Source organism: Acinetobacter sp. A1, from assembly GCF_012371315.1.
GTDB lineage: Bacteria > Pseudomonadota > Gammaproteobacteria > Pseudomonadales > Moraxellaceae > Acinetobacter.
This window is the reverse complement of the sequence record NZ_JAAZQY010000008.1, coordinates 1-57,671: the sequence shown is the minus strand read 5'-3', so window position 1 is coordinate 57,671 and position 57,671 is coordinate 1. Positions and strand designations below refer to the sequence as shown.

The 57,671-nt window shown below is 42.0% G+C and carries 57 protein-coding genes and 1 pseudogene (1 of these 58 running past the window's edge); 38 read left to right on the top strand and 20 right to left on the bottom strand.

All coding sequences use genetic code 11. From position 1 onward, the window contains the following. On the bottom strand, positions 1-950 hold the beginning of the coding sequence (gene ponA / locus HHA41_RS04835; RefSeq protein ID WP_168460762.1) for a penicillin-binding protein PBP1a. It extends 1,609 nt beyond the left edge of the window; the window shows 950 of its 2,559 coding nt (coding positions 1-950); the start codon lies at positions 948-950; its stop codon lies beyond the left edge, outside the window. Positions 951-1,119: 169 nt separating this feature from the next. Here ponA and HHA41_RS04830 point away from each other — a divergent pair, with 169 nt between their 5' ends. The 14 genes from HHA41_RS04830 (at position 1,120) to HHA41_RS04765 (ending at position 18,292) form a co-directional block, all read left to right on the top strand. Next, the gene (locus HHA41_RS04830) at positions 1,120-2,178 is read left to right on the top strand and encodes a pilus assembly protein PilM (protein ID WP_168418910.1); all 1,059 of its coding nucleotides are present in this window, start codon (positions 1,120-1,122) and stop codon (positions 2,176-2,178) included. After that, a complete protein-coding gene (locus HHA41_RS04825; RefSeq protein ID WP_104852652.1) occupies positions 2,178-2,813 on the top strand; it encodes a PilN domain-containing protein in 636 nt (211 codons plus the stop codon). The genes HHA41_RS04830 and HHA41_RS04825 overlap by 1 nt, the downstream gene beginning before the upstream one ends. Next, positions 2,810-3,520: a type 4a pilus biogenesis protein PilO gene (locus tag HHA41_RS04820; protein WP_104852651.1), complete on the top strand. Its 711-nt coding sequence runs from the start codon at positions 2,810-2,812 to the stop codon at positions 3,518-3,520. Before HHA41_RS04825 ends, HHA41_RS04820 begins: the two co-directional genes overlap by 4 nt. Further along, positions 3,520-4,044, top strand: coding sequence for a pilus assembly protein PilP (locus tag HHA41_RS04815; RefSeq protein ID WP_104852650.1), 525 nt, complete (start codon positions 3,520-3,522; stop codon positions 4,042-4,044). Before HHA41_RS04820 ends, HHA41_RS04815 begins: the two co-directional genes overlap by 1 nt. A gap of 60 nt (positions 4,045-4,104) precedes the next feature. After that, positions 4,105-6,246: a type IV pilus secretin PilQ family protein gene (locus HHA41_RS04810; protein WP_168460760.1), complete on the top strand. Its 2,142-nt coding sequence runs from the start codon at positions 4,105-4,107 to the stop codon at positions 6,244-6,246. Positions 6,247-6,283: 37 nt separating this feature from the next. Next, the gene (gene aroK / locus HHA41_RS04805) at positions 6,284-6,826 is read left to right on the top strand and encodes a shikimate kinase AroK (RefSeq protein ID WP_096901281.1); all 543 of its coding nucleotides are present in this window, start codon (positions 6,284-6,286) and stop codon (positions 6,824-6,826) included. Positions 6,827-6,845: 19 nt separating this feature from the next. Then, positions 6,846-7,925 (top strand): 3-dehydroquinate synthase, encoded by a 1,080-nt coding sequence (gene aroB, locus HHA41_RS04800; protein WP_168460758.1) that lies wholly within the window; start codon positions 6,846-6,848, stop codon positions 7,923-7,925. Between the two features lie 9 nt (positions 7,926-7,934). Further along, on the top strand, positions 7,935-8,789 hold the full coding sequence (locus HHA41_RS04795) for a hypothetical protein (RefSeq protein ID WP_168460756.1): 855 nt from the start codon (positions 7,935-7,937) through the stop codon (positions 8,787-8,789). A 591-nt stretch (positions 8,790-9,380) separates the two neighbouring features. After that, complete coding sequence (gene gltB / locus HHA41_RS04790) at positions 9,381-13,856, top strand: glutamate synthase large subunit (RefSeq protein ID WP_171525239.1); 4,476 nt, start codon at positions 9,381-9,383, stop codon at positions 13,854-13,856. A 91-nt stretch (positions 13,857-13,947) separates the two neighbouring features. Beyond that, positions 13,948-15,369: an FAD-dependent oxidoreductase gene (locus tag HHA41_RS04785; protein ID WP_168460752.1), complete on the top strand. Its 1,422-nt coding sequence runs from the start codon at positions 13,948-13,950 to the stop codon at positions 15,367-15,369. A gap of 290 nt (positions 15,370-15,659) precedes the next feature. After that, on the top strand, positions 15,660-16,250 hold the full coding sequence (locus HHA41_RS04780; protein WP_168460750.1) for a LemA family protein: 591 nt from the start codon (positions 15,660-15,662) through the stop codon (positions 16,248-16,250). A 20-nt stretch (positions 16,251-16,270) separates the two neighbouring features. Continuing rightward, complete coding sequence (locus HHA41_RS04775) at positions 16,271-17,374, top strand: TPM domain-containing protein (RefSeq protein ID WP_168460748.1); 1,104 nt, start codon at positions 16,271-16,273, stop codon at positions 17,372-17,374. Next, positions 17,368-17,928 (top strand): TPM domain-containing protein, encoded by a 561-nt coding sequence (locus HHA41_RS04770; protein WP_168460746.1) that lies wholly within the window; start codon positions 17,368-17,370, stop codon positions 17,926-17,928. Before HHA41_RS04775 ends, HHA41_RS04770 begins: the two co-directional genes overlap by 7 nt. Before the next feature lie 10 nt (positions 17,929-17,938). Continuing rightward, complete coding sequence (locus HHA41_RS04765; protein WP_168460796.1) at positions 17,939-18,292, top strand: hypothetical protein; 354 nt, start codon at positions 17,939-17,941, stop codon at positions 18,290-18,292. A 22-nt stretch (positions 18,293-18,314) separates the two neighbouring features. Here HHA41_RS04765 and HHA41_RS04760 read toward each other — a convergent pair whose 3' ends face one another. Next, positions 18,315-18,770: a pilin gene (locus HHA41_RS04760; RefSeq protein ID WP_168460745.1), complete on the bottom strand. Its 456-nt coding sequence runs from the start codon at positions 18,768-18,770 to the stop codon at positions 18,315-18,317. A gap of 405 nt (positions 18,771-19,175) precedes the next feature. Here HHA41_RS04760 and HHA41_RS04755 point away from each other — a divergent pair, with 405 nt between their 5' ends. From HHA41_RS04755 to HHA41_RS04745, 3 genes are all read left to right on the top strand, one after another. Next, the gene (locus HHA41_RS04755) at positions 19,176-20,807 is read left to right on the top strand and encodes an O-antigen ligase family protein (protein ID WP_168460744.1); all 1,632 of its coding nucleotides are present in this window, start codon (positions 19,176-19,178) and stop codon (positions 20,805-20,807) included. A gap of 218 nt (positions 20,808-21,025) precedes the next feature. Continuing rightward, positions 21,026-21,268 carry a type II toxin-antitoxin system ParD family antitoxin gene (locus HHA41_RS04750; RefSeq protein WP_004974509.1) on the top strand — a complete coding sequence of 81 codons (243 nt, stop codon included), beginning with the start codon at positions 21,026-21,028 and terminating at the stop codon, positions 21,266-21,268. Further along, entirely contained in the window at positions 21,261-21,554 is a 294-nt protein-coding gene (locus tag HHA41_RS04745) for a type II toxin-antitoxin system RelE/ParE family toxin (protein WP_070153485.1), read from the top strand. The genes HHA41_RS04750 and HHA41_RS04745 overlap by 8 nt, the downstream gene beginning before the upstream one ends. 165 nt (positions 21,555-21,719) lie before the next feature. Here the strand turns inward: HHA41_RS04745 and bfr are convergent, their stop codons facing one another. The 6 genes from bfr to gmk all read right to left on the bottom strand — a co-directional run bounded on the left by bfr (position 21,720) and on the right by gmk (position 26,877). After that, the gene (gene bfr, locus HHA41_RS04740) at positions 21,720-22,184 is read right to left on the bottom strand and encodes a bacterioferritin (protein ID WP_168418472.1); all 465 of its coding nucleotides are present in this window, start codon (positions 22,182-22,184) and stop codon (positions 21,720-21,722) included. A gap of 512 nt (positions 22,185-22,696) precedes the next feature. Then, positions 22,697-22,891, bottom strand: a complete 195-nt coding sequence (locus tag HHA41_RS04735) for a bacterioferritin-associated ferredoxin (RefSeq protein WP_004974511.1) — start codon at positions 22,889-22,891, stop codon at positions 22,697-22,699. Positions 22,892-23,063: 172 nt separating this feature from the next. After that, a complete protein-coding gene (locus HHA41_RS04730; RefSeq protein ID WP_168460743.1) occupies positions 23,064-23,447 on the bottom strand; it encodes a RidA family protein in 384 nt (127 codons plus the stop codon). Between the two features lie 123 nt (positions 23,448-23,570). Beyond that, positions 23,571-25,673, bottom strand: a complete 2,103-nt coding sequence (locus HHA41_RS04725) for an HD domain-containing protein (protein WP_168460742.1) — start codon at positions 25,671-25,673, stop codon at positions 23,571-23,573. Between the two features lie 222 nt (positions 25,674-25,895). Beyond that, positions 25,896-26,177: a DNA-directed RNA polymerase subunit omega gene (gene rpoZ, locus HHA41_RS04720; RefSeq protein ID WP_004896248.1), complete on the bottom strand. Its 282-nt coding sequence runs from the start codon at positions 26,175-26,177 to the stop codon at positions 25,896-25,898. A gap of 76 nt (positions 26,178-26,253) precedes the next feature. Continuing rightward, a complete protein-coding gene (gene gmk, locus HHA41_RS04715) occupies positions 26,254-26,877 on the bottom strand; it encodes a guanylate kinase (RefSeq protein WP_168418475.1) in 624 nt (207 codons plus the stop codon). 134 nt (positions 26,878-27,011) lie between these two features. On the opposite strand from gmk, the gene ispH reads away from it, so the two are divergent. The 12 genes from ispH to rplS all read left to right on the top strand — a co-directional run bounded on the left by ispH (position 27,012) and on the right by rplS (position 37,647). Continuing rightward, complete coding sequence (gene ispH, locus HHA41_RS04710) at positions 27,012-27,962, top strand: 4-hydroxy-3-methylbut-2-enyl diphosphate reductase (RefSeq protein ID WP_168460741.1); 951 nt, start codon at positions 27,012-27,014, stop codon at positions 27,960-27,962. Between the two features lie 163 nt (positions 27,963-28,125). Further along, positions 28,126-28,575, top strand: a complete 450-nt coding sequence (locus HHA41_RS04705) for a GspH/FimT family pseudopilin (RefSeq protein WP_168460740.1) — start codon at positions 28,126-28,128, stop codon at positions 28,573-28,575. Continuing rightward, entirely contained in the window at positions 28,575-29,123 is a 549-nt protein-coding gene (gene pilV, locus HHA41_RS04700; RefSeq protein WP_171525238.1) for a type IV pilus modification protein PilV, read from the top strand. Before HHA41_RS04705 ends, pilV begins: the two co-directional genes overlap by 1 nt. A gap of 1 nt (position 29,124) precedes the next feature. Next, a complete protein-coding gene (locus tag HHA41_RS04695; RefSeq protein WP_168460738.1) occupies positions 29,125-30,162 on the top strand; it encodes a PilW family protein in 1,038 nt (345 codons plus the stop codon). Continuing rightward, entirely contained in the window at positions 30,159-30,926 is a 768-nt protein-coding gene (locus HHA41_RS04690) for a pilus assembly PilX N-terminal domain-containing protein (protein ID WP_168460736.1), read from the top strand. Before HHA41_RS04695 ends, HHA41_RS04690 begins: the two co-directional genes overlap by 4 nt. A 15-nt stretch (positions 30,927-30,941) precedes the next feature. Then, entirely contained in the window at positions 30,942-34,424 is a 3,483-nt protein-coding gene (locus HHA41_RS04685; protein WP_168460735.1) for a PilC/PilY family type IV pilus protein, read from the top strand. A 9-nt stretch (positions 34,425-34,433) separates the two neighbouring features. Beyond that, positions 34,434-34,886: a type IV pilin protein gene (locus tag HHA41_RS04680; protein WP_168460734.1), complete on the top strand. Its 453-nt coding sequence runs from the start codon at positions 34,434-34,436 to the stop codon at positions 34,884-34,886. Continuing rightward, positions 34,880-35,335 carry a type IV pilin protein gene (locus tag HHA41_RS04675; RefSeq protein ID WP_131260620.1) on the top strand — a complete coding sequence of 152 codons (456 nt, stop codon included), beginning with the start codon at positions 34,880-34,882 and terminating at the stop codon, positions 35,333-35,335. Before HHA41_RS04680 ends, HHA41_RS04675 begins: the two co-directional genes overlap by 7 nt. 142 nt (positions 35,336-35,477) lie before the next feature. Beyond that, the gene (rpsP, locus tag HHA41_RS04670; RefSeq protein WP_004974526.1) at positions 35,478-35,735 is read left to right on the top strand and encodes a 30S ribosomal protein S16; all 258 of its coding nucleotides are present in this window, start codon (positions 35,478-35,480) and stop codon (positions 35,733-35,735) included. A gap of 27 nt (positions 35,736-35,762) precedes the next feature. Further along, entirely contained in the window at positions 35,763-36,311 is a 549-nt protein-coding gene (gene rimM, locus HHA41_RS04665) for a ribosome maturation factor RimM (RefSeq protein ID WP_168460732.1), read from the top strand. A gap of 42 nt (positions 36,312-36,353) precedes the next feature. Beyond that, positions 36,354-37,094, top strand: a complete 741-nt coding sequence (gene trmD / locus HHA41_RS04660) for a tRNA (guanosine(37)-N1)-methyltransferase TrmD (RefSeq protein WP_168460731.1) — start codon at positions 36,354-36,356, stop codon at positions 37,092-37,094. A 181-nt stretch (positions 37,095-37,275) separates the two neighbouring features. Then, on the top strand, positions 37,276-37,647 hold the full coding sequence (rplS, locus tag HHA41_RS04655; protein WP_004974529.1) for a 50S ribosomal protein L19: 372 nt from the start codon (positions 37,276-37,278) through the stop codon (positions 37,645-37,647). Between the two features lie 67 nt (positions 37,648-37,714). Here rplS and HHA41_RS04650 read toward each other — a convergent pair whose 3' ends face one another. The 4 genes from HHA41_RS04650 to HHA41_RS04635 form a co-directional block, all read right to left on the bottom strand. Beyond that, positions 37,715-38,695 (bottom strand): triacylglycerol lipase, encoded by a 981-nt coding sequence (locus HHA41_RS04650; RefSeq protein WP_168460730.1) that lies wholly within the window; start codon positions 38,693-38,695, stop codon positions 37,715-37,717. Positions 38,696-38,798: 103 nt separating this feature from the next. Then, complete coding sequence (locus tag HHA41_RS04645) at positions 38,799-39,767, bottom strand: triacylglycerol lipase (RefSeq protein ID WP_168460729.1); 969 nt, start codon at positions 39,765-39,767, stop codon at positions 38,799-38,801. Between the two features lie 208 nt (positions 39,768-39,975). Then, positions 39,976-40,896, bottom strand: coding sequence for a triacylglycerol lipase (locus HHA41_RS04640; protein WP_252726716.1), 921 nt, complete (start codon positions 40,894-40,896; stop codon positions 39,976-39,978). A gap of 398 nt (positions 40,897-41,294) precedes the next feature. Then, on the bottom strand, positions 41,295-42,326 hold the full coding sequence (locus tag HHA41_RS04635) for a lipase secretion chaperone (RefSeq protein WP_168460727.1): 1,032 nt from the start codon (positions 42,324-42,326) through the stop codon (positions 41,295-41,297). Between the two features lie 142 nt (positions 42,327-42,468). Between HHA41_RS04635 and truB the strand changes: the two genes are divergently transcribed. Beyond that, positions 42,469-43,374, top strand: coding sequence for a tRNA pseudouridine(55) synthase TruB (gene truB, locus HHA41_RS04630; RefSeq protein WP_168460794.1), 906 nt, complete (start codon positions 42,469-42,471; stop codon positions 43,372-43,374). Positions 43,375-43,577: 203 nt separating this feature from the next. Next, entirely contained in the window at positions 43,578-44,036 is a 459-nt protein-coding gene (locus HHA41_RS04625; RefSeq protein WP_168460726.1) for a hemerythrin domain-containing protein, read from the top strand. Positions 44,037-44,056: 20 nt separating this feature from the next. On the opposite strand, the gene HHA41_RS04620 is transcribed toward HHA41_RS04625, so the two are convergent. Next, a complete protein-coding gene (locus HHA41_RS04620; protein WP_168460725.1) occupies positions 44,057-44,935 on the bottom strand; it encodes an EamA family transporter in 879 nt (292 codons plus the stop codon). A 159-nt stretch (positions 44,936-45,094) separates the two neighbouring features. Continuing rightward, positions 45,095-46,327: a phosphoglycerate dehydrogenase gene (gene serA / locus HHA41_RS04615; RefSeq protein WP_168418491.1), complete on the bottom strand. Its 1,233-nt coding sequence runs from the start codon at positions 46,325-46,327 to the stop codon at positions 45,095-45,097. A 348-nt stretch (positions 46,328-46,675) separates the two neighbouring features. Here serA and HHA41_RS04610 point away from each other — a divergent pair, with 348 nt between their 5' ends. From HHA41_RS04610 to HHA41_RS04595, 4 genes and pseudogenes are all read left to right on the top strand, one after another. Then, entirely contained in the window at positions 46,676-48,085 is a 1,410-nt protein-coding gene (locus HHA41_RS04610) for an FAD-binding oxidoreductase (protein ID WP_168460724.1), read from the top strand. Positions 48,086-48,224: 139 nt separating this feature from the next. Next, a complete protein-coding gene (locus HHA41_RS04605) occupies positions 48,225-48,596 on the top strand; it encodes a hypothetical protein (protein WP_168418493.1) in 372 nt (123 codons plus the stop codon). A 168-nt stretch (positions 48,597-48,764) separates the two neighbouring features. Next, a pseudogene (locus tag HHA41_RS04600) lies at positions 48,765-49,655 on the top strand (pirin family protein). Between the two features lie 157 nt (positions 49,656-49,812). Then, positions 49,813-51,042, top strand: coding sequence for an MFS transporter (locus tag HHA41_RS04595; protein WP_168460723.1), 1,230 nt, complete (start codon positions 49,813-49,815; stop codon positions 51,040-51,042). Between the two features lie 122 nt (positions 51,043-51,164). On the opposite strand, the gene HHA41_RS04590 is transcribed toward HHA41_RS04595, so the two are convergent. From HHA41_RS04590 to HHA41_RS04575, 4 genes are all read right to left on the bottom strand, one after another. Continuing rightward, positions 51,165-51,461 (bottom strand): DUF3817 domain-containing protein, encoded by a 297-nt coding sequence (locus HHA41_RS04590; protein ID WP_168418496.1) that lies wholly within the window; start codon positions 51,459-51,461, stop codon positions 51,165-51,167. 337 nt (positions 51,462-51,798) lie between these two features. Then, complete coding sequence (gene sodC / locus HHA41_RS04585; protein ID WP_168460721.1) at positions 51,799-52,341, bottom strand: superoxide dismutase family protein; 543 nt, start codon at positions 52,339-52,341, stop codon at positions 51,799-51,801. 163 nt (positions 52,342-52,504) lie between these two features. Continuing rightward, the gene (locus HHA41_RS04580; protein ID WP_096901248.1) at positions 52,505-53,644 is read right to left on the bottom strand and encodes an AI-2E family transporter; all 1,140 of its coding nucleotides are present in this window, start codon (positions 53,642-53,644) and stop codon (positions 52,505-52,507) included. A 108-nt stretch (positions 53,645-53,752) separates the two neighbouring features. After that, positions 53,753-54,397 carry a ParA family protein gene (locus tag HHA41_RS04575; RefSeq protein ID WP_096901247.1) on the bottom strand — a complete coding sequence of 215 codons (645 nt, stop codon included), beginning with the start codon at positions 54,395-54,397 and terminating at the stop codon, positions 53,753-53,755. A gap of 117 nt (positions 54,398-54,514) precedes the next feature. Here HHA41_RS04575 and HHA41_RS04570 point away from each other — a divergent pair, with 117 nt between their 5' ends. Further along, positions 54,515-54,988, top strand: a complete 474-nt coding sequence (locus HHA41_RS04570) for a Holliday junction resolvase-like protein (protein ID WP_096901246.1) — start codon at positions 54,515-54,517, stop codon at positions 54,986-54,988. 133 nt (positions 54,989-55,121) lie between these two features. Here HHA41_RS04570 and HHA41_RS04565 read toward each other — a convergent pair whose 3' ends face one another. After that, positions 55,122-55,748 (bottom strand): class I SAM-dependent methyltransferase, encoded by a 627-nt coding sequence (locus HHA41_RS04565; RefSeq protein WP_168418499.1) that lies wholly within the window; start codon positions 55,746-55,748, stop codon positions 55,122-55,124. Positions 55,749-55,923: 175 nt separating this feature from the next. On the opposite strand from HHA41_RS04565, the gene HHA41_RS04560 reads away from it, so the two are divergent. After that, positions 55,924-56,490: a hypothetical protein gene (locus HHA41_RS04560; protein WP_171287417.1), complete on the top strand. Its 567-nt coding sequence runs from the start codon at positions 55,924-55,926 to the stop codon at positions 56,488-56,490. Positions 56,491-56,499: 9 nt separating this feature from the next. Next, positions 56,500-56,910 (top strand): protease inhibitor I42 family protein, encoded by a 411-nt coding sequence (locus tag HHA41_RS04555; protein ID WP_168418501.1) that lies wholly within the window; start codon positions 56,500-56,502, stop codon positions 56,908-56,910. A 148-nt stretch (positions 56,911-57,058) separates the two neighbouring features. Here HHA41_RS04555 and HHA41_RS04550 read toward each other — a convergent pair whose 3' ends face one another. After that, complete coding sequence (locus tag HHA41_RS04550) at positions 57,059-57,391, bottom strand: HopJ type III effector protein (RefSeq protein ID WP_168418502.1); 333 nt, start codon at positions 57,389-57,391, stop codon at positions 57,059-57,061. Positions 57,392-57,671 lie beyond the last annotated feature (280 nt).

The following is a 57,671-nucleotide window of genomic DNA, read 5'->3' as shown; positions in this document are numbered from 1 at the left end:
TCATAGGCCTCCAAACCTTCCTGTACGGCTTGTTCTGCATACATTTGACGCTTGCTGTCTACTGTGGTGTAGACTTTGTAGCCAGAATCTACCGCTTGTTCACCAAACTTTTTCACTAATTCTGAACGAACCATTTCGCCAATATATGGGTGTTTATTGCTGATACTACGATCAGGCATATCTAGATTAATGGGTTCAGCAATCGCTTTTTGGTATTCATTTTGGTTGATATACCCCAGTTGCAACATGCGTCCTAAAATCCAGTTACGACGTTCTAAAGCACGTTCAGGATTGACGACAGGGTTATAGCGTGACGGTGCTTTGGGTAAACCAGCAATCATTGCCATTTGTGCAATAGAGAGTTCTTCTAAGCTTTTGTTGTAATAAATTTTTGCAGCGGCCGCGATACCATAAGCATTTTTACCCAAAAAGATTTTATTGACGTATAAGGTCAAAATTTCTTGTTTACTCAGGTTTTGTTCAATTTTACGTGCTAAAAAAATTTCAGTCAGTTTGCGTTTCAGGGTGCGTTCAGGGCTTAAATAATAATTTTTCGCAACTTGCATGGTAATGGTAGAGCCACCTGTTTGCACATTAGAGCCCGTTACCGCTTCACTCACAGCACGCCCAAGGCCTTTGAAGCTAATACCACTGTGTTCAAAGAAGGCAGAATCTTCGGCAGCCAAAAAAGCTAAAATAAATTTTTCAGGAATATGTTCGTAATCAACAGGTACAGAAAGTTTGCCACCGTACTCTGCAATCAGCTCATTATCGGCACTGTAAACCTGTAATGGCTTTAGTAATGGTGCTTTTTTTAAGGTGGTCATTTCTGGCAAAGATGGGGCAATATAGAGATACATGCCATAGAAACCCATCGGTATTGCGACCAAAATTATAATAATGATCAAAAAAAATGGATGAACACGACCCGAACAAGATAGCTTTTTCATAACAAGTGCGTTTTAATAAGCGCTAATAGCAAACTAATTGCTGGTCAGTATAGCGAGTAGATTTACGGATTGTTAGATGAATTATTGTATCCGTAAAAAATTATAGACCAGCGCAGATTAGTAGGTTAAATTTTTTTGGGGATAAAAAAATAATAGGAATGGTACTATTGTGCGTAGGTTATATCGTAAGCCAAGTAAGGGGTTAATAGGTGTAGATATTAGTTCTACTTCTGTTAAGTTATTAGAACTCTCTGTTAAGAATGGGAGATATTGGGTCGAAAGCTATGCGCTGGTCCCTCTTCCAGAAGGCAGTGTGGTCGAAAAAAACATTCTCAATCCAGAAGCAGTCGGGGATGCGCTTGAACGTGCATTGAACTTAGCAAACACGCAATCTACATCTGCAGCCTTAGCAATTCCAACATCAATGGTAATTACTAAAATCATTGAAATGGATGCAGATATGACCAGCGATGAGCGTGAAGTTCAAATTCGTATGGACGCCGAGCAATATATTCCATTCCCATTAGACGAAGTCAGTCTGGATTTTGAAGTTTTACCAGATCGCTTAGCCAATCCAAACCGTGTCAATGTGTTACTGGTGGCCACCCGTTTAGAAAACGTGGAAGCACGAGTTGAAGCATTGGATTTAGGTGGATTGACCGCCAAAATTGCTGATGTTGAAAGTTTTGCAATTGAAAATGCCTTTAAAGTGTTCTCCGATACCCTGCCTATGGGTGTGAACACAATTGGTATTCTAGACATTGGTCACACCATGACCACATTGTCGGTTCTGCAAAATAACAAAATTATTTACACCCGTGAGCAAACCTTTGGCGGCAAACAGCTGACTCAAGAAATTCAAAACCGTTATGGTTTATCGTATGAAGAAGCGGGACGTGCCAAAAAGAGCCGTACCTTGCCAGATGATTACGACGTTGAGGTGTTAGAACCGTTCTTGGAGGCTGTGGTACAACAAGCCGCACGTTCATTGCAGTTCTTCTTTTCATCTTCACAATTTAACGAAATTGATCACATTTTATTGGCAGGGGGGAATGCCAATATTCCAGGTCTTGCGAAATTATTGCAGCAAAAACTGGGCTACCGTGTGACCATTGCCAATCCATTCTTGCAAATGGGCTTCTCTCCACAAATCGACATTAAAAGAATTGAAAGTGATGCACCATCCTTGATGGTGGCATGTGGTTTAGCAATGAGGAGTTTTGATTAATGGCAAAGATTAACTTACTCCCTTGGCGCGATGAGCTAAGAGAAAAACGTAAAAAAGAATTTATTGTATTTTGTATTGCAGCAGCTGCTGTAGGGGTGTTGGCTGTCGCATTGGCGTGGTTTTTCTACAATGCAAAATTGGCAGATCAAGAACAAGCCAATCAATTGGTTATCAGTACCAACCAAAACCTAGATGTACAACTAAAATCTTTGGAAGGCTTACAAGAACAGCGTAATGCAATTGTAGAGCGTATGAAGCTGATTCAGGGCTTACAAAGCCAACGTCCAATTGCGGTACGTTTGGTGGATGAGCTCGTGCGTGTGACACCAAGCAATATGTATTTGACCAAAGTGACGCGTACTGGCAATAAATTTACCTTTGAAGGCAAGGCAGAAAGTCCAAATACGGTTGCAGAATTTTTACGTAATTTGGAAGCATCGCCGTGGTATCGCAATGCATTTATGAATTCATTCTTAGCCAAAGAAGAAAATAAAGATAAAGCACCAAGTTCTGTAGTTCCTCGTGTTGAGGAAAGTTATGGCACATTTGTGGTGACTTCTGATTTAGAAGAAATCGCAATTCCAGTGACCGCTACAGATCCTAATTCAACATCAGCAGCGGGGGCAGCACAATGAGTCTCGATGAATTTGATGAAGTAAATCAGGAAGCTGCTGTTGCTCCGAAAAAGAAAATGACCGTTGAGAAGTTTTTTCAGCAGTTTAATACCCTTGATCCAAATAACTATGGTGGTTGGCCACTTTCGGTCAAAATTACCTGCTGGATTTTCATTATTTTCTTAATTGCGGCACTAGGTTACTTTGTTGTAATTAAGCCGAAGTTAGATGCCATTGCTGCAGCGCATGCACAAGAACAGAATTTATTAAACGAGTTCCGTGAAAAAGATTCTAAATTGCGTAATTTGCAGCAATATCAAGCGCAATTACAAGAAATGGAAGCTAACTTTAACCAGCAGCTTGAGCAATTGCCGAAAGAAACTGAAATTCCAGGCTTAGTTGAAGACATCAACGTAACAGGTGTTAATTCAGGCTTGAAGTTTAAAAACATTCGCTTAGAGAATGAAATTAAACAAGAGTTCTTTATTGAGCAGCCAATTTCGATTGAAGCAACAGGTGACTATCACGCTTTTGGTTCATTTGTAAGTGGTACTGCAGCATTGCCGCGTATTGTGACCATGCATGATTTTGAAATTGTGGCGACTGAAAATAAAGACAAGAAAACAGATATTCCACAAGTGACATATAAAGCGCAAGCGAAGACATATCGTTACGTGGGTAGTGCAGATACACAAACTGCGGCTAACACTGCTGGAGGGGCACAGTAATGAAAATTGAAAAGCTTTCGTTGGCTCTACTGGCAACTGTGTTAATGGTAGGCTGTGATTCTCGAATTGATGCAGTCAATGCACAAATGGCTGAAATCCGTAATCAGCCACCATTGCCGATTGAACCTGCCCCCGTGTTTGAGCCTGCGCCAACATTCAACTATGCAGCGCATCAGCTGAAAAGCCCATTTATGCCAAGTTCTTTGGCTGCTGAACTTAAAATTATGGCAGGGAAGCGTGTTTATCCGAACCTTGCTCGCCAGTTACAACCGCTGGAAAACTACGCACTTGAATCACTGACCATGAAAGGCAGTATGCGTCAAAATGGTCAAATTTTGGCATTGATTCAAACACCAGATGGTGAAATTGAGCGTATCCAGCGTGGCAGTTATATGGGGGTAAATCATGGTCGTGTGGTGAACATTACACCAACGCAAATTGATTTAATCGAGATTATTCCAGATGGTCGTGAAGGTTATGTAGAACGTCCAAGAAGTTTGGTTTTAATTGGGCCTGCGCCATAAATTAAAGGAATAAAAATGAATAACAGTGTGAAAGATTTTATTTTTGGGGATGGTAATACAATGAACAATTTGTTCCGTCAGTTTTCAATGGGCGCAGTCGCAATGGCGGTGATGCAAGTGGCTAATGCCCAAGTGAGCATTACCAATATTGTACCAATGCAAATTCCGGGACAAGGCACGGAAATTCGTGTCATGTTCAATGGCTTACCACCACAGCCAGCGGCATATCAGTTGGAACAACCTGCGCGTTTGATTCTAGACTTTGATAAAGCACAACAAACGTTGAAACAAAACAGTATTGCAGTGGCGACCAAAGAAGCCAGTTCTGTAGAGGTCAGCTCAGATGCGCAGCGTTCACGTTTAACTGTGAACTTGGCTGATGCAGGTGCGTTTACGACACGTGTTGAAGGCAATACCTTTATTTTAAAGATCAACTCAACTACAGCCACACCTGTTGCAGCAGTGACTGCACAACGTAGCGCACAAGGAATTTCCAATATTGGCTTCCAACGTGGTGGCGAAGGTGAAGGTCAGGTGGTAATTGACCTATTGGGTAGCAACACCCCTGTAGATGTACAGCAACAAGGCAGCAAAATTGTCGTACGTACTTTGGGCAATAAAGTCCCTGCGCATTTGGCTCGTCGCCTGAATGTGAATGACTTTGCAACCCCAGTATCAACCATTGATGCGCATAATGATGGTAGCAATGGCGTGATCACCATTCAGGCTGCAGGTAGCTATGAATATATGGCCTATCAGGCAGAAGACAAGCTCACCATCAGCTTAAAACGCCCAGTTGATAAAAACCCGTTTAAGCCACGTGCAGCACAAAGCTACACAGGTAAAAAGATTTCATTGGACTTCCAAGATATCGAAGTGCGTCGTGTATTACAGCTGTTGGCAGACTTTACAGGCATCAATATGGTGGCTGCAGATACAGTACAAGGTAATATCACCTTACGTTTAAAAGATGTGCCTTGGGATCAAGCCTTAGACATTATTCTGAAAACCAAAAATTTAGACAAGCGCCGTAATGGTAACGTGATCTGGATTGCACCAGTGTCTGAATTGATTAAGGCGGAAGAAGAAGAAGCCAAAGCGATTGCACAAAGTGTTAAATTGGCACCACTGCAAACTGAATATATTCAGTTGAACTATGCCAAAGCTGCAGATATTGAGAAGCTTATTACTGAAGGTAAAAATGCTTCTAACTCACGTAGTGGCTCTAATACTAATTCAGGTACTGACCCATTAGGCGATAGCGTGGGCAGCTTGCTCAGCCCTCGTGGTACAGTGTCTGTAGATCCACGTACCAATACCTTAATTATTAATGATACTTCCGCTAAAATTGATCAGATTCGTCAGATGATAGATTTGCTTGATGTCTCTGTGAAGCAAGTGATGATTGAAGCACGTATCGTACGTGCAACCACAGATTTCACCAAAGAGATGGGTGTGAAGTGGGGCATCTTGTCTCAAGGGATCACTAACAATAATCACTTGTTGGTGGGTGGTAGTGATACCACTCTGTGGAACTTGCGTGAGCCAGAAAAAGATGATGATATGGGGGGGTGGAAGTATGAAATTGAACGTCCACAAAACCTCAATGTCGATTTAGGTGTGACCAGTCCAGGTGCCAGCCGTATTGCCTTTGGTTTAATCAGTTTGTCTGACTTTATGTTGGATTTGGAATTGTCTGCATTACAAGCCGATGGCTATGGTGAAGTGATTTCAACACCAAAAGTACTGACTGCAGATAAGCAAAATGCCAAAGTTGCATCGGGTACTCAAATTCCATACCAATCTTCTGAGGGTGGGGGCGCTAATGCTGTATCGACCACTGAATTTATTGATGCAACTTTAAGTCTGGACGTGACGCCAAGTATTACGCCAGATGGCAAGGTGCAAATGCAATTGAATATCACTAGTGACTCACCAGGTACACCAACACCAACAGGTCAGCTCACTATTAACAAGAACGCAGTCAATACCAATGTCTTGGTAGATAATGGCGAAACTGTGGTCTTGGGTGGTATTTTTGAGCAACAAACTGCCAACTCACAAACCAAGGTTCCGTTCTTGGGCGATATCCCTTATATCGGACGTTTATTCCGTAAAGATATCAAGTCGGATAACAAACGTGAGTTGCTGATTTTTGTTACACCGCGAATTGTTAATGACAGTGTTTCAAGAAATCATTAATATATTTTCAATTTAAACAAAATTTATAGGTGACTCCTTGCTAAGCAAAGAGTTTGAAACCCTACCAAATATCTATTTGGTAGGGCCGATGGGGGCAGGCAAGACTACTGTAGGACGACATTTAGCAGAATTGTTAGGGCGTGAATTTCTAGACAGTGATCATGAAATTGAGCGTAAAACAGGTGCAACGATTCCATGGATCTTTGAAAAAGAAGGGGAATCAGGGTTTCGTAGTCGTGAAACAGCGGTCATTGATGAGTTAACTACGCGTCATAAACTTGTGCTGGCCACAGGTGGTGGTGCAGTAACTCAAGCCCCTAATCGTGAGTTTTTAAAACAACGCGGCATTGTTGTTTATCTTTATACTCCTGTCGAAATTCAACTCCAGCGAACCTATCGCGACAAAAACCGCCCTTTACTTCAAGTCGAAAATCCCGAACAACGACTACGTGATTTGCTTGCAATACGTGATCCGTTGTATCGTGAGGTAGCACATTATATTATTGAAACCAATCAGGGTGCTGCGCGAGATTTGGCGCAAAAAATCTTAAATACGATTGTTTCTGAGCAAATATCTTAGGTAGAAAGCGACTCTTTTCATGCAAACTTTACATGTTGAACTCGGCGATCGCCGTTATCCCATTTTCATAGGCAGTGACCTTCAACCCAAAGACTTATTGGCTCCTTATATTAAGGGGCAGCAAGTGATGATTGTCACCAACACCACAGTTGCACCCTTGTATTTGAGTCATTATGTGACTGCCGTTGAAGCACTTGGAAAGAAAGTGGCAACATGTATTTTGCCTGATGGGGAAAAATACAAAGATATCCAGCATTTGACCCTTATTTTTGATGCGCTGTTGGAAGCAGGCTTTAACCGTGATTGCACCGTGTTGGCTTTAGGCGGTGGTGTGATTGGTGATATGGCAGGTTTTGCATCGGCAAGTTTCCAGCGTGGCGTGTATTTTATTCAAGTACCAACCACCTTGTTGTCGCAGGTCGATTCTAGTGTCGGTGGTAAAACAGGGATTAATCACCCGCTAGGCAAAAATATGATTGGTGCATTTCAGCAGCCACAAGTGGTGTTGGCTGATATGTCACAGTTGAATACCTTACCTGAGCGAGAACTGTCAGCAGGTTTGGCTGAAGTTATTAAATATGCACTGTTGGGTGATCTTGAATTTTTAACATGGTTGGAAACTCACATGGAAGCTCTGGTGGCGCGAGATCCAGTGTTGTTGGCAGAAGCGGTTTATCGCTCATGTGCGCATAAGGCTCGAATTGTCGCCAATGATGAAAAAGAACAGGGCGAGCGTGCTTTACTGAATTTAGGTCATACCTTTGGGCATGCCATTGAATCATATTTAGGCTATGGTGAATGGTTGCATGGCGAAGCAGTGGCTACAGGGATGGTGATGGCAGCTGATTTATCACAGCGAATGGGATGGATTTCTGCAGAAGATGTGCAGCGTACAAAAAATATCATTGCACGAGCCAATTTACCGATAGTATGTCCGCAGATTCCACTGGATCAGTTCTTGGCTTATATGGCACACGATAAAAAAGTGCTGAATGGTCAATTACGTTTGGTCTTGATGAAGCAATTGGGTCAAGCCATCATCACCAAAGAGTTTGACTTAGAATTGATGAAACAGGCAATTTTAGCTAACCAAGCATAAAGGCAGCTTATGACAGCACTGCGTACACACTGGCAAAAAATTCAACAGTCGATTTGGTTGCTGGGTGCGGTGCTGTGTTTATTGGCAGCCCTTATTTTCTGGGCAGTGACTGACCGTGAAGAACTGGTTGAAATTGAAAAACAGCCTGAGTCTGAAATTGAATTACAAATTCAGCCTGAAAAAGTGGCTGCAACCACCTATTTGGGTGGTTTACAAGAAGAAGTTCGTCCATTGGAGTTGACTACACGCTTAACAGCTTCAGGCTTGCATGAAGCTGAATTTCGCGGCACAAAATTCATTCAGGAACAAAAGCATAACAGTAGCATTGAGCTGTTTCGAGTCAGTGACGAAAATGTCATTAAAAGCTTTATAAAAAAACAGTCTGAGCGCAGTAAATTATTTTATATTCGTTTAAGTGGCGAGGGACAGGCAGAACAATATGTGATGCTGTATGGCAACTATAAAAATAAACGTGAAGCCACTCAAGACCTTGCGAATTTACCTTTCCAGTTTCCTGAAACCATTCAGCCTGTTGTTGTGCAATGGGAAGATTATATTCCTTATGTGAATGACTTAGGGGCAGATGAGATGGGGCTAAATACCAAATTGCATGCGGTAAATTTACGGCCTGCTGCTGTACCAAAAATAGATGAAAGTGTCTTGACACGTCCGCAAGCGACACCAAATACAGCAGCAAGTGCCCAGCCTACTTCACCGCAAAATAGCACCACTAGTACCACAATTACACGTCGTGATCAGGCAGGTAATGTGGTGGATGTGCAGCAATCTCAGAGCGGTACTTTCCCTGCTCAGGTTCAGCCTGATGCACCAGAATCTGAAGAAGTGCACGACCCTTTTAATTAATAATTTAAATTCCACTCAGCATCTCGCACCAATATTGTAATTAAGCGACTGCTTAAGCTTCACTTTTACTCATCTTTTTCATTTATTTTTAAGTTGAGCTATTTTGGCTCCATTGCACCAATTTGATCTAAAAAATTGATCATCCTGAATTAAAAATACGTTCTAAAATGGCGCAGCATGGTGTATAAAAATAATGAAGTGCACAAAAATAGTGCGAATTTATAGCAAAAATGTGAACTAACTACGATTTTTCTTGAATGATGCTGATGTTTAGCGCGTGTATAACTAAAAATTAAAGTTGGCATTGTTTTTGCTTTTATTGGTGCGTGAATTGAGTTGTTGTCCCTATTTTGGCGCAAAAAAGATTCAATGATTGTGCGAAACTGTCAAATTTGCCTGCTACATTAAAGTGTAAAAGTTGTGTAAATGATGAATGACACGTTTGAGGTTTAAGCCAAATCAGACTTAAACAAATGCGTAAAACTTCATTTACACAAGATTGATGTTTAGAGAAGTAAATTGAGTTAAATCGCAAAACTAGATTGTTTAATTGGCCCAATTGGGCAAGTAAAAGAAGGGTACGCTATGCACATGCCATCGCCTAATACTGTAGCTCCCGCTCAAGGTTTATACCAACCGGATGAGTTTAAAGATAACTGTGGTTTCGGTTTAATTGCCCATATGCAGGGTGATGCAAGCCATGATCTCGTCAAAACGGCTATTCATAGTTTAAGTTGTATGACCCACCGTGGCGGGATTGCCGCAGATGGTAAAACAGGGGATGGCTGTGGTTTGCTGTTGGCAATGCCAAAGCAATTTTTCCGTGAAGAGGCAAAACGCTTAAGTGACATTACCCTAAGCGAAATCTTTGCCGTAGGTACAGTGTTTTTAAATCTAGACCCTGCCTTGGCGACTCATGCTAAAAATATTCTGACTAAAGAAATTGAAGCTGAAGGCTGTAAAGTTTTGGCTTGGCGTGTGGTGCCAACCAATAATGAGGCATTGGGCGAAATTGCGATGCAATCTTTGCCTGCCTTTGAGCAAATTATTGTCAACTGCCCAATTGGTGTGACAGAAGTTGAGTTTAATCGCAAGTTATTCTTAGCACGTCGTCGTGCAGAGCAACAATTAACTGCTGATCCATATTTTTATGTGACCACCTTATGTTCAACTGTGATCAGCTATAAAGGTTTGATGATGCCTGCTGCGATTGCAGACTTCTATACGGACCTTGCCGATGAACGTTTGGCATCACATATTGTGGTATTCCACCAACGTTTCTCGACTAATACCTTACCACGTTGGCCATTGGCGCAACCGTTCCGTTATTTGGCACACAATGGTGAAATTAACACCATTACCGCAAACCGTAACTGGGCGATGGCACGTACGCCTAAATTTGACAACCCACTTTTGCCAGGTTTAACTGAGCTGAAACCTATTGTGAACCGTACAGGTTCAGACTCTTCTAGCTTAGACAACATGCTGGAAATTCTGGTGGGTGGTGGAATGGATTTATTCCGTGCATTGCGTATGCTGGTTCCGCCTGCATGGCAGAACGTAGAAACCATTGATGCCGATTTACGTGCTTTCTATGAGTTCAACTCTAAGCACATGGAAGCGTGGGATGGCCCTGCGGGTCTGGTGATTCAGGATGGCCGTCATGCAATCTGTATGCTGGACCGTAATGGCTTACGTCCTGCACGTTGGGTGATTACCAAAAATGGCTACATCACCTTGGCCTCTGAAATTGGGGTGTGGGGTTATGAGCCTGAAGATGTGATCTCTAAAGGACGTGTTGGCCCAGGTCAAATTTTGGTAGTCGATACCTTTACTGGTAAAGTGCTAGATACGCAGGATGTGAATAACCATCTGAAAAGAATGCGTCCTTATCGTGAATGGTTACGTGAAAATTCAATCCGTTTACAAGGTAGCCCAGAGCTTGAAGAATATTTATGTGATCACGGTTTAAAAGGCGATGCCTTAAAAGCTGCACAAAAAATGTTTATGGTGACCTTTGAAGAACGTGATCAGTTATTGCGTCCAATTGCAGAAAGTGGTCAGGAAGCTGTTGGTTCAATGGGGGATGATACCCCAATGGCGGTATTGTCACGTCAAGTACGCCATGTGTCGGATTATTTCCGTCAGCAGTTCGCACAGGTAACCAATCCACCGATTGACCCATTGCGTGAATCTATCGTGATGTCTTTGGAAACCTGTTTAGGTCGTGAACAAAACGTATTTGAGCAAGGTCCAGAACATGCAGACCGCTTGATTATTTCAAGCCCTGTACTGACCAATTCTAAAATGCATCAGATTCGCACTTTAGGACGTAAAGGCTATGAAATTGCCGACATCGACCTAAACTATGCAGAAAGTGAAGGTTTGCAAGCTGCTATTCAGCGTATTTGTGAAGCAGCTGCGCAAGCGGTGCGTGATGGAAAAACGTTATTGGTGCTCACTGATAAAAAAATCCGTGAAGGTTACTTGCCTGCCAATGCAGTCATGGCGACTGGTGCGGTGCATCACTACTTAATTCAAGTCGGTTTACGTACCGATGCCAATATTATTGTGGAAACAGGCTTTGCCCGTGATCCGCACCAATTTGCAGTATTGCTCGGTTTTGGTGCAACCGCAGTGTACCCATATTTAGCTTATGATGTGATCAATGACTTGATTGCCAAAGGAGAGTTATTGGGCGACCCTGTCTATGCGCAAAGTAATTTCCGCAAAGGCATTGAAAAAGGCTTGCTCAAAGTCTTATCAAAAATGGGTATTTCAACTGTAGCTTCTTACCGCGGTGGACAATTATTTGAAGCGGTTGGTTTGTCTGCTGAAGTGGTGAATACCTGCTTTATTGGTGTACCGAGCCGTATTCAGGGCGCTACCTTTGCCGACCTTGAAAATGATCAGAAAAAACTGGCAGATACTGCGTGGAAATCACGTAAGCCAATTGATCAGGGTGGTTTGCTGAAATTTGTCTTTGGCAAGGAATACCACGCCTTTAACCCAGATGTGATCAATGCATTACATAAAGCGGTACGTTCAGGTAATTATGCAGATTTTAAAGAATATGCAGAAATTGTGAACAATCGCCCAATTGCGACTATTCGTGATCTATTTAAATTGAAAACAGACAATTCAATTGCCTTAGATCAAGTGGAGTCGGTTGAGCAAATCCTGCCACGTTTTGACTCTGCGGGGATGTCTTTGGGGGCTTTGTCGCCAGAAGCACATGAAGCCATTGCGATAGCCATGAATACCATTGGTGGGCGTTCAAACTCAGGTGAGGGCGGTGAAGATCCTGCACGTTATGGCACGATTCGTAACTCGAAAATCAAACAGATTGCTTCGGGACGTTTTGGGGTAACCCCTGCTTACTTAACCTCTGCAGAAGTGTTGCAGATTAAAGTGGCACAGGGTGCAAAACCAGGCGAGGGTGGTCAGTTACCAGGCGGTAAAGTGAATGGGTTGATTGCACGGTTACGTTATTCTGTGCCAGGTGTAACTTTGATTTCACCACCACCACACCACGATATTTATTCGATTGAAGACTTGTCACAATTGATTTTTGATTTAAAACAAGTCAATCCACAAGCTATGGTATCGGTCAAGTTGGTATCTGAACCAGGTGTGGGGACTATTGCAGCAGGTGTAGCCAAAGCCTATGCCGACTTCATTACCATCTCGGGCTATGATGGCGGTACAGCAGCATCGCCACTGTCATCTATTCACCATGCAGGTTCACCGTGGGAGTTGGGTTTAAGTGAGGCGCATCAGGCTCTACGTGTGAATGACTTGCGTGGCAAAGTTCGTGTGCAAACCGATGGTGGCTTAAAAACTGGCTTAGATGTGGTGAAAGCGGCAATTTTAGGTGCAGAAAGCTTCGGTTTTGGTTCAACACCAATGATTGCTTTAGGCTGTAAATATTTGCGTATTTGCCACTTAAACAACTGTGCTACTGGTGTAGCAACGCAGCAAGATCATTTGCGTCAGGAACACTATATTGGTGAACCACAAATGCTGATCAACTTCTTCACATTTATTGCTGAAGAAACTCGTGAATGGTTAGCGGCATTGGGTGTGGCGAGCTTAAAAGACTTGATTGGTCGTACCGACTTGCTAGAAATTTTACCGGGTGAAACCGAAAAACATGCGCACTTAGATTTAAGTGCTTTGTTGGAATCGCACCCTGCGGCAGAAGGCAAAGCGCAATACTGTCAGGTTGAAGGCAATGCGCCATTTGACAAAGGCATCTTGGCTGAAAAAATGATTGCAGAGATGTTGCCTGCAATTGAAGCAGGTACAGGCGGCGAGTATTACTTTAACGTGAGCAACTGTGACCGTTCAATTGGTGCGCGTATTTCAGGTGAAATTGCGCGTCGTTATGGTAACTTGAGCATGGAACATCATCCTGTCAAATTGAACCTTATTGGTACTGCGGGACAATCTTTGGGTGTTTGGAATGCAGGTGGTTTGCATATCAAACTTGAAGGCGATGCCAATGACTACGTTGGTAAAGGCATGGCGGGTGGACGTATTTCCATCTTCCCACCAAAAGGTTCGCCATTCCAAACGCAGAATACGGCTATTATTGGTAATACCTGCCTCTATGGTGCAACTGGTGGTAAATTGTTTGCTGCAGGTACGGCAGGTGAGCGTTTTGCGGTGCGCAACTCGGGCGCGTTTGCAGTCATTGAAGGGGCAGGCGACCATTGCTGTGAATACATGACACGCGGGATTGTGACTGTACTTGGCAAAGTGGGACATAACTTTGGTGCAGGTATGACCGGTGGTTTTGCTTATGTACTCGATTTAGATAATGACTTCGTTGACCGTTACAACCACGAACTGATTGAGCTGAATCGTATTTCAACGGAAGCGATGGAAGAACATAAAGCATTCTTAGGACGTATTTTAGATGAACACATTGCCGAAACAGGCAGTGCGTGGGCGTATAAGATCCGCCATGAGTTTGATTTCTATAGCCGTAAATTCTGGTTAGTGAAACCAAAAGCTGCCAACTTGCAGACTTTGTTGAAAACTACCCAAGCAGATCCACAATAATCCACGACTCAGCATTCGGCAGGTGTGGATAACTTTAGACTTATACCCAGCGTAAAAGTAAAGTTATCTACGCCCACCTACGGAGAAAGACATGGCAGAACGCCTACATAATGACTTTCAATTTCTGGATGTAGCACGACAAGATCCAGAGAAAAAAGATCTCGATGTCCGCAAAAATGAGTTTGTGGAAATTTATAAACCGTTTACTGCAGAAGTAGCGGCTAACCAGACCCATCGTTGTTTGGGCTGTGGTAACCCATACTGTGAATGGAAATGCCCTGTGCATAACTACATTCCAAACTGGCTTAAACTGATTTCGGAAGGCCGTATTTTTCAGGCGGCAGAATTGTGCCATCAAACCAATACCTTGCCTGAAGTATGTGGACGTGTTTGTCCGCAAGACCGTTTGTGTGAAGGTGCATGTACCTTGAACGATGGCTTTGGTGCAGTGACCATTGGTAATGCTGAAAAGTACATCAACGACACTGCTTTTGCTTTGGGTTGGCGTCCAGACATGTCACATGTGAAATGGACCGATAAAAAAGTTGCGATTATTGGCGCAGGCCCTGCAGGTTTGGGCTGTGCCGATATTTTGGTGCGTAACGGAGTAAAGCCTGTCGTCTTTGACAAACGCCCTGAAATTGGTGGCTTACTAACTTTTGGTATTCCAGAATTTAAAATGGAAAAAGACGTGATGAAACGCCGCCGTGAAATTTTCTCAGGCATGGGGGTTGAATTCCGTTTAAATACTGAAATTGGGACAGACATCACCATTGAGCAACTGCTTGCAGATTACGATGCGGTATTTATGGGCATGGGCACTTATACGTATATGAAAGGTGGCTTTGCCGGTGAAGATTTAGATGGCGTTTATGATGCGCTGGATTTCTTGATTGCCAATGTTAACCGTTGCCAAGGTTGGGAAAAAGACCCAGCAGAATACATCAGTGTTGAAGGCAAGAAAGTGATTGTACTGGGTGGTGGTGATACTGCCATGGACTGTAACCGTACTTCTATTCGTCAAGGTGCGCAGGAGGTTACTTGTGCCTACCGTCGTGATGAAGCCAATATGCCAGGTTCACGCCGTGAAGTGACCAATGCCCGTGAAGAAGGGGTGAATTTCTTATTTAACCGTCAACCCATTGAAATTGTCGGTGAAAATGGCAAGGTTACAGGTGTAAAAGTGGTGACAACTCAATTGGGTGAGCCAGACAGCCGTGGCCGTCGCAGCCCAGAGCCTGTACCAGGTTCAGAAGAAGTTTTAGCTGCAGATGCAGTATTACTTGCTTTTGGTTTCCGTGCCAGCCCTGCAGACTGGTTTAGCACTGCCAATATTGGGGTAGATGGTTCAGGTCGTGTGGTTGCAGCAGAACAGCAAACATTTAAATTCCAAACATCTAACCCGAAAATTTTTGCAGGGGGCGATATGGTACGTGGTTCTGATTTGGTGGTGACTGCAATTTGGGAAGGTCGTCAGGCAGCAGAAGGCATTTTGGATTATTTAGATGTCTAAACGAGTTTGTTTTGCTTAGATGTTAAAAGGGCTGAGTTTTAAGGAATTCAGCCTTTTTTATTGGATATTTTATCCACCTCATCTTCTTCTGGAATATATTCCCATCCTTGAACCATATATGACGTAAGATAAGTACCATCAATATTAATTCAATCTGCTGCGCAAGGTTATTGTTTGATGTAAACAATTTGCTGATTCGCTCGATTAAACAAAATACACAAACAGGTCAGAATTTCACGTTAGAATGAAATCATTTCAAACAAATACAAAGAAAATTTAGAGGTTAATGTATGAATTTCACAAAAAAAACCATGCTCGCGGTGGCTTTAACCAGTACTTTGACATTAAGCGGCTGTGGCTATAACACCTTACAAGTGAAAGATGAAGCCGTGACTGCTTCTTGGTCAGAAGTACAAAACCAATATCAACGCCGTGCTGACCTCGTACCTAACTTAGTCAATGTCGTGAAAGGCTATGCCAAACATGAAGAACAAGTATTGACTGAAGTCACTCAGGCACGTGCCAATGTAGCAGGTTTAAAGGTTGATCAAGCTGTGCTTGAAGACCCAGCACTATTCCAGAAGTATCAGGAAGCACAGGCGCAAATGACCAGCGCCTTGTCACGTTTAATTGCTGTGTCTGAAAATTACCCAGACTTAAAAGCCAATGAACAGTTCCGAGAATTACAAGTGCAACTTGAAGGCACAGAAAACCGCATTGCCGTGGCGCGTAATCGTTACATTAGCACAGTGCAAGACTTTAACAGCTATGCACGTCAGTTCCCGCAAGTCATGACTGCTAAAGTGATTGGCATGGACACCAAACCAAACTTTAGCGCAGAACAAAGCGCACAAACCGCACCTAAAGTTTCGTTTGAATAATGCATAGGGAGGATGACTGAATGCTGCTATCGCACAGCAAGACCCACATGAACCTTGGGCAAATATTGCTGCTCATTATGGTGATGTGTTTCAGCTGCTTGGCATATAGTGAAGTTGCCACCGCAACCGATGAAACTGCCGAAGCTGTGGTGCTGGGTAAAATTGTGCAGCAACAGCATCCTCAAAATGCCAACCCTATCCCAGATCTTACAAATTCACGTCAGCCTACATCGAGCACTCAGCAAGCACCTATAGAAACACCCGTTCAGCAACCGCAAATTGCCAATGATATGGCAGAGGGTGAATCCATCCGTGCTTTGCCGACATTGAATCAGCCCGTAGTCGATCAAGCCAATTTGCTCACTGCTGCAGAAAAACAGCAAATCAGCCAGCGGATTTTAAATTTACATCAACAAGCCAAAGCACAAATTGGGGTGGTGATTGTACCGACCACAGGGCAGGAAGATATTTTTGATTTTGCCATGCGGGTCGCAGAACAATGGCAGCTTGGTTCTGCCAAGCAAGACAATGGTGTGTTGATGGCAATTGCAGTCAATGACCGCCGTATTCAAATTTTAACAGGTTATGGTTTAGAGGGTGTGCTGCCCGATATTGTAGTCAGTCGGATTATTAACCAACGAATTACCCCCTATTTTAAACAAGCCCAATATGCACAAGGTATTGATGCAGGCTTAGCAGAAATCGAACGGATTTTAAACTTAGACCCCGAAGTTGCTGCACAGGCGGCGCAAGAACTTAAACAGCGTCAGGAACAAGCTTTGCAAGAGCAACAGGCACGTGAAAAAACTTTGAGTAGCGCCTTGTTTATTTTAATTGCAGGGGTCATTGGCTCACTGATTGTCGGAAAACGCTTAAGTGCTTCAACCGCTGCCGTAGCAGGTACAGTGGCAGGTTTGGTCAATGGTGCAGGCTTAATCACCAGTTTAATGATTGGCGCGGGAATTTTCTTTTTACTCATCACTGCCATTGCACAGACCATTTTCCAAGTTTTTTTGTCCTCTGCAGGGCGTGGAGGCGGACGTGGTGGCGGCGGTTTTGGTGGCGGTGGCTATAGCGGCGGCGGCGGTGGCTTTGGTGGGGGAGGAGCATCAGGATCATGGTAACCAAAACAGATACAACAGAAATTATTACTCAACCGAAAATGGACATTGTAGCCCGTCCGAGTGTAAAGCGTTGGCTGAAGCATTTCTTTTATTTACCTGCCACCAAACGTTTTTTTAATGCACAAGATCAGCATGCCATTGCAGAAGCGGTGACCGCCGCCGAGCATGGGCATGTAGGTGAAATTCAGGTGGTGATTGAAGGTTGTTTACCCTCGCGTTTGGCGTATGCGGTAGATACTCACGCCCGCGCACGTCAGTTGTTTGCAGAATTGGGTGTTTGGGATACTGAACTGAACAGCGGGGTGTTGCTGTACCTGAATTTGTGTGAGCGCAAGGTGGAAATTGTGATTGACCGTGGCATTAAAACCGCGACCACGCAACAGGTGTGGGATGAAGTCTGTGCACATATTGTGCAGGGGTTGGCGCAGCAGCAGTATCGGCAAGCGGTAATCACAGGCGTGCAAGAAATTGGTGAAATTTTGGATGTGTTTTATGACCGCCAGTTGCTTGATCAGCAAAATGAATTGGTCAATGCGCCGATTATTTTAGGGTGATTTATTATACATTGATTACATAAGAGCCGAAATTCACTTAGAACGATTAAAAGCCAACAAACCGATTATTCTACCGAAAGGCTCTGCCATTAATAATGACACGGTTGCAATGGAGGCTGGACGTAAACGAGGCTCGATTAAAAAGAGCCGTCATGCTGCATTAATTGAGGCAATTGAACAAGCTGCACAGGCAGCAGGGCAAAATGTTCTTTCGCCTGCACAACGGATTGAGCAAGCGAAAACTAAGACCAAGGCGGTGAAAAGTGATTATGAGCAGCTGAAAGAAGATTATGAAAAACTGCTGGAAAAGTGTAATTTGTTACTGTTGGAGAATTTTGAATTAAAAAAAACGCATCAAATTTGATGCGTTTTTTGAGTTTATATCATTATAGAGCTGTTACAGCACCAGTTGTTGGAGTACCTGCTTCACAGCCTTTAGGTCGAAACTCTTCATCAAGATCTGTTACACAAGTCCATACACCAGTTGCAGCCCGTTCTAATGCAATGAATTTACCTAATACTTTAGGGGAACCTGCTAATTTACAAACGATAGCGTCATCTGCTGCACCTGTTGTAGCAGTATATGTTGTAGCAGAAAGCTCTGAGCAACGTGCACTTGCAATAGCAGGTAATCCGATTTGGCTTAAACCTGTAATTTCTGTACCTTCAGAAACTAATGCTTCATAGCCAGTTTTCACACCAGCGATTTCAGCTAAACCAGCAGAGGCTTGTGATTTAGCAATATAAGTTTGATAAGCTGGAATCGCAATTGCAGCAAGAATACCAATAATAGCGACCACAATCATCAGCTCGATCAATGTAAAGCCTTTTTGAGCGTTCATAACATTCTCCACAAATGTTGTTAATTTAGTTATAAGCTTTGTAAGCTATTTTATACTTAGCACTAAACGTGCCAACTTTTATTATAGACAATTTACACAGAAAAACAGCACCTTACACATAAAAAATTTAAGACTTTTAATTCGACTGTATATTTTTGCTAAAAAGTGACAAATTTTGTCAGTTTGAATTTTATACTTTGGACAAATATTGTCAATATGTGATTTATGTCACATTTTTCTGATAATATTTTATGATCTGAGTATGACTAATAGCGTATTTAATCTTCGCCACATAACTAGCCTACTTCAAAACTGGCAGAATTCCAATCAAACTTGCCACACAAAGCACTGTCATCTTGCCTAAAAAAATATAAGATAGAGCCAGTTTTTTGGTCTATTTTTCCTATGAAATCTGCATTGCTATTTTTCGCTGCTATCCTTATCTCCTTAGCATGGCTATTGCCCATACACTACCGCCCGTGGGTCACCTATACAGGTGAACTTTACGCATTTTTTGCCCTGTTTGCCCTTGCAGCCTGCCTGTTTAAAGAAAAATTACAGATACCTAAAATTAGCCTGCCATTACTAGCACTGTGCAGTGTTCCACTCATTCAGTGGGGCTTTGGCTTGGTCTACTTCTTTGACAAAGCCTTGCTCAGCAGCGTGTATATATTCAGTTTTTGGTTAGCAATCATTTTTGGCTACAACCTCACGCAAAATAACAGCGAACGTGAACGCATCTTCGCAGGCTTTAGTTATGTGCTACTCGGCGTGGGAAGTATCACCGCATTCATGGCAATTTGCCAGTGGCTCACACTCGACCAATACCTGCCAATGATGGTGGATATTAAAATTGGACAACGCCCTTATGCCAACTTTGCCCAGCCAAACAATATGGCGACCTTTTTGGTGATGTCACTCATGGCATGCCTATATTTATACGAAAAACAAAAACTTAAAACCGTGTGGATTGCGATTGCTGCTGCCATGATTTTGGTCGGTGTGGTATTGAGTCAATCGCGGACGTCATGGTTGGCATCGCTGTGTCTCTTGACCTATTTGGGCTATCAGCAATACCGTGGCGTGATGCGGATTAAATGGCGCTATAGCTTACTGTGGTTTGCCGCATTTATCGGGCTGATTTTTATCGTACCTGCTTTCAGTCAACTACTCTCACAAAGTGCAGACCTCTCGGTGCAATCTCCTGATGTGGTGCAACGCGCCACAGGTGATATGTCACGCTTGGCCATTTGGCAGCAAATGCTCGCTGCGATTGAACATCAACCTTGGTGGGGCTATGGTTGGCATCAAACCAGTGTGGCGTATGTCACGATTAGCGAATTTGTGCAAGGTCCTGTGTGGATTCGTAGCGCACACAATTTTATTTTAGACTTTTTACTTTGGAATGGTGTGATACTCGGCGTGCCATTTTTAGCGTATTTGGGCTATTGGGGCTACCAACTGCATAAATATACCCAATCGGTTGAATCGGTTGTGGGTATTTTGATGGTCGGTGCATTTAGTGTGCATGCAATGCTGGAGTTTCCGCAAAATTATGCCTACTTCCTGCTGCCTGTAGGCTTTATTATCGGCATGGTTCAGTCACAACGGGTGTTCAAAAGCTTCACTTTATCTGCAATTTATTTACGCAGTACTTTTGTACTTGGCGCATTGTTGTTGATGCTGATTTATCGTGATTATGAAGTGATGGTGCCAAAACTGAATCAGTCGGTACGTTATGAACACACACCTGAAAAAATCACCCATCAAGACCGTATTTTTGTACTAGAAGAATTTAACCGCCGCATTGAGTGGATTCGTTTAAATCCGTATAGTCAGCAAACGCCTGAACAGCTGCAAGAGATTCATGAAATTGTATTGAACTATCCAACCACTTACGATTTATTGAAATATGCGCGAGTCTTGGCGTTTAACGGTTATGAAGCAGAAGCTAAAAAGCAATTGTGGTTGTTAAGCACTTTGCGCAAGGTCAATGTGGATTATGCAACTTTGTTGGATGAAGCAGAGCAGCGCTGATTTGTGTAGCGCAAGGAGGGGGATTTGAAAATAGTGAGCCAAATATGGTGAAAATTTTCAATGTTGAAAATCTCTCCCAACTTCTCTTTAAAAAGAGAGGGGGTATTCATTATAAAATTGATTTCATGTGCGAAAATTTAAAGAGATGCTGAACTTTTGTTCAGATAAAGGGAGTTGTGTTAAAATTGTATGATCTATTCAAACAATAAGGCATGCTGATGGCGAGAACTACAAGTGTAACAATTGGCCCACAACTCGATAACTTTGTGAGCAAACTGATTGAATCTGGACGTTATGGTTCAACCAGTGAAGTGATGCGATCTGCACTAAGATTATTGGAGCAGCAAGAAAATCAAACTGCAGCTTTAAAGCAAGCGATTGAAGCAGGTGAGAACAGTGGAGAAAGTACACTTAGCCTAAAAGATATTGCGGCTCAAGTGAAGCAGAAGCATCGTGTATAAGCTATCAAATTTAGCTGTCGACGACTTCACAGCTATTTATGAATACACCTTACTTAATTTTGGTGTAGCTCAAGCTGACCAATACACGCAACATTTGGAAAATACCTTTCATTTGTTAGTGAGTTCACCGCTGATTGGTTATGCATGTGTAGATATTGGCGAGGGAATACGCCGTCACGATCATCATCAACATGCTATTTTTTATAAAAAACAGGATTATGGAATTTTTATTATTCGGATATTGCATCAACAGATGCAACCCATGAAACATTTTTTTGCGTTATAAATACTTTTTTATAAATCCAAGAATTTAAAATGCGCATAAGTAAAATATATTGATATTGAGAGCTTCTTCATTAGAGATAGGCAAGATACTGAATTTTAGGTAAAGTGCCCCAAAAAACAAAAGACTGGATTTCCAGTCTTTTGTGTTATCTAAACTAGATGAATCTTAGAGTTGGCTTTGAATATAGTTTTCAATGCCCACAGTTTCAACCAAATCAAGCTGTGTGGTGGCCCAGTCTAAGTACTCTTCTTCTTTCTCTAGAATTTCCTGAGCCAAATCACGAGTTACATAGTCCAGTTGTTGCTCTGCCAAAACCACCGCTTTTTGAATCGCTTCAATATTTTCTTGGACTTTACGAACATCGCAATTCAAAACTTCAACTGTATGCTGACCGATATACAATTTGCCCAAGTGTTGTAAGTTTGGTAGCCCTTCTAAAAATAAAATACGTTCAATAATTTTGTCAGCATGTTTCATTTGACGAATCGACTCTTTATATTCAGCCGAACCCAGTTGCTCAATGCCCCAATCATTAAACATACGTGAATGTAAAAAATATTGGTTAATTGCAGTCAGGTGATGATACAAAACTTGGTTGAGTTGATTAATCACATCACGATTGCCTTTCATTGCAGCACTCCATCAACAATTTCTGCCTTAAACCGCTTAAGGCAATCTATATTTGTATCTTAAACAAGACTGGGCAAAATGGCGAGTGATTTAGGGGCTATTTATACTTCATAAATGGTTTGCGCTGTCGGCTAAAACTGAGCAGATAAGGCATGAAACGAAGGGAATAGCGAGACTATTGCCAAGTTTCATAACAAAATCTGAGAAAGTTTTAGCCACAGCCTTTCAGGACAAGCATATTTTTTGCTGCTATTACGTTATGTGCCAGTCATTTAGAATGACTAAATTTCCTGTCCCATGCCTTATATCAGCTAAAAAATATGCGTCGTCGCAAACGTAGATGAAGTATAAATAGACCCCAGACCGCAAATGAAAATCGCAATCAAAAACAATTAGCTAGGTGGTGTGAAGAAATGTAAGACAAGAAAAACCCGCTGTAGTCGAAAGCGGGAGAGGAAACACCGAGTAAAAATTATAATACTGAAATGCGGGAGAGCAATAAAACGGCAGCTTTAGGCAGCAACGGCAAGACGAGACGCAATTTGTGCAATTTCATCGCTAATGATGGCGCGAGTTTCAGGCGCACAGCGACCACAACAGGTGCCCAAGTCAAACATATCGCGAATTTCACGATAGCTGTCTGCACCATTGGCAACGGCTTCTTTAATGTCTTGATCTGTAATACCACGGCATAAGCAAACGTACATGAATGCAACCACAATAATTGAAATAAGATAAGAGTTATTATTGATAATTATTATCGTTTGTCAATAAAAATCATTTGAAAAGTCATTTATCGTAATTGGGTTTTTGAATAAAAAAATGCCACCTAATAGGTGGCATCGTTTAGAGGTTTTTAAGTGCTTGAATCATAATCACTTATGAATTGATAATCACCACGCCATCCATTTCAACCAAAGCACCTTTAGGCAAGCTAGCCACACCTAAGGCTGCACGCGCAGGGTATGGTTGTGCAAAGTATTCGCCCATAATTTGGTTGACCAATTGGAAGTGAGATAAATCCGTCAGGAAAATATTCAGCTTGGCAATATCGGCCAAAGAACCACCCGACGCTTCGCAAACGGCTTTTAAGTTATCAAACACGCGGCGAATTTGCGCTTCAATGCCTTCTACCAATTCCATGCTGTATGGGTCTAAACCAATTTGACCTGATAAATAAACAGTATTGCCCACTAAAATGGCTTGAGAGTAAGTACCAATTGCTGCAGGTGCATTTTCAGTATGGATGACTTGGCGAGACATTGATTTCTCCTAAAATAATGTACGAACATCATAGACCATCCAACTGCATTTCAGTAGTCTGATGAGTTTATAATGCAAAATTGGTGAATGTGCGGCACAGTCAAACTATGCAGCCGCATTAAATTAACAAGCTTTGGCTTCTTCTGCGATGCTGATGGGGCGCGCTAAACGGCTAATTCGTGGGAAACCGAAGTGCATACGCAAATCACGAATAATTTTGGCAATTTGCTTACGGTTATTCACCACAATATTCACATAGGTTTTGCCATCGTGGCTGCGTACCATTTCTACTCCCGTTTTGGCCTTACGACATTGATAGATCAAATCGGAGATTTGTTCGTCATTCATATCCATATCAATGCTGAGATAAGCCGTAAAACTCACGTCATCTACATCTTCCGAAGTCCATTGTAGCGGCATGATATTTTCAGGATGTTGATGTTGCTCATGCAGTAAGTTGTTGCAACGCGCACGATGCACAATCAAGCCACGGCGTGACAAATTACCCTGAATCGGATCGCCCAGTACAGGATTGCAACAGTGTGCGTATTTCACGTCAATGCCTTCTGTGCCCTGAATCAGACGGTCAGAATGTTCGCTGCTGTCGTGATCGAGTGCGTAAATGTGATTCGCAACCAACTGTGGCAACAGGTCACCCACCGCAATTTGCTCAAATAAGCGGTCTTTAGAGTCGATATGACGCCATTGCAACACATTTAACCAATCGGCTTCAGTTAAGTCTTGAATCGAGTGATTAAATAATTTCAGTGCTCGGTTAAGTGCTTGTTGACCCACCAAGCGCTGTTCTTCAATATCTTGATCACGCAAAATATTCTGTAAGGCTCGACGGGCTTTTTGGGTATTAATGAAGCTCAACCAATCTGGGTTGGGTGTGGCTAAAACATCGGTGATGATTTCGACCACTTGTCCGCTAATTAGTGGCGTCGAAAGTGGTTTGCTTTCGCCATTAATTTTTGTACCGACTGCATGGTTACCTAAGAACAAACTGGCTGCATAGGCAAAATCAACTGCGGTGGCGCCTTGCGGCAATTCATGTAAATGTCCGTGCGGTGTATAAACATGAATTTTCTCTTGGTGCAGATAATCCAGTAAATCGCTAAATGTAGTTTTAGCGCATTCACCATCAATTAACACGTTCAAGCTTTGCATAGAGGCTTGAATGGCAGAACGGCAGGCTTGCGGTGCATTTTCACCCAAGACCACACCAAAACGTGCGGCTTTACGCATCAATTCAGTTTGAATGGTAAGTGATAAGGTGGTTTGTTCACCTTTTAGACGCATCATGAGCGATTGGTTACCGCCTGGCAGTGGGCGACGGATATGATCTTCATAATGCAAGACTTGAAAGCTGTCACGTAAAATATCAGCCAAACGGTCACAGTCAGCAATGCTTTGTAAAATAATTTCAAAGGCGTGGCTGTGGGTCAGTTCTTGTAGATCAATATCGTTCTTTACAAAGTGGCGCAGTAATTCAATATTGTTATTTTTCTTTTTAATACGACCTGCAATTTGATTGTCTTGTAGCAGGTCGGCAAGGTTTTGTTCCCATTTAGATTGGTATTCGCAGCGTTTTGGCTTAGTGTGTAACAGGGCAGCTTGCACATCGTTATACATATCTAGGTCAAGGTTTTGATAACACAGATGTTCGAGGTTATCGGCCATTTCATTCATGCCGACAATACGCGCCATCGGCACAAACACATCAAAGGTTTCTTGAGCAATACGGGCACGTTTATCTGGTCGCAAGGCATCCAATGTGGTCATGTTGTGATAACGGTCTGCCAGTTTCACAATAATGACACGTGGGTCCTGTAAGGTCGCTTGCAGAATTTTACGGAACGATGCGGCTTTGTTGTATTCCTTGTCACTGGAATGGCTAAGTTTGGTCACACCATCGACTAGTTCAGCAACGGTACGTCCGAATTTTTCTGTAATGTCATCTTTGCTGAAGTCTGTATCTTCAATAACATCATGCAAGAGGGCAGCAATCAGGGTATCGGTATCCAAACGCATGTGTGCCAAAATACAACTCACCGCAATAGGGTGTAATACATACGGTTCACCACTTTTACGGGTAACGCCATCATGCGCATGTTCGGCATAATCGCAAGCCGTAAGCACCTGTTCGACATCACTTACACTTAGGTAAGGTTCGATCATGGCTTGAAGCTGTTGTTTGGCTTGGCTGACCATCGTGCCTGGCATATAACACCCTTTAAAATACAAGTGATAACGAATATACAGTTAGACCTTATAATGAAAAGCATATTGCATGACTTGTCAAATTTTTTCATGCCAAAATATAGGGTCTTTAGACCATTTAAAATAAGATCTTAATCCTTATGTTATAACGGTTTTTGGCCCAAGATTAAAGTTCAGGCAACAAAAAAGCCTAGTAAAAAACTAGGCTTTTTCAGAAAGTTGTTCTTATTGGAAAGAAAAACCATCTAAATTCAAGTTATTTGCTGAAAGTGCGAGGTCAAGACTTGAAGTTTGATAGTCTTGATCACGTTGTTTCAAAATGTCTTTAGACACATGACCCACAGCAATTTCACGTAATGCCACTACAGTTGGCTTGTCATTGTCCCATTCTACAGTTGGTTCAATGCCTTGACGTGCCAATTGACGCGCGCGCTTGCTTGCCACTAGTACAAGCTCAAAGCGGTTGTCTACATGGTCTAAACAATCTTCAACGGTAACGCGTGCCATAAGAATTCTCGTTCGAATAATAAATTTAAACAGACTGTGCAGTATAAGGTGCTTTGTCAATAGACTCAAGTTTTAATCACGCCGTTGGTGGGCTAATTAATTTCTGAATCAACTCTTGATGACGGTTGGCCTGTTGTGCCAAAACCAATCGGTTGGCAATAATGACCGCTTCTAAATCATGCAGTGCCTTATTAAAGTCATCATTAATAATCACATAGTCAAAATTGACATATTGCTGCATATCCTCCACTGCACAGCCTAAACGATGCTCAATCACTTCAACTGCATCTGTGCCACGGTTAGACAAACGCTCACGTAAATCGAATTGGCTTGGTGGGAGAATAAAAATTTGCTTCGATTCAGGAAAAAGATTGCGCACCTGCTGCGCGCCTTGCCAGTCAATTTCCAGTAACACATCGTGACCTTTGGCTAACTGATCTTTCACTGTGGCTTGGGCTGTGCCGTAATAATTGCCAAATACTTCTGCATACTCAATAAAACCGCCTTGTTCTACCAAGTCGATAAAATCTTGTTTTTGCGTGAAGTGATAATGCACACCATCGAGTTCGCCGGGACGTTGACCACGTGTTGTGTGAGAAACTGAAACGTGTAAATTATTCACACGCTCAAGCAGGGCTTTAACGAGGGATGTTTTGCCTGTTCCTGAAGCGGCAGAAACGACAAACAATAGACCCGACATGATATTTTTCCTGATATGATAAAATATCTTCTCTATTTTAGAGTAGACGCCCCTTAAACAAAATAGCCAAGTTGGCTTTTGTTGGCATAAATTTTTAAACATCCCACCTATTTAACTTCAACATAGAGGGTTCTATGGAAATTGTATTGGCGAATCCACGTGGTTTTTGTGCAGGTGTAGACCGAGCAATTGCGATTGTAAATCGTGCCCTTGAGTGTTTTAACCCACCTATATATGTACGTCACGAAGTGGTACACAATAAATTTGTGGTGGACGACTTGCGTCAGCGTGGTGCAATTTTTGTAGATGAACTAGATGAAGTGCCTGATGACAACATTGTGATTTTTAGTGCGCACGGTGTATCTAAAGCAGTACAACAAGAAGCAGAACGTCGTGGTTTAAAAGTGTTTGATGCGACTTGTCCATTGGTGACTAAAGTGCATATTGAAGTCACTAAATATGCACGTGAAGGCACCGAAGCCATTTTGATTGGGCATGAAGGCCACCCAGAAGTTGAAGGCACGATGGGGCAGTACGACAAGAAAAATGGTGGCGAAATTTATTTGGTAGAAGATGAGGATGATGTGGCTGCACTTGCGGTTCAGCATCCAGATAAAGTGGCTTTTGTGACACAAACTACTTTGTCAATTGATGACACTGCTAAAGTCATTGATGCCTTGCGCCAGAAATATCCGCATATTCAAGGGCCACGCAAAGATGATATTTGTTATGCCACCCAAAACCGTCAGGATGCTGTACGTGACTTAGCTAATCAGTGTGATGTGGTGTTGGTGGTGGGTTCGCCAAACTCATCTAACTCTAACCGTTTACGCGAACTTGCAGAGCGTATGGGGAAACAAGCCTACTTGGTGGATAATGCCGATGAATTAAACCAAGCATGGTTTAAAGCAAATACAAAAATTGGAGTGACTGCGGGTGCATCTGCACCTGAAATTTTAATTAAACAGGTGATTCAACGCTTACAGGATTGGGGCGCAACAGCACCTGAAGAGCTAGCTGGACGTGAAGAAAATATTACCTTTAGTTTGCCCAAAGAGTTACGTATTCCTGTAACACAGGCTTAAACTGCGAAGCATATAACACTTTAAAAAACTGATTAAAAATAGGCAGATAACCGTTGAATGACGGTTATCTGCTTTTTTATGCCTTTTATCCTGAAGTGTGAGGTTTTTGTAAAGTTGTTGGTTACTATTTTTAATAGGGCAAAGTCTGTGTCTTGGGGGGAGTATGCGAAAAAAAGAAAACGGGTTCACCTTAATTGAGTTGATGGTGACGATTGCGGTGATGGCGATTATCGCGATGATGGCTGCTCCTGCATTCAGAGACATGATACTCCGACAAAACTTAAATAGTAGTAGCCAAGAGTTAATAGCTGTATTGACTCAAGCAAGAGCAAAAGCTGTGCTTGAGCGCAGAGTAGTAGAAGTGCAACTCAGCACTGTTCGGTTGGATACTCCAGTTGGAAACACTGAAGATGAATTAAATTGGATGCCGAAAGGTAATGCTGTATTAGTTTCAAGCCCTACTTCAATCCAATTTGCAATTAACGGGAGTGTTCAGGGGGCGAATAGCGACACAACTTTTAATATCTGTAATGAGGCAGGCGGATCTATTTCAAGAATTGTGAGTATTTCTAGAATGGGGACGATTCAACAGGTTGCAGAGGGGACTTGCTAATGAAAACAATGAGTCAGCAACGTGGTGTAGGATTGGTTGAAATCTTAGTGGCATTACTTATTCTTGCATTAGGTGTATTAGGTTTTGTGGCACTGCAATATCGAGCTATTGAGGCTTCGTCCGAAAGTACCTATAGAGTACAAGCTGTAAATATTGCAAGAGATTTAGCTGAAAGAGTTAGAGTGAATCGTGGGGGAGTGGGGGAGTATGTTTGTGAGTTTAGAAATGCAGATACATCTATTACCTGTCCTGCAGGGCAAGCAATTGCTACACAAGCCACTTTAAGAGCTTTTGCAAGGAACTGTATTGAAGAAAATTGTAATTCTACAGAAATGGCTGATTTTGATGTTGCGCAAGTCGCTGTGAAAGCAGAAACGATAGGTATGACAGTCAACATGTTACCTTGTCAGGGTAATGTTAATGAGCGTCAGTGTATTTATGTGGCGTGGAATGATACAAGTGCAACCAATGGGGATGGTGCTGACGATTGTACAAATGGCGCTGCCTATAATGCTAATTCTACTTGCCTAATTATGGAGGTGTATTGAGATGATCAAGCAGAAGGGTTTTACCCTGATTGAGCTCATGATTGCACTTGCTTTAGGTTTGGTGATCACTGCATCTGCAATTTTATTATTTTTCACAGGACAAAAGGGCTATTTTTTGCAGCGAGGTATGGCTGATGTGCAAGATAATGCCAACTTTGGTCTAAATCAAATCACAAAAGATATTCGTTTAGCAAATTTAAATGTAGATCAAGCTGTAATTAATGACCGTACTTCCTATGGTGGCGTGGTTTTAACCTCTTCTATAAATGCTGATAAAGACAATTCAACTCCAGCAATTCCGCTGAGCAATTTATTTAGAACAATTACTGGTAACTCGGCAAATGAAAATTTACTTTCTAGAAGTGCTTTGCATGATTCAAATGTAGAGTGTGCTTTAGATTCTGAAGGGTGTGATCTTGGTGATGACTTAATGAGTGATCAATTAGTGATCCAATATAGACCTCAATATATAGAAGTAGATGGTGAATGGTTTGGTGGTTTTGATTGTGAGGGAAACCCTATTCAGTTTGCTATAACTTTACCTAAAAGAATTATTGTACAGCGTTATTTTTTGCGGACAGACACGAATGCTTCTGCTGATGAGCCGAACCAAACTTTGGCGTTAGCTTGTGATGCTGGTTGGTATGCTGAGCCACATGTGAATGCGAGTGGCACACGAGTAAACCCAACAGCTGTAACGGGTTTTGGTGGAGATGGTGAAATTATTATGAAGCGAGTGGATCATTTTCGAGTATTGCTAGGAATAGAAAACAATAGTCGTTATCAATATATTCCAGTAGATAAGTATATGGCACTCGCTGCACCTAAGCCACGTATTCTATCGTTGCAGATAGGCGCATTAGTGCGTTCTGCACAAACGGTTGGGCGTGATAACTTAATTAGAGATGACCAGCAATTTAGAGTGTTAGACCAAACAGTTTCGGTCACAGTGCCTACAAATACTAATGCAAGATATGTTCGTCAGGTTGTTTCTCAGACCGTTGCATTGCGCAACACTTTTGGAGGGCGTGGGCAATGAAGCATAGACAGCAGGGCTCTACCCTAATTATTGTTCTGATTTTTTTGGTGGCAATTACCATTATTGGAACTTTAGCGATTCGTCAAAGTATGGTTGGGTTGAATATTGCAACCAATAGTCAGGTGCAACAATTACTTGTACAAAACTCAGATGCGGCTTTTTTTAATGTAGAAGAAGAACGTAACTTACTTCGTAGTCTAGCTTCTAATGGTATGTTCGGATTTATAGATACGCCTAATAGAAAGGATATGGAAATGGTGTTTTGTTTTAGAGGAACAAATACTGATTTCTTTAACTTAAATCAGGCAAGTTTAATGCAGTGGCGTGAAGGCGATACGAAGCCAACCAACAATATGATGGGGACAAATGGTTATTGTGATGTTGAAAAAGCAGGTAATTTTTTTACCAGTGGTCGTAGAGTAACAATGACTCAGGTTGCGGTTAAATTTCCGAGTAGTATGCCTGACACAGATCCTTTTTTTGGTGCACTTTATAACACTGATGAGGAAGTGTTAAAGCGTCTGGAGGCAGTGAAAGTTGTAAAAGTTTTTGCTGTGTCTATTACGCCTGGCATTAGCAATGTAGATCGCACTAGCATTAACGTGTGCTTACAACAGCGTATGAATGAAGTCACGATTCCAGATGGTACAACAGTGGATGAAAATGTACCCGAAAGACAAAGTGTAACTGAGTGTTTAGACGAGTTAAATATTCCTTTTGCATCACATGTCAATGAGTATGTTATTGCTCAAGACTTTAGTTAATATTGGAGTAAGAAAATGAATAAAATGAAGAAAAATGCTTTGCACAAAGCTTATATTCGGACTTTACTTGCCACCAGTATTAGCGCCGTGGTGACGGGTACAACTTTAAGTGGTATTGCGCAAGCAAGTGATATTGATATTTATCAGACTGCAAAGTCTGGGGATATTACCCTAATGTTTATGCTGGATATTTCTGGGAGTATGACATCTCAGCATGGTTCCAATACATTTGCTAGACCTGCCTGTGAGTTGGCAACAAATCAGAGTATGACACCAAATTCAGCTATGCAAACGCCTATTGAAGGTGGCCCAACATATCGACGCCAATGGTGTGAGCGAGGTGGAAGGCGGTATGATGACCGAATTACACGTGTAAAGGATGGGATGATGGATTTACTTTTTGGTAATCCAGCGAAAGGTATTTCCAGAATTTCAGATGATAAAATTATTGGTTTATCTACTTTAGGCGCTAATAATGGTCGTCGCATTGGAACCCATGGAGCCGAAAATTATACAAATGGTGCCATAGTAGTACCAGCTAGACGCTTAGATGATAATGTTGGCGGGAAAACGCAACGACAAATTCTAATAGATACTATTGTGGGATTGGAGGCAAATTCAGCAACGCCTACTGCACGTTCGTATGCAGAAACTGTTGCATATATGATGGGGAGTAATACGGCAGGCCGAACAGGAAATGGTTGGCAATACTCCAATGCTAGTACAAAAACTGGCGTAACAACAGACACTAATGGCACATATAATCCGCCAGCATCTTTGGCACAAACAGTACAAGCGAGACAATGTAGTGGACAAGGAATATATGTTTTAACTGATGGTGAGCCGACTATTTATAATAATACACAAGGGTTAATTAGAAGAGCTTTAGATAATTCTGATTTTTCATGTAGTGGAGACTGGGAATGTATTCGCAAATTAAGCCTCGACCTATTAGACCCTACAAAAAATGCTCAAGGTTTAAAGTTTAAAACTGCAGTGGTTGGCTTTGGGGGCGACTTTAACGACGTGACCTCTTATGATAAAAATAAGACTCAAGCAGAAAATTTAGAGGCATTGGGCACTATAGATAGTGATGTGAAACGTGCTGCTCAATGGGGGATTTTGGGAGAAGGTGGTTGGTATTCAGGTAATGAGTCACAAGATGTCGTAAATAGCGTAAATGATTTTATTAGCAGCTTAAGTACAGAAATCCCTTCGGTTACCACAGGTTCACCTACAATTCCTGCCGATGCTCTGAATCCATCTGTATTGCAAAACAATGCTTATTTTCCACAATTTCAACCTACACCAGAAAAACCAACTCAATCATGGTTGGGGAATTTGAAAAAATACTTGGTACATAGCTCAGGGAAATTGGTGGGTAAAGGTGGAGCAAGTATTTTTGATGATCGTGGAGCGATTAAAAAAGATGTAAGTGATTATTGGACTTCAGATGTTACGACCTCAGGAGGGGTGTTGGAACAGCTTAAATTACGCAGTAATACGACAGCACCAGAAATAGCTTCTCGCAAATTACTTACAAACCGTACTTTTAATACAGCAACTTCTGCGTTTGAAAGCGGTACGAATCTACAACGTGTCAATTTGGATTATTTAACTCAAGATGACACAAAAAATGATCCATATAGAGGATATTTAATGTCTCTCTTAGGATATAAGCTGTCTGAAAGTCAACTCAATAATCCAAGCACGATAAGTAATTTGGGTGCCGTGGAAGAGCTTCGACAATTAGGTGCTGTAATGCACTCATCTCCTGTTTTATTAACAACAGAGGGTGAGATTAAGTTTATAGATAACAAACTTGATACTACTCAGCGTGAAGACTTTGTCTTATTTGGTACAACGCAAGGTTTATTACATGTTGTAGATGCAAAAACAGGTGATGAAAAATTTGCTTTTGTACCAAATGAAATGCTTGAGAGTCAAAAAGAAGCTTTTTCATTGCCAGAGTTATCTAATGGTGGTTTGAGCAAACTTTATTATGGAGTTGATGGCCCTTGGACGGCTTATACTGAATATGCTGTCAATTCAACAGGTAAATTGGTTGTTGGGAAAGGCGCATATAGCCAAGAAGGTAAATTAAATGTATATGGCGGCTTACGTATGGGTGGGCGTAGCTATTATGCACTCGATTTGCAAGATATGAATAATCCTAAACTCAAGTTTCATATTAATCCTGATGCAGAAACCTCTGGTCCTTTGAGTTATATGGGGCAAAGTTGGTCTAAACCACGTTTGGCATGGGTAAATTGGAAAGGAAAACGAACACAAGTGATGTTCGTTGGTGGAGGCTATGATGCTGGCGGGGTGGATGGTAATGCTAAAGATGCCGCTGGTCTGAAAGGCATCTATGCTGGTTATGAAAATGATGAATATGTGCAAAACAATAAACGTGGTGCTGGTGTTTATATGTTTGATGCCGACGATGGTGAACTCTTGTGGTGGGCGAGTGCTAATGCAGAATCTAGTAGCAGTGCTTTAACGGATTCAGGTGTCATAAAAACACATCATGAAGATTTAAAATATAGTGTAGTCAGTGAAATTAGAACGGTCGACCGTGACAGTGATGGTTTGACAGATCATTTATATTTTGGTGATTTGGGTGGGCAGGTATTTCGTATTGATTTGGACAATAAAGCGAAGACTTTAGGCGTTTTTGCAAAAAGTCCTGTGCGTTTGTTGGATTTAACAGTCACAGGAGGGAAGAAAACACGTTTTTATGATATGCCTGCTTTTTCCTTATATAAGTCAAAGACTGGGGATACTTTTGCAGTGGTATCCATAGGTAGTGGTAATAGAAGCTCACCTTTAGCTGAATATACCAATGGCACAGGCTATAACCAAGACGCAATATTTAATATTTATGATAAAGATGTTGCTAATCGAGATCTATATAAGACAGGTTATAGCCATACCACGCAAAATATACGCAAAAATAACTTGGGTTTAATTACTGAAAGTGATCGTAAAAATAATTCGACTTTAAAAGCACCATATACGAGTAGCAACGGTTGGTATTATCCATTCCAATCTTTTAAAGTACAAAGTGAAAAAGTATATGGTACGCCAGTGGCGATGAAGTCGGTGTTGCATGTTTCTACTTTTGATGGATCTAAGCCAGGTATTTCGGGCGACTGTGGGGCAGGTGTGAAAGGAGAAAGTTTTGTAACTCGTTTTTGCTTACCTTACGGGCAATGTGAACCAAGTAAATTTGGCAATGATTGGTTTAGTAAAGATAATCAGGGCCCTGGTATTCATACTATTGCAGTAATTGGTGGTGGTACTGGTGGTGGTGGCACTGGTGGCGGTACTGGTGGTGGTACTGGTGGTGGTACTGGTGGTGGAAGTGAGAAAAATTATTGCTTGAATGCAGATTCAGTCAGAGTTTATAACCAGTCTGGAGGTAATGAAGGGGAGCCAACTCAAGTTTGTTTGATTCCTCAACGCTGGTATGAAAAAGTTAGTTCGATTAGGTAGGGCAGATATATGAATAATGCATTATCTATTCAGAAAGGTTTTACCTTAATTGAGCTGATGGTTGTGGTGGTGATTGTTGCAATTATTGCAGCAATCGCTATTCCAAGCTATCAGGAATATGTGCGTAGAGCAAATGCTGCACAAGCACAGCAAGAGGTGCAGCGCTTAGCAAGTGAACTTGAACGTTGGAAATCACGTAATTTTAATTATTTAGGCTTTAATCTTACTCCTAATGCTGTTCAAAACTACACTTTTGTGGTTCGAGATGGTGCTGCGGGAAATCCAGCTCTTACAGCAACAGCAGCAAGCGGGACGAGTTGGGTGATACGTGCTGAGCACAATGATGGTCGAAACTTTAGCTTCTTAATGAGTAGCAATGGAATTCGTTGTAAAAATAAAACCAGCAGCAATGTGACGTTTACAGAATGTGGGACAGATACAACAGGGAGTGAGGCATGGTAAAAAAACACTTCTCTGGATTTACGTTGATTGAACTTATGATTGTGGTGGCAATCGTTGCTATTTTGGCAGCAATAGCTTATCCCTCTTATCAGGAATATGTACGTAAAACAAAACGTGTTGAAGCTCAAGCAGAGCTTATGGAGCTTGCTAGTAAATTACAGCGCTACAAAGTTGCCAATTTTACGTTTATACAAGCTGATGGAAATCCAATTACATTGGCAAATATTGGAGAAACAGTTCCATTAACAATTCCACGCCAAGGACAAGCACTTTATACAGTTACTCTAACTGGAGTAACTGCAAACACGTGGACTTTAAATGCAATCCCTATCTCCGGAACTTCTCAACAAACAGACGGTCATAACCGACTCAACCACCGTGGTGAAAAATGTTGGACTAAGGGGGGTACTTGCACACCATCTGCAACTTCCAACTGGGACGGCAAATAAATAAATTCAAATCTGCGGATAAATACGTTTTGATCTTTCATTCAGGGCAAATTTCACGTAAAATACTGCCCTCTATGAAAGGGGTTTGAAATGTATCGATGGTCGATGCAGGGATAATCCGTAAAAACTATAAGGTTGTATCATGGTAGTTATTCGTCTTACTCGTGGTGGTGCTAAAAAGCGTCCATTCTATCAAATCGTTGTAACTGACAGCCGCAATGCGCGTGACGGTCGTTTCATCGAACGTATCGGTTTCTTTAACCCAACAGCTCAAGGTAAAGCAGAAAAACTTCGCTTAGATGCTGACCGTTTTGCTCACTGGGTTGCACAAGGTGCTCAACCTTCTGAACGTGTTGCTTCTTTAGCTGCTCAAGCGAAGAAAGCTGCAGCTGCTGCATAATTAGATTAATTAAGTAGTAGGTAGCCCATGACACCAACACAGAATGTGCCCGAAGATCGTATTCAGATTGGACAGCTACGTTCAGCTTATGGATTAAATGGGTGGCTCTGGGTCTATTCCAATACAGAACCTATGAGCAATATATTTGACTACCTGCCTTGGTACATCGAAACCAAAGCAGGTTGGCAAGTCGCAGATGTAAAACGTTGGAAACCACATGGCAAAGGCTTGGTGGTCAGCTTAAAAGGTGTGAGTGATCGCACTGGAGCAGATGAACTGGTCGGCGCAAATATCTGGATTTCAAAATCGCAACTGCCTCAACCAGGCGTGGACGAGTATTACTGGTCAGATTTAAAAGGCTTAACCGTGTTAGGTCTGGATGATGACGAACAGGAAATTAATCTCGGTCAAATCCATGAACTGTTTGAAACAGGTGCTAACGATGTGATGGTGGTTCGCGCAACTGCTGCCAGTGTCGATAGTGAAGAGCGCATGATTCCATGGCATAAAGATGTGGTGCAACGTGTTGATCTCGAAGCGGGTCGTATCTACGTGAATTGGGGCGTAGATTATTAATCCTTTCAGGATTCACATAGCAGGAAAATAGAGGAGTCTGCGGTGTTTTTTGCAGTCATTACGCTTTTTCCTGAAATGTTTGAAGCGATTACAGCTTACGGTATTAGCGGACGCGCAGCAAAACGCGATTTAATGCAAATTACTTGTATTAATCCACGTGATTTTGCACAGGGCAACTACAAACGGGTGGATGAACGTCCATTTGGTGGTGGTCCAGGTATGGTGATGATGGCGGAGCCGTTGGCGCAAGCAATCCAACATGCCAAAAACCTTGCACAGCAAGCGGGGGCAGTTCATGTGCCAGTGGTGTATATGTCACCACAAGGCAAAACCCTAAATGAAACTGCAGTACAGCAATTCGTTGAATATGATGGATTGATTGTATTGTGTGGTCGTTATGAGGGTGTCGATGAGCGTCTAATTCAGCATTATGTCGATCAGGAATGGTCGATTGGTGATTACGTTTTATCGGGCGGTGAACTGCCAGCGATGGTGTTGTTAGACAGTATTATCCGGAGACTTCCGGGTGCGATGTCTGATGAACAATCACATGTGCAGGACTCTTTTGTGGATGGTCTTTTAGATTGCCCGCAATATACCAAGCCAGACCATTTTGAAGGGTTGGACGTGCCTGAAGTATTAAAATCGGGTCATCATGCCAATATTGAAAAATGGCGGTTTTTGCAGCGCTATCAACGTACACTTGAACGTCGACCTGAGTTGATTGAAAAAGTTGAGTTGAGTAAGCAGCAGAAAAAATGGCTAAAAGATTCGCAAGGGTAGACCAAATAATTGGTTTATCTAAGCACAATGGCTACAGGCAGTTGGTTTGTAGTCTTAAATAGGCTCTTTATGCATTGAAGCGGTCAGGCATAAAGGGAAAGTCAATCGGGTTTATGCGCTTTAGCCTCTATACCCAGTGGAAATCAGACCTCTTCTGACCCACACATACTGGAGATACCCCATGAGTGGTAAGCATCCTTTAGTACAAGCTGTTGAAAATGCACAGCTTAAGCAAGACATCCCAGCTTTTGCACCAGGCGATACAGTTATCGTTCAAGTAAAAGTAAAAGAAGGTGATCGTGAGCGTCTTCAAGCATTTGAAGGTGTGGTAATTGCGAAGAAAAACCGTGGTTTGAACTCTGCGTTCACAGTACGTAAAATTTCTAGCGGTGTTGGTGTTGAGCGTGTTTTCCAAACTCACTCTCCAATCGTTGCTAAAATCGAAGTGAAACGTCGTGGTGACGTTCGTCGTGCTAAACTTTACTACCTACGCGAATTGTCTGGTAAAGCTGCACGTATTCGTGAGAAATTACCAGCACGTAAACAAGGTTAATTTTAACTTTGCTTTACAGCTAAAAAATGCGCCGTCTAGGCGCATTTTTTATGTCTGAAATTTGAGTTTATAAGCCTTTTAATTTTAAGCGGTTGGCATGTTGGCGGTAGATGGCAACAGGGTCGGGTGCAAAGATTCCTTTGATGCCGAACAATAAATTAATTTCATCTAGGTGATTCCAAGCAAAATCATCACGAATGGTTTTGCCAAATTTGGCACTGCATACAGATACAATTCCATCATTTTTACCTGCTTTATGGGCGGAGAGTAAATCAAGGGCTTGCATCGCTGCATCACTCGGGTCTAATGGATTGGTAACGGCTTTATTGCCTGTCATTGAATACAAATACATGCCTTGTTCATAGACTTTGCCCTCACCACATGCAGTTAAAGGTAAACCTACACGAAAGCGTTGGTTAAATTCGGCTGTACCTTCAATGGAGGTGCTTTGCCCTGCAGCAAGTGCATCATGTGGAAAGGAATCGCCATCTAAACCTTGTGCCCACAAAATAACTTTACCAAAGCTGCTGATGAGTAGATTGAGGAGTTCAGACGTACCTGTGCTGTTGGCAACTTGAAGCACATCGGAAGCTACGACAGTCCCTTGATTGGCACCGCCCATAGTCATGACTGATGCAACGTGTTGTGGCATTACGCCTGCAGCATAGCGAACCGCATGTGCCCCATGGCTATGCCCAATTAGATTAAGCTTGTTTGCACCTGTAATAGCCATAACTTCTTGGAGTTGCTGAACATATTGTTCACCGCGAACTTCGCTAGAATTAAAGGGTGACATGCGTGCCGCCCAAGGTTGTGCGCCATGCCGTGCCAGATCGGGCAAAATTTGATACCAGTAATCCATACCCAGTGCATCGCTGCCAAGTCGATTAAAACCGACCATACCGTGTGCAAACACAATTGGATATTTGGTTTTGGCATAACTGGAAAGTACGAAAGCTGCATCTACTTTTTGTAAGTTAGATGCATGGCTAAAGTTGCTGCTGAGTAATAAACAACCCGCAACAGTAAGAAGGTGTGTTATTTTCATAGGTTTTTTTATTCTTGGATGAGTTGTTGGTGTGTTGTTGAGGTGGAGATATAAAAAAATCCCTGCTAGAGCATTTGGCAATAGCAGGGATTTGAGGTGATTTTTATAAACCTTGTAGTTTTAAGCGGTTGGCATGCTGACGATAGACATCAACTGGGTCTGGAGCAAAAATGCTTTTTAAACCTAACAGTTGATTGACTTCATCTAAGTGATTCCAATGGTAATTGTCGCGAACAGTTTGACCAAATTTAGCACTACAGCGTGAAACCAGACCATCGTTATCGCGACCATTATCAATGAGTAAACTGGTGGCTAACATGGCTGAATCTGGGTCAAGTACATTAGTGACTGCACTGGTACCTGTAAATGAATAGAAATGGATGCCTTTTTCTTGATAAGCGCCCTCGCCACAACTGGTGGTTGGCATACCCATTGGGAATTTTTTGTTGAATTCTGCTGAGCCAGCTAAAGTTAAGCTGTTTGCACCTGCCAATGAGTCATGTGGATAGCTGTTTGGGTCTAAACCTTGTGCCCAAGTAATGGTTTTGGAAACTAAATTGACCATATCAATTAATGGCTGTTCAAGTGGTGTGCCCTGTACTTTTAAAATAAAGTCAGCCACTGGTGAACCTTTGTTTGGTGCACCTACCGCAGTGAGTGAAGCTACTTTAGAGGGCATTACACCTGCTACATAACGAATTGTTGGTCCGCCATGTGAGTGACCAATTAAATTCACTTTGCTTGCACCCGTAATTGCCAGAATTTCATCCACTTGTTGAGCCAGTTGCTCACCACGAATTTCTGATGAGTTAAACGGAGATACTCGGGTTGCCCAAGTGTTCGCACCATTACGTGCTAAATTCGGTAAAATTTGATACCAGTAGTCGACACCAAGTTGGTCGTTACCAATCGTTGTAAATCCAGCCATGCCGTGAGTAAACACAATTGGATATTTGGTTTTGGCATAATTAGAGTAAACAAAGTTGGATTTCACTTGGTCTGCATTTGATGCATGCGCAGTGGTGAATGTGCTTGCTGCAATTAAGCCTGCAATGAATAGTCCATATTTCATATAACATCCTCTATTTTTATTGTGCTTTCCTAGCATGACAACATCTATTGTCAACTTTTATTATTCAGGAAACTTACCATAAAGCAAGCCCTGAATGATAAATGGTGTTCAAAAAAGCGTTGTGGTGGTACAACTTTTTGGGATATTCAAGTGATACCCGTGACAACACGTTTAATGGGTAAAATCAAACCTGAGGTAGATAAACAACTTATAAACCTTGAAGTTTCAAACGGTTGGCATGTTGTCTGAATAAAGTTACAGGGTCTGGTGAAAATAGCCCAGTTAAGCCAAACATCATATTGGCTAGGTCAGTATGGTTCAGTCGGTAGTTGTCTCGAATCACATGGCCAATATGGGTACTACAACGCGCGACCATTCCGTCATTATCTTTGTGGCCATAAGACAACGGCCCTAATTGCATTAAAATACTATCAATGTCCAGTAAATTGGTGGTTTGTGAAACACCTGTCCAAGAATAGTAATGAATCCCACGATCCACTTTGGCACCGCTGGTATTACAGTTGGCAGCAAGCGCTGTGGTTGGGAAACGTCTGTTAAAATCGGCAGAGGCCGTTTCAGTGAGTGATGCCATTGAAGCATCAAAATCAATAGGCATGTCGGGTTGAGCTTGTGCCCAGCTAATCAGTGGTGCGACCATATAATCGCCCAAAATATTAAAAGCGGTACGTGATAAACGATTGTTCTGAATATCATCGGCAACTTTTGAACCGCGGAATGTACCTGCTACACCTGTAATTGAGGCAACATATTCAGGTTTGGTAGCAGCCACATAACGCACCGTTGGACCGCCATGCGAGTGACCAATTAAATTGACTTTGGCCTTGCCTGTAATGGCCATGACTTCTTCGACTTGGGCAATTAACTGTTCACCGCGAAATTCTGTACGATGTGCAGGCGAGAGCTGTGCTGCAAAAACGGTAGAGCCATTGCGTGCCAGATCAGGCAAAATTTGATACCAGTAATCCATGTTGAAGGTTTCATTGCCAATGCGTGACCAGCCTAGCCAGCCATGCACCATTAACAATGGATATTTGGTTTTGGCATAGTCTGATTTGACTCGTTCCTGAACAGCTAAAACGCTTGGCGCTGCTTGGGCTGTGCTTGTCATTCCGTATAGACAGCCGATTGCTGCCAGTGAAAGGGCACGTGTGTAATTGATCATGGTCATAACAATCCTGTGTTCTTTATTTTTATGGTGAAAAATTGTGATCTAAGCGCCTCCCTTACAGCTTAGTGTTTGTTGCCTGTTGGTAGTCATCTGCGACTATTTTTTGTACGATTCGATATTTTTCCATGTGCCATACATAAAAAACATATCATTTGAGGACAGTTCTAGGCTGTGAATGAACAGATTTGTAAAATTAATTTAATATACAAATGTCTTTAAATATTAAGTATATGCGTAACTTAATATCTTGCTTTAAATGTGTGAAAGGGTGCACTGAAACAATAAAAAATAGGGCAGTGATTTGCCCTATTTCTTTGCAGTTGAATACAGCAGATTGTTTAATCTGCAAAAGGCAGTTTACCGCCCTGATCATGCACTTGTTCAAAAGTGTCTAAACGTAATTGTTCTTGAGGATTGCTAAAATGCTGGGTGCGCAATTGTTGTACCGCTTGTTGTTTGGCATTTTGGCTCATACCGCTTTTCATGATCTGATCACGCTCAGTCAAATAGCCTTGTACCCGAGATTTCCACTGACTACGTTGTCCATCTAACTGTTCTAAACGCTGGGTAGCTTCTGGGCCTACCAAGTTTAGACGCATGTCACGAATTTCTGCGGCAGAACCGCCACGTGCTTTAATTGCTGCGGTTAAACTGCGCAAATCCTGTAAAGTATTTAACTGTTCTAAATTCTCCTGCCAATCTTGCGGGAGTTGTTTAAATAATTCTTGTAATTTCTGCGCTTTTTCAGCTTCGGACAATTTTTTATCATCCATCACCGCCATACGTTTTAAGGTGTATTCGTGGTAGATATCTTCCGTACCAAATAAACCTTCAATTTCATAATCTGAAAAATACTGTTTACGCAGGTTTTGCATATTGCTAAAAATGCTGCGGTAATATTGCGGATCTTCCTGACTCAAGTTCGGTGCTTGCAGTTGCCCCAACGCATTTCTGTAGTCTAAATAACGCTGCCATAAATCTAAAATTTGCGATAAAGCAGGCTCTTTATGGCTTTGCGTAATATAGGCTTTAAAATCTGTACTGATTGCTTCAAGGCTCTTTTCGCCATATTGGGTAATAAAATATTCAAAACAATTGCGGGTTTGTTCATTAACGATCAGGCGGTTGCTTGAATCTAGTCGGAGCTGACAATTGATTTCGGTATCTTGCTGGCTTGGACTTAAAAATGACGCAGCAGCGTTATTGTGCATGGCCTGCTGCATGCGTATCTGTTTAGCACTTTGTGTATCTGCAGTCTGTTCATGAGAAGTAGATTCAGATGTGCTTGACTGCGGCATCAGCCAATACACCAAAGCGGCGATGGCTAGAATCACAACAGCTAAAACAATCCATATTTTATTTTTCTGCATTCCGATGCACCTGTTTCATCCGTTTTATTTTTTTAATCGGGTTTCAATATGCCATAAAAGTTGGTAGCTGTTCTAGAAAAGTTGTCATTTATCTCGGCAGATTGTTACCATGACACAGTTTTGCTTTGACTTACTTTTTGCTATGAAATCATCTGCGGCTAAAATTCAGCGTCGTGCCATTAGTGGTGTGTTTTTATTAAATAAACCTTTGGGGATTAGTTCCAATGCGGCTTTGCAAAAAGTACGCTGGTTGTATCGGGCGCAAAAAGCAGGGCATACGGGGGCATTAGACCCATTGGCTTCAGGTTTGTTGCCTATTTGTTTAGGTGAGGCCACCAAGTTTTCACATTATTTACTCGATTCTGTAAAACGCTATCAGACCACCATTCAATTCGGGCATAGCACCACGACAGGTGATGTAGAAGGTGAAGTCTTGTTACAGCAAGTTGTGCCAGCATTGAGCCAAGAAAAAATTGAACAGGTTTTGACGCAGTTTCAGGGCGATATTATGCAAGTTCCGCCCATGTATTCTGCCTTAAAAAAAGAAGGTCGTCCGTTATATGAGTTAGCTCGTCAAGGCATAGAAATTGAACGTGAAGCGCGCCCAGTTACCATTTATGCGATTGAGTTACTGTCCTTTACCGAAAACAGTATCACGCTGGATGTTACCTGTTCCAAAGGCACGTATATCCGTGTGTTGGGTGAAGATATTGCCAAAGCTTTAGGTACTTATGGACACCTGACTTATTTGCATCGGATTAAAACGGGGCATTTTGACCTGATTCCAAGCTATAGCATTGAATATTTGGAAAGTTTAAGCGAAGCGGAACGTGAAGCCTTATTGCTGCCTGCTTATGCGCCTGTACAGCATTTTCCACAGGTTCAGGTGCCTGAAGGTCGGGCTGAATATTTTAGCCGAGGCATGGAAAGTAATATCGAGCATCCTGCTGTTGCACAAGTATTGGTGTTTGATGGTGAGCGTTGTTTAGGCTTGGCAGAAATTACCGACAAAAAACGCTTGGTGCCTAAACGAGTGTTAAATCTTTAAAATGCAGTGAGATAGCTTATTTAAACTTGTGCTATGAAGACGTAAAGTTTCTCATACAAATCTTTGCAGGATTTCAGCTTCATGCCCTATACAGTAATTAGAGCTAAAAACTGAAATTAAAAACCGACAATAAAACCGAGCGTTGCGTTAGCCAGTGACATTTGCTTGCCAGCCAGCATCGGTTTAAAACAAGAGGTCTGCATATGAATATTTTTGAAGCTTTGCGCCAGAGTCACGAGATTCAACGAGATTTAGCCACCCGACTCATTCAAACTTCGGGTGATAGTCCTGAGCGCAGAGCTTATTTTGAACAACTCAAAAACGAATTGTTTGCCCATGCCGTGGCAGAAGACCGTTATTTTTATATCCCTTTGATGATGATGGATGCAGGGTTGAATATTACCCGCCATGCCTTGTCTGAACATCATGAAATTGATGAGTTGCTGGAACAGTTGACCGAAACTGAAATGAGCAATACAGGCTGGTTGGCTGTGGCCAAACAATTGTCAGAAAAAGTCCATCACCATTTAAAAGAAGAAGAACACGGTTTTTTCCAACAGGCAGGCAAAATTTTATCTGAATCGCAAAAACAAAGTTTGGCCAAACAATACTTGGCAGAGTATGAAAAATATAAACAAATGTCTAAAGACAGTTTAGTTTAAGTTTTCATTCAAAATGCCATTTAAGCACTGTGTGGCTGTTTGGATTTTTTCACGGCTCTAAAGGTCACACCAACCGAAGCCAGCATAATGCAGCACAAAGCCAGCCATTGCAGGCTGGTGATTTTCTCACCCAATAAAACCAAGCCTGTCAGTGCGGCTAAAGCGGGCGATAAACTGGACAGTGTGCCATAGCTCATTTTGCTGAGTTGTTTCAGTGCTTGTAAATCTAAAGCATAAGGAATGGCAGTAGCGAGCACTGCAATAGCAAGTGCTTTGCCCCAATATTGAGTTTCAAACAGCGCAGGTGCATTGTTATATAATCCAAATGGAATCAGGGCCAAAGCCGAAATACTGATGGCGATGGTCAGCGCATGCATGCCAATATTTTGCTGTACCACTTTCTGGCCGAAGTAAATATAAAAGGCCCAGCATAGACCTGCACCCAAAGCGAAGGCTGCGCCCAAGATGCTAAAATTATCGCCGTGAGCTTGTCCCCATGGCACCATGAAAATAATGCCTAAAATGGCCAAGAACACCCAGATATAATCTTTACGGTTTTGAATGGACAATAATGCCAAACCCAAAGGCCCGACAAATTCTAAACCCACCGCAATACCTTGCGGTAATTTGCCCAAAGACAGATAAAACAAAATATTCATGCAGCCCAAGGCTGCGCTATAGCACAATAAATCACGCCATTTTAAATACGACAGCCGCGAAAGAATTTGCCATGAGCGAAACATGATTGCCACAATCACGCTGGCAAAGCACAGCCGTAAAATTGTCACACTAAGCGGGTCGAGTACCTGAAACAATTGTTTGGCAAATGAGGCACTGATTTGATAGGAGATCATGGACAGAACCATGAACAACACCGCAGTGAGTTGGGCGTTTGGCATGAGGCAGGAAAATACTCTAAAGCGTCAGAATAGGAATACGGGGGAGATTATACCAAGTTTAAAATATTAGTGGGTTGTAGCACGATGCTGTGCAGATGCAGCAGACATAAAAAACCACAGTACGCAGACTGTGGTTTTTTGTAGCATGCGCTGCTGGTATTAGAACAATACACGTACGCGAATTGTGCCTTCAACTTCATGCAAGGTATCAAGCGCTTCTTTAGATGCCGTTGCATCAACGTCCATTACCAAGTAACCGACATCACCTTTGGTCATAAGTGACTGACCAGAGATGTTGATGCCGTGTTCAGCAAACAGGTTGTTAATTTTAGACAATACACCTGGAATATTTTGGTGAATGTGTAATAAACGGTGTTTGCCTTCGGTTAATGGCAGTGCAATTTCTGGGAAGTTCACTGCAGATAAAGTCATACCTTTATCTGAATATGCAACGAATTTCTCTGCAACTTCTAAACCAATGTTCGCTTGTGCTTCCATCGTCGAACCACCCACGTGCGGTGTTAAAATCACGTTTGGTAGGTTGCGTAGTGGAGAAACAAACTCTTCACCATTGGCTTTTGGTTCTTTCGGGAACACGTCAACTGCAGCACCTGCAATATGACCAGACTTGATCGCATCAGCCAAGTCTTCAATAACGACACAGGTACCACGTGCTGCGTTAATGAAAATAGAGCCTTCTTTCATTTGTGCAAATTGTTCTTTTGCCATGAAATTACGGGTAGATGGCACATCTGGAACGTGTAAAGAAACCACGTCTGCATTTGCCAATAATTCGCCCATTGAGCCAACTTGACGTGCATTACCTAAAGGTAATTTGGTCACTGCATCATAATAAATCACGTGCATACCCATGCTTTCAGCTAAAACTGAAAGTTGAGAACCAATTGAACCGTAACCCACGATACCTAAAGTTTTGCCACGTGTTTCAAATGAACCTACTGCAGACTTATTCCAGCCACCAGCATGTGTGTCGGTTGATTTTTCAGGTACGCGACGTAGCAATAAAATTGCTTCAGCCAGTACCAATTCTGCAACCGAACGGGTATTTGAATATGGGGCATTGAATACTGGAATACCACGTTCCATTGCTGCAGTTAAGTTCACTTGGTTGGTACCAATACAGAAACAACCTACAGCAATTAGCTTGTTCGCAGCTTCAAAAACTTCTTCAGTCAGCTGTGTGCGTGAACGAATACCAATGAAATGCGCATCTTTAATCGCTTCTTTTAACGCATCGCCCTCAAGCGCCGTTTTACGATAATCGATGTTGGTATAACCCGCTGCATTTAACACGTCGATAGCGTTCTGGTGTACGCCTTCTAACAACAAGAAACGAATTTTATCTTTAGGTAGTGAAAGATGTTGGCTCATTACGGCTCCGCTACAAAGGCCAAATTTAGTGGCGGTATGATAACATAGGAGACGGGTCGATATACATTTCCTTTATGACCAAGTGTGCAGGTATTTTTTGTCAGATATAATCTCATTCAGAAATATTGGCTTAAATCTCCCTGTAATTTGCGGGTTATATTATCGGAATTGCCAATATTGACGGGTTTTTCAGAAAAATCGCTTATAATAAGCGGCATTCATGAAAGCCAACCCATGCTGTTGCTTTGATGCACAAAATTTTGTCTTAAGCATCTTCATCTAAAATCTTCAGAAGATGTTCAGACAGTCGCTTTTCTTCCTGTTTAATTCTTGCTAGGTCTGCAAACGATGAATGCTCCAGTCGCTTTAACACCTGAGTTATTGACCCAATTAACGGCAATAGTCGGTGAAAACCGTATTAAAACTGATGCTGATAGTCTCCAAAACTGGGGTCGTGACCATACAAAGCATTTTGATCCGAATCCATCGGTCATTGTTTTTCCATCCAGCACGGAACAAGTACAAGCTATTGTGAAACTGGCCAATCAGTTTAATGTTGCAATTACGCCATCGGGCGGACGTACAGGTTTGTCTGCGGGTGCAGTCGCAGCCAACGGTGAAATTGTGGTAAGCATGGACAAGATGAATCAAATCTTGGAATTTTTCCCTGCAGACCGTATGGTGCGCGTGCAAGCGGGTGTTGTGACCGAACAACTGCAAAACTATGCAGAAGAACAGGGTATGTATTATCCGGTCGATTTCGCCTCTTCAGGTTCTTCACAAATTGGCGGTAACATTGGCACCAACGCAGGCGGTATTAAAGTTATTAAATACGGCATGACTCGTAACTGGGTGTTGGGCCTAACTGTAGTGACAGGTAAGGGCGACATCCTTCGCCTGAACAAAGGCATGATCAAAAATGCAACGGGTTATGCGCTGCAACATTTATTTATTGGCGGTGAAGGTACACTCGGTTTAGTGACCGAAGCTGAAATTAAACTAGAGCGCCAACCGCAAGATTTACAAGTGATGGTATTGGGTGTGCCTGATTTTAATTCAGTGATGCCTGTATTACATGCCTTCCAAGCCAAAATTGATCTGACTGCATTTGAATTCTTTGGTGAATTGCCAATGCAGAAAGTGTTGGATCATGGCCATGTGCAACGTCCATTTGAAACTCAATGTCCATTCTATGTGTTGCTTGAATTTGAAGCGCCATTTGAACCAATTATGGACAAGGCGATGGAAATTTTTGAATACTGCATGGAACAAGGCTGGGTGATGGATGGCGTGTTGAGCCAAAGTCTAGACCAAGTCGAAAGCTTATGGCGTTTGCGTGAAGACATTTCTGAGTCGATTGCGCCGTTCATTCCATATAAAAATGATATTTCAGTGCTGATTACTCATGTTCCTGCATTTATTCAGGAAATTGATGCAATTGTGGCAGAAAACTATCCTGACTTTGAAATTTGCTGGTTTGGCCACATTGGTGACGGTAACTTGCACCTGAATATTCTAAAACCTGCAGATTTAAGCAAAGATGAATTCTTTGCTAAATGTCAGGTGGTGAACAAGTACGTGTTTGACACAGTGAAGAAATATGATGGTTCAATTTCTGCAGAACACGGTGTGGGGATGACCAAAAAACCATATTTGGAATATTCTCGTTCGGCTGAAGAAATTGAATATATGAAAGCCTTGAAGCAAGTATTCGACCCTCAGGGCATTATGAATCCAGGCAAATTATTTGATCTGTAATTCATTTGAGTTAATAAAAAACGCATCCTAGAGATGCGTTTTTTATGCTGAGATTTTAATTTTACATTTCTATGCTAGCGTTTTTGCGCTAACAAGGCATCATAGAAGTATGAATAATAATGAACATTTTGGAGGAATTATGTTGCGTTTAATCACGGTTTCAGCATTGGGTATTGGGCTATTGTCAGGTTGTGCAACCACACAAAATATTATTTCACAGGTCAGTCCTGCAGAAACGCCTTTGGCGCAAGTATTAAAACAACGTCCAGATTTGCGTAAACAACTCAGCACGGTGGAAATTCGTCAATACTTTAACCGTGTGGAAGCACCAACTGCGGCAGAAGTAAAAATTACCGAAACAGGATTAATGGACGATTCAGTGCGTTCTATTCGCAGCATTTATCACTTCAAAAATGTGAATGGGCAATGGCAGCAGGGTGATGTGCAAACTGCTTATTTATGTGCACGTGGTAAAAATACCAAGACTTTCCAAGCAAAAAAATGCCCTTAATTTAGTAGCGACTATTCGGCATATCATTCATGTATGAATCTAAAGCTTGGCTCTAATGAATGATGTTCTAAAAGTGCAACAAAGCGTCTGTGGATAATACTCGTGTTATCCACAGATTTTATTTAGGATCAAACATCTTCCATTCAGTTCAGGCTGGTACGTAAAGCTATGTCACTTAAAACATTGGCGTTTCTACACCGCAATGATAGCCGTTTTGCCGTGGGCGATTTTTATCCTGTCCTTTCAATCTTTTCGCATTATGAATTGGGCAATACCGTATCGCCTTTTTTATTGCTCGATCATTTAGGGCCGGGTGTTTTAAAACCAACGCAATTGCGTAAAGGGGTTAGCGACCATCCGCATCGGGGTTTTGAAACGGTCACGCTTATGTTTCAGGGTGAATTGGAACATCGTGATTCAAGCGGTGGGGGCGGAATCATTGCCGAAGGTGACGTACAGTGGATGACAGCCGCTTAAGGGGTAATGCATCAGGAAGTCTTTAGTGAAGCATTTTCTAGGCAAGGTGGTGCTTTTGAAATGCTGCAATTGTGGGTCAATTTGCCTGCCAAAGACAAAATGAATCCGCCGCGTTATCAACGTTTACGTGCGGCACATATTCCTAAAATTATGTTGGCAGATGATATGGGTTATGTGCGAGTGATTGCTGGTGAGTATCAACAACAAGTAGGGCCTGCCCAAGTACATTCGCCTATGCACGTATATGATGTATTTGTAAAACAAGGGCATCGAATTCAATTGCCTGCGCAATCGGGCGAGACCACCTTGTTGTATATGCGTTCTGGGCGTGCCCAATTTCAGTCTACAGATGAAGAATGGGATGATCATGCTTTAGCCGTGATGTCGAGTCTAGGAAATGATGTTGAATTGACAGCATTACGTGACAGCCATTTTTTATATTTAAGTGCTACGCCTTTGCATGAGCCGATAAATGGGCATGGTCCATTTGTAATGAACAGCTATGCAGAAATTCTAGAGGCATTTGATGATATTAAAACAGGCAATTTTATCCGTTACCCCGCTGAAGGAAGTGATGCCTGATTGGGTCTGATGTCGCATCAAGTGCTAGGTTCTATTCATCTCAATGACTAAAAAAATGCGCCACAAATTTGCCATTCAACTCTGTTAAACTGCAGCTCAATTTTCTATTTTATGGGCTAACCGCTGCTGAATTGTATCGTTTAGTCCTTTATAACTCATGCCACAGCAGCAAAAAAATACCATTCAACGTGCCACACTCATGTTTCCCTTGGCTTTGGTCTTGTTTGAGTTCGCAGTTTATATTGGCAATGACTTGGTTCAACCTGCGATGTTGGCCATCACACAAGATTTTGGTGTCAGCAGTGCATGGGCAGCTTCGTCCATGTCATTTTATTTGTTGGGCGGTGCTTGTGTGGCGTGGTTATTGGGGCCACTCTCTGACCGTTTGGGGCGCAAAAAAGTATTATTGGGCGGCGTGGCATTTTTTACTCTGACCTGCTTATTGATTCTATTAATTCAGAATATTGAAAGTTTCCTAGCCCTCCGTTTTTTACAAGGGTTTGGCTTGTCGGTCATTAGTGCAGTCGGTTATGCGGCTATTCAGGAAAATTTTGCAGAGCGTGATGCAATTAAAGTCATGGCACTCATGGCAAACGTCTCTTTACTTGCTCCCTTGCTAGGCCCAGTCTTAGGTGCATTTATGATTGAGCATGTTTCTTGGCACTGGGGATTTATTGGCATAGCACTGTTGGCATTTTTGAGTTGGTTTGGATTGAAAGCCAAAATGCCTGAAACTCAGCAAAGTATTCCTAAACGTCCGTTTCGAGATGTTTGGGATGATTTTAAGCAAGTTTTTCAAAATACCAGATTCTTAGGTCTAACATTGGCGCTGCCTTTATTGAGCATGCCCTTAATGTTGTGGATTGCGTTATCTCCCGTGATGTTGGTTGAAGATTTAGGCTTTAGCAGTCTGCAATACGGTTTGGCGCAGTTTCCTGTTTTGGGTGGTTTGATTTTAGGAAATCTGGTGCTGATGAAAGTCATAGACCGTTTGCCTTTAGGTAAAACAGTCTTGATTGGCTTGCCTTTAATGTTGTTGGGCAGCGTGCTGATTGTATTGGGTGCAATTGGGCAAAGCTATTTTGTATGGTGCTTGGTGATTGGCATGAGCCTGATCAGTTTTGGTGAGGGGATGAGCTTTTCAGTCTTATATCGTTTTGCCTTAATGTCATCGGAAGTGTCTAAAGGCACTGTTGCTGCCAGTGTTTCAATGCTATTGATGCTGTGCTTTTTTATTGTGATTGAACTGGTACGTGTTTTATATATTCAATTTGATATTTGGGCTTATAGTGTGGCTTGTTTGGTGCTGATAATGCTGTGGTTTAGTTTGCCACGCATGATGCTTAAACAGGTGATGCAGGAGCGAGTTGCTGCAGGGCAGTTTTAAGGGTGTAAATTTTTCTGCTACATCATCAAACAAGGCGATGTTGTATCGCCTTGCAATATTTGATTTAGAAATCAAATATCAAATAATGTGTAATGTGATAAACGCTAAAAAGGACTTGTAGATTAAGCCTCTACAGGTTGTTCCATCTTTTTCAATTTAGCATCAAAAACAAATGGGCCAAAAGGTAAAATTGATGCAATTAAGCCCAAAATAAACATTTTAAGAGACCATTTTTGTTTTTCACAAACCACAAAAAGCACCACTAAAAATGCGATAAACAATACGCCGTGACCCATACCTACATATTTCACTAAAATTGGGTTATCGAACATATATTTCATTGGCATGGCAATAAATAACAACAATAAGAATGAAATACCTTCGAGTAAACCAACCAGACGTAATGTTTTAATGTTCATGCCAATCTTTTTAAAGTGGATAAAAATGCAGTGTAGCTGAAATTTAGACATTCGCAAAGATGAGCGGTTGTGATCTCTGCACATTTATAAGTTAGACACGATGTTTGCAAAATTGAGCTGTTTTTTGCTAGTTCGTAGCAAGTTTTTCAAAAATTAGTGAGTGTGGATATGAAACACGACTGATATAAAGCGAGACGAGCTGCATTGAGCTTATTTTTAGAATAATCCACAACAAGATGATTTTACTTTTTTGCGGATAAGTCGAAAGGCATGTGTATAACCCTTAACTTATCCACAATTGATTTTAAATGTTTTATTGAAAATGTATAAAGCGGGTTTAAATGACCCCACAGGCGATTCGCTCACCACCACCGCCCAATGGTTTTGGATGGTCGGCATAGTTATCGCCGCCTGCATGAATCATTAAAGCCAATCCTTCAACTTGTGCCAATGTTAAACGTGGTGCAATCACGGTTACTTTGGCTGTTCCATCGCTTGCAACACTTAAAGCAGGTAAATCACCTAAATGTCCTGTCAGTGGTGTGCCATGATGCGGGACATTTTTCGGATTAAAATGACCGCCCGCTGCCAAAGCAGCAACCATTTTTCCTTCTTTTTCTGCTGCTGCACATGAACCTTTTTCATGGATATGAAAACCTCGTTCACCTGCAGGGAGTTGCTGGAGTTGGGTGTGAATGACTAAGCCTGCTGCACTGTCACGCAGTTCGACCGTACCTAATTCTTTGCCAATACCTTGTGCTGAAACAGCATGCATTTTCACTAATTTTGATTTTTCTTGTGTGGTTGCGGTGGTGCTGCAACCCATGAGTACTAGACCACTAAAAGCAGCAAGACTGGCAAATTGGAGTATTGAGCGCATAAAAGACATCCTGTTTGTTGTGCATAATATTTAGGGATGTCTTGATTGAAACAAAGTTAGCCTCGTTACAATACAACATTTGCGTAGTGGAATGTATGTACTGTGTTGAGCTGATTTGTTCAGATCAACACAGCCATGTGAGCAATATGATCAGAAAGAAAGCTTAATCAAGCTTTGAATTGGAAGATGAATCGTCTTCGGGTAGGTCGTGTGCAAGTGTGGCTTTCGGCATCATTAAAGCTTCGGGTTGATTATTTTCATGCAACCATTCACGCCAAATAGCCAGTAACACGGCCAAAATAACAGGGCCAATAAACAGACCAATTAAGCCAAAGCTAGCAATACCACCCAGTACACCAAACATAATCAATAAGAATGGAATTTGGGTCGCACCTGAAATCACCAAAGGTCGGATGACGTTATCTGCCGTGCTGACTACACACACGCCCCAAGCCATAACGCCAATGGCTTCCATGGTATGCCCTTGGGTGAATAACCATAAGGATACCGAACCATAAGCCAGCGGTGGGCCAAAGGGAATCAGCGCAAATAAGAAGGTCACAATTGTCAGTACCATTGGGTTAGGTACATCGGCCACAAAATAACTTACACCTGCCAATAAGGCCTGTGCAATTGCCGTAAGACCAACCCCATACACCACGGCACGTGTGGTTTCAGAAATGGTATCTAAATAGTGGTGAATACGTGGCCCAATCACCATTTCTAAAGCCTTGCTGACTTGATGCAAGATGGTGTGACCATCACGATAGAAAAAGAAGAGCGATAACAGGGCAAAACCCAGTTTAATCAGATTTTTACTGACCTCATTAATGACCACTTTTCCGTAGTTTAAATGTCCCTGAATCCATAAGGAAATAGACTGCACAATACTGTTGGGATCGTGGTTAATTTCTTTGAGAGTGCGGGTGACTTCTTTTCCGATAATCGGTAAATTACGAATAAGATCAGGCACATCTAAATGCCCAGAAAAGACCTGTTTTTGCAATTCGTAATATAAATTGCGACCTTCATGTTGCAGAATAAAAATGGCAAAGGTGAGTGGAATACCTACTACCAACGTGACCAACAGCATCATTAGGGCTGCACTGAGTGTAGGACGATGACCGCATAGACGTAGCACCGACTGATACAGTGGCCAGCTCATGTAGGCAATAATTGCTGCCCAAACAACAGGAACAATGAAGTATTTGAGTATATGAAAACCCAAAAACATCAGGACAAAAAACAGTCCAAACAATAAAATTTTTTGTAATGTTGGCGCGTACTGTTGCACTGAATTCACTGAAACATTCCTAAGGTCATGTGCCATATTAACTGAAAAAAAAGCTCCCGAAAACGAGAGCTTGGTAAGTTCTGGTGAATAAACCCTAAACAGGGGATATTCTAGGCTTTAAAACCATTGGCTAGGGTCATCTACTATGGCGTTTAACACAGGTTGCCATTGATCTTGCATCTGTAAATAAGTCTTTTGAGTTTTATCAAAAATACTGAGACCCTGCATGGCCAATTGTCCGTAAGCGGCGCGTTCTGAAATCCAAGCCACAGGCTGCTGTTCAATTTTTTGGAAAAAGTCCTGAATATCTTTAGAACTGGCAGAGTTTGGTTTGACACGGTTGGCCAGTAATAAAATTTGTACCTTGCCTTTGCGAATGCGCTTAATATCTTGTAAATGCTTTAAAAAGCGACGAGTGGAGTCAATATCAAAAAACGAAGGTTGTAGCGGCGTGATAATAGCATGCGCTTCACTGACCAATTGTTCAGCATGCTCGCCCGATAATGCCCCAGGTGCATCAATAATTAAGTATTCAATATTTTTAGGTGCATCACCAATCGACTTTTCGTGACGCCAGTCCAGACTTTGAATTGGGGCGGCTGTTTCTGGTCGTTGTTTTAACCACTGTAGCGCAGATTTTTGGTTGTCGGCATCAGCTAAGGCAACTTTATAGCCTTTTTGTGCAAGTGCAGATGCTAAACTAATAGCCGTAATGGTTTTACCACAGCCACCTTTTTGGTTGGCAATTAATATAGTTTTCATGACCCTCGAATCGATTTTACGCTGCTCACTCCTAGCATAGCATTGTTTTATGCTCGGAATATGACAGTTGACAAAAGTCGTAAAGAGAACTGAAAAAATTCAGGATTAGAAGGTTAAATGTCAATTTGGATGGCCATGCTGATTGGGGCATGTATAGGCGTAGTGTTGACCACGCTGATTTTGAGTAATAGCCGTAACGGGCGGATTAAAGCTGAGTATGAGCAATATATTGCAGAAATTGAACTTGCTCATCAGCAGGCGTTATTGCAGGCGCAAAAGCGCAGTGTAAACACCAGCCGTGCGGTGCTAAAAGGCAAAATGGCAGAGCAACTGGCACCGATTATGCCAGAATTTCAGTATTTACCCAGTGATGCCAAATTTTTAGGTGATCCTGTCGATTATGTGGTGTTTGATGGTTATACCGATTATCGGGATGGCAACGGACGTGCCGAAGATATTGCCATTGTCTTAATTGATATTAAAAGTGGTGGTGCGCGTCTGACCAAAGGCCAGCAAGCCATTGCTCAGGCAATTCAGCAGGGTAAAATTCGTTTTGAAACTATCCGTATTGATTTTCAAGATGATGATTAAACATATCTCACGCTGTAACAACGCGACATGACGTCATCTTTGTGGGTTGCATGGCAATGTAAGAGGCATAGTTGGTTTTAGCTATTGAAGCAAAGTCTTTGCATTTAGATTTTAAAGTGATGACTTTAACTTATCATTTGGGTTTATGCACCCGCGCCAATAACATACGCTGCGCAAGGCTTGGAATGCCTGCAACATCGATATAGCGAACTTCGCCCAATTCAAAACCCGTTTCGAGTAGGGCGACTTCAATATCACGATTTAGATGGCAGCCATCTGCAACTTTCTTTTGAATAGGGGTAAGCAGGTGCTGTAAACGCTGAATATTTAGGCTTTGTCGGTTCAGCACATGCTCCACCACATGCAAAGTACCGCCAGGTTGTAGTACACGATAAATTTCCCGCAAACTTTGTGCCAAATCTGCAATGCTGCACAGCGTCCAAGTAGACACCACATGCTGTAGTTGTTCATCGGCAAAAGGGAGTTGTTCTGCACTTGCAGCAATGTGCTCAACTAAAAAGGGTGCTGCGTCAATTCGTTCCTGTGCCAGTTGAAAGACGGCTGCATTGGGCTCTAAGGCATAAACCGTATCGATATTTTGATAAAAAGCTAAATTGATCCCTGTACCAAAGCCTATTTCCAACACTTCACCTGACACGCCCAATAAAAGTTCACGGCGCAAATCCATGAGCGACGGGGTTTGCATGACTTGATTGAGCAGGTGCGGAAAAATATGTTTTTGATAAAGTCGGTACAGCATATTTTAATCTGATCATTCCTTTTTATTACCTTTGAGCTTAGCTGAAAAGTCTGTGCTTTTGCTATGTCAGTACATGCCAAAGACTGCATTTTGTTACTAATTTCAACTATTGTATTCATGATCTAGCGCTAAGATAAAAAGCTGAATACATGAATTTGATGGGCTGATGACCATGATGAAAAAGCATATTTCACTCAAACTGACCGCATTATTGTTGACTTTGGCTTTGCCATGTTCTGGCTATGCTTCGGTTGAGCGTAATATTGCCAAAGGCTTACCACCTGTCGTGAAAGGTCAGTCGATTGAAGTCTTGCAACCCTTTAAAGGTGATTTTCGGATTTTGGGTTCTAAAACCTATCAACATGATGCCCAAGCCAAATTTTCTCCAATTGATTATGCGGTGAGTTGGGGTTTATTTGCTGAACCTGAAATTGCCCGTCATATCACGGTCAATCAATATGACCGCTATTTAAACTGGAAAATAGATCGTTTGCCTGTACCTGCGGAACAAGCCATGCAAATGGTCTCCAATATGCACATCATTCCTGCCAACCCACAAATTGCCAAAGAAATTAAGAAGGTCAAACGTGGCGATTTGGTGCGTTTAAAAGGGGAGTTGGTGGAAGTCAAAGATCAGGATTTGGTCTGGACATCATCGCTTACCCCTACCGATACGGGGGATGGTGCTTGTGAGGTATTTCGCGTCAGTTCAATTCAGTGGATTGAAAAGGTTAAAAGTTAGGACAGGGTGATGAATGGCTATTTGCGCATGTGTTTGAGTGGATGTGTTGTGGCAGTGGGCATAAGTGCATGCACAGGTATGAATTCAAGCATTGATGGACAAACGTTTAAATTTACGGCACAGCAGCAATGTCCCGCATTGTTAGAAATGGATGTTGGGCAAACTTTAGAATTACAACTGAATGAAAACCTAAGCACAGGCTATCAATGGAGTTTGGTAGAGCCGCTGAAGTTATTTGATGTAGAAAGTATTTATCACACTGCTGAAGCTTCATCTTCTGCCCAAGTAGGGCAAGGCGGACAAAAAATATTTTATTTTCAGGCTATCAAGGCTGGTCAGGAATTGCTCCACGTGAAACATGCCCGAGCATGGGAAAAAACCGCAATACAAGAATGGCAATGTCGGGTGCGTATTTCTTGATGTGTTTGATTATGCTAAACAGCTCGAATCATTGTTAGATTCAACGGCAAAGAATCTATAATTTCTTAAAATAAAAAGCCTTGTGAGGCTGTTTATAATCAGTATCACACGGCTTTCCTATCTAAATTTAAAACTAAAATACTCAAAATTATTTGGCGCTGAGTGCTTGCCCTTCAAATCGGATGCCATCCCAACCATGTTGCATAAACTGGCGAATGTTTTGGTGGTCACTGCCTGTCAGGTTTGCACGTACCGAGGCATAGTGTTCTGCAAATAAACTGAGGGTTTGTGCCTGATCTAAACCTTTTAACTGAGCAAAAGAAAATACTTTAGCGCTGCCCTGATTTTCAGTGGCAGCATTGTTTTGTTGTCCATTTTTAAATGCGGTTGGGGTGTGGTTATAGTGTGCTTCAATGAATGCAATCACATCGGCAAATGTTGCACTGCCTGCCTCAAGTTGAGCCAATAATTCTTTTGCCATGACATCCTCCACATGTGCCTAAATTGAAATAATATGCAGACTAGCGCAATTTGGTTTTGAGTGGAAAACTTTTTCGTGTATTTAACTTATGTGATTTAGGAAGATGTAAAATCTGAGCAAAGATATGGATGCTTCGGGCAAGATATCTTGAAATACAGAGTGATTGATATCAAATAATCATATTGACAAATATAGTCAAACATATACAATTTAGGTATTAAATTTTAAAAAAACTTGCAATGAAATACTTGACTGAAAGCTTAAAGAAAGTAGAGCAAGA

Coding starts and splice junctions, on each gene's coding strand:
- HHA41_RS04690 (WP_168460736.1), top strand. CDS start 30,159: ATGAAGCATAGACAGCAGGGCTCTACCCTAATTATTGTTCTGATTTTT.
- gmk (WP_168418475.1), bottom strand. CDS start 26,877: ATGTCGGGTCTATTGTTTGTCGTTTCTGCCGCTTCAGGAACAGGCAAA.
- HHA41_RS04625 (WP_168460726.1), top strand. CDS start 43,578: ATGAATATTTTTGAAGCTTTGCGCCAGAGTCACGAGATTCAACGAGAT.
- HHA41_RS04575 (WP_096901247.1), bottom strand. CDS start 54,397: ATGAAAACTATATTAATTGCCAACCAAAAAGGTGGCTGTGGTAAAACC.
- sodC (WP_168460721.1), bottom strand. CDS start 52,341: ATGCGCTCAATACTCCAATTTGCCAGTCTTGCTGCTTTTAGTGGTCTA.
- HHA41_RS04605 (WP_168418493.1), top strand. CDS start 48,225: ATGTTGCGTTTAATCACGGTTTCAGCATTGGGTATTGGGCTATTGTCA.
- HHA41_RS04810 (WP_168460760.1), top strand. CDS start 4,105: ATGAACAATTTGTTCCGTCAGTTTTCAATGGGCGCAGTCGCAATGGCG.
- HHA41_RS04560 (WP_171287417.1), top strand. CDS start 55,924: ATGAAAAAGCATATTTCACTCAAACTGACCGCATTATTGTTGACTTTG.
- bfr (WP_168418472.1), bottom strand. CDS start 22,184: ATGAAAGGCAATCGTGATGTGATTAATCAACTCAACCAAGTTTTGTAT.
- serA (WP_168418491.1), bottom strand. CDS start 46,327: ATGAGCCAACATCTTTCACTACCTAAAGATAAAATTCGTTTCTTGTTG.
- HHA41_RS04565 (WP_168418499.1), bottom strand. CDS start 55,748: ATGCTGTACCGACTTTATCAAAAACATATTTTTCCGCACCTGCTCAAT.
- HHA41_RS04780 (WP_168460750.1), top strand. CDS start 15,660: ATGAATTTCACAAAAAAAACCATGCTCGCGGTGGCTTTAACCAGTACT.
- HHA41_RS04550 (WP_168418502.1), bottom strand. CDS start 57,391: ATGGCAAAAGAATTATTGGCTCAACTTGAGGCAGGCAGTGCAACATTT.
- HHA41_RS04820 (WP_104852651.1), top strand. CDS start 2,810: ATGAGTCTCGATGAATTTGATGAAGTAAATCAGGAAGCTGCTGTTGCT.
- HHA41_RS04570 (WP_096901246.1), top strand. CDS start 54,515: ATGTCAATTTGGATGGCCATGCTGATTGGGGCATGTATAGGCGTAGTG.
- rpsP (WP_004974526.1), top strand. CDS start 35,478: ATGGTAGTTATTCGTCTTACTCGTGGTGGTGCTAAAAAGCGTCCATTC.
- ispH (WP_168460741.1), top strand. CDS start 27,012: ATGGAAATTGTATTGGCGAATCCACGTGGTTTTTGTGCAGGTGTAGAC.
- HHA41_RS04675 (WP_131260620.1), top strand. CDS start 34,880: ATGGTAAAAAAACACTTCTCTGGATTTACGTTGATTGAACTTATGATT.
- HHA41_RS04645 (WP_168460729.1), bottom strand. CDS start 39,767: ATGAAATATGGACTATTCATTGCAGGCTTAATTGCAGCAAGCACATTC.
- HHA41_RS04735 (WP_004974511.1), bottom strand. CDS start 22,891: ATGTACGTTTGCTTATGCCGTGGTATTACAGATCAAGACATTAAAGAA.
- HHA41_RS04750 (WP_004974509.1), top strand. CDS start 21,026: ATGGCGAGAACTACAAGTGTAACAATTGGCCCACAACTCGATAACTTT.
- HHA41_RS04610 (WP_168460724.1), top strand. CDS start 46,676: ATGAATGCTCCAGTCGCTTTAACACCTGAGTTATTGACCCAATTAACG.
- HHA41_RS04620 (WP_168460725.1), bottom strand. CDS start 44,935: ATGCCAAACGCCCAACTCACTGCGGTGTTGTTCATGGTTCTGTCCATG.
- HHA41_RS04705 (WP_168460740.1), top strand. CDS start 28,126: ATGCGAAAAAAAGAAAACGGGTTCACCTTAATTGAGTTGATGGTGACG.
- rplS (WP_004974529.1), top strand. CDS start 37,276: ATGAGTGGTAAGCATCCTTTAGTACAAGCTGTTGAAAATGCACAGCTT.
- HHA41_RS04825 (WP_104852652.1), top strand. CDS start 2,178: ATGGCAAAGATTAACTTACTCCCTTGGCGCGATGAGCTAAGAGAAAAA.
- HHA41_RS04760 (WP_168460745.1), bottom strand. CDS start 18,770: ATGAACGCTCAAAAAGGCTTTACATTGATCGAGCTGATGATTGTGGTC.
- HHA41_RS04785 (WP_168460752.1), top strand. CDS start 13,948: ATGGCAGAACGCCTACATAATGACTTTCAATTTCTGGATGTAGCACGA.
- HHA41_RS04730 (WP_168460743.1), bottom strand. CDS start 23,447: ATGTCTCGCCAAGTCATCCATACTGAAAATGCACCTGCAGCAATTGGT.
- HHA41_RS04635 (WP_168460727.1), bottom strand. CDS start 42,326: ATGCAGAAAAATAAAATATGGATTGTTTTAGCTGTTGTGATTCTAGCC.
- HHA41_RS04680 (WP_168460734.1), top strand. CDS start 34,434: ATGAATAATGCATTATCTATTCAGAAAGGTTTTACCTTAATTGAGCTG.
- HHA41_RS04770 (WP_168460746.1), top strand. CDS start 17,368: ATGGTAACCAAAACAGATACAACAGAAATTATTACTCAACCGAAAATG.
- HHA41_RS04795 (WP_168460756.1), top strand. CDS start 7,935: ATGACAGCACTGCGTACACACTGGCAAAAAATTCAACAGTCGATTTGG.
- gltB (WP_171525239.1), top strand. CDS start 9,381: ATGCCATCGCCTAATACTGTAGCTCCCGCTCAAGGTTTATACCAACCG.
- HHA41_RS04725 (WP_168460742.1), bottom strand. CDS start 25,673: ATGCCAGGCACGATGGTCAGCCAAGCCAAACAACAGCTTCAAGCCATG.
- HHA41_RS04685 (WP_168460735.1), top strand. CDS start 30,942: ATGAATAAAATGAAGAAAAATGCTTTGCACAAAGCTTATATTCGGACT.
- truB (WP_168460794.1), top strand. CDS start 42,469: ATGAAATCATCTGCGGCTAAAATTCAGCGTCGTGCCATTAGTGGTGTG.
- aroB (WP_168460758.1), top strand. CDS start 6,846: ATGCAAACTTTACATGTTGAACTCGGCGATCGCCGTTATCCCATTTTC.
- HHA41_RS04555 (WP_168418501.1), top strand. CDS start 56,500: ATGAATGGCTATTTGCGCATGTGTTTGAGTGGATGTGTTGTGGCAGTG.
- HHA41_RS04650 (WP_168460730.1), bottom strand. CDS start 38,695: ATGAAAATAACACACCTTCTTACTGTTGCGGGTTGTTTATTACTCAGC.
- pilV (WP_171525238.1), top strand. CDS start 28,575: ATGAAAACAATGAGTCAGCAACGTGGTGTAGGATTGGTTGAAATCTTA.
- rpoZ (WP_004896248.1), bottom strand. CDS start 26,177: ATGGCACGCGTTACCGTTGAAGATTGTTTAGACCATGTAGACAACCGC.
- HHA41_RS04640 (WP_252726716.1), bottom strand. CDS start 40,896: ATGACAAGCACAGCCCAAGCAGCGCCAAGCGTTTTAGCTGTTCAGGAA.
- HHA41_RS04590 (WP_168418496.1), bottom strand. CDS start 51,461: ATGAACATTAAAACATTACGTCTGGTTGGTTTACTCGAAGGTATTTCA.
- HHA41_RS04815 (WP_104852650.1), top strand. CDS start 3,520: ATGAAAATTGAAAAGCTTTCGTTGGCTCTACTGGCAACTGTGTTAATG.
- rimM (WP_168460732.1), top strand. CDS start 35,763: ATGACACCAACACAGAATGTGCCCGAAGATCGTATTCAGATTGGACAG.
- HHA41_RS04695 (WP_168460738.1), top strand. CDS start 29,125: ATGATCAAGCAGAAGGGTTTTACCCTGATTGAGCTCATGATTGCACTT.
- HHA41_RS04775 (WP_168460748.1), top strand. CDS start 16,271: ATGCTGCTATCGCACAGCAAGACCCACATGAACCTTGGGCAAATATTG.
- HHA41_RS04595 (WP_168460723.1), top strand. CDS start 49,813: ATGCCACAGCAGCAAAAAAATACCATTCAACGTGCCACACTCATGTTT.
- HHA41_RS04755 (WP_168460744.1), top strand. CDS start 19,176: ATGAAATCTGCATTGCTATTTTTCGCTGCTATCCTTATCTCCTTAGCA.